The organism is Streptomyces sp. NPDC033270 (assembly GCF_055576575.1).
Map to the genome: position 1 here is coordinate 149,342 of NZ_JBVIRA010000019.1, position 46,755 is coordinate 196,096.

A 46,755-nucleotide genomic window follows, 5' to 3' on the forward strand; every position below is an offset into this window, starting at 1 on the left:
GGAAAAGTGGGACAAAGGGGGGGGGACCGGTGGGGGAAGGAGAGTTGGCCCGGATTCGGCGAACCGGGAGGAAAAAGGGGCGGGGCCCCGAGGGACTCCCTCGGGCCCCGGCCCTGATTGCCGACGCTACGCGCTAGGCGGGCGTCAGTTGTCGTCCTCGTCGATGAGGAAACCCCTCATCGGCGACGGCGTCTGCTGCATCGGCTGCGGGCTCTGCGGCCGCACCGGAGCCATCGGCTGGGTCATCGCCGGCGACATCTGCTGCTGACCGCCGTAGGACGGACCGCCGCTGGACTGCCCGGCCATGGAGTGGTTGCCGCCCATCGACTGGCCGCCGCCCATGGTGTGGTTGCCGCCCATGGTGCCCGCACCGGCCGACGCCATCGAGGGCGACGGCGGCAGCGAGGCGGCCGCCGGGGTCCGCGGCGGAGCCAGCGAGTCGTCCGCCTGGTTCTCCAGCTGACGCAGCTGGCTCTCCAGGTAGGACTTCAGACGCGTACGGTACTCGCGCTCGAAGCCGCGCAGGTCCTCGACCTTGCGCTCCAGCGTCGCGCGGGCCGACTCCAGCGAACCCATCGCCACGCGGTGCTTCTCCTGCGCGTCCCGCTCCAGCGCATCGGCCTTGGCGCGGGCGTCCCGCTCCAGGCCCTCGGCGCGGCTGCGCGCCTCGCCGACGATCTTGTTGGCCTCGGAACGGGCCTCCGCGATCGCCTGGTCGGCGGTCTGCTGCGCCAGCGACAGCACCCGCGCGGCGCTGTCACCGCCGGGGCCACCCTGCTGGGCCTGCGGCAGCTGCGGTCCACCGGGGCCGCCCATCGGGCCACCCATGGGACCGCCGGGGCCCATCGGGCCGGGTCCGTGCGGACCCTGCGGGCCGTGGCCACCGGGACCGGGCGGCAGCTGAGGTGCACCACCGGGCAGTTGGGGCGGGCCACCCATCCCCTGCTGCTGCGGCGGCACCGGCTGCGGACCGGATATGGCGGCGGGCACGGGAGCCCCGGGACGCTGCTGCTGCTCCTGCTGCTGGTCGGGTCCCTTGCGCAGCCCCTGCTGCTGGTTCTGCGCCGCAGCGCGGGTGGCCGCGGCCAGCTTGGCGCGCAGGTCCTCGTTCTCCCGGAGCAGCCTGGTCAGTTCTGCTTCAACCTCGTCGAGGAAGGCATCGACCTCGTCCTCGTCATAGCCTTCTCGGAGGCGGACGGTCGTGAACTGCTTGTTCCGCACGTCCTCGGGGGTCAACGGCATCTCTACTTCACCTCAACGTAGTCGTCGGCAATCGGCAAGACCGTATCGTTCACACCAACAACACCGACCTCACGACGGTGATCAGGATGTATACGATGATCATCAATACGAAGAAGGACAGGTCGAGCGCCACGCCCCCGAGACGCAGCGGCGGAATTACCCGCCGCAGAAGCTTGAGTGGCGGATCAGTGACAGTGTAGGCGGCCTCAAGAACGACCACCATCGCCTTGCCCGGTTGCCATGAACGGGCGAACTGGAAGACATAGTCCATCACCAGCCGGAAGATCAACACGATCAGGAAGCAGTACAGCGCGATATAGATCACCTGACCAGCGACACTCATCTCGCGCGTCCCTCTCCCCTTGCTTGCTCTGTGCTGACCTTACGGCCCTGGTGTGCCCGGTGTTGCGTCTCAGCTCTGGTTGAAGAACCCGCCCTCTGCGATGCGGGCCTTGTCCTCCGCCGTGACATCGACGTTAGCAGGCGACAACAGGAACACCTTCTGCGTCACCCGCTCGATGCTCCCGTGAAGACCAAACACCAAACCGGCCGCAAAGTCGACAAGTCGCTTCGCATCAGTGTCGTCCATCTCCGTGAGATTCATGATCACCGGAGTGCCCTCGCGGAAGTGTTCCCCGATGGTACGGGCTTCGTTGTAGGTCCGGGGGTGGAGTGTGGTGATGCGGTACGGCTCCCGCTCGGACACAACCTTGGGCATGATCACCGGTGCGTTCTTCTCCAGATTCGGGCGGTCGGGTGTGATGGATGCCACGGGTGCGATTCGCGCGGGTCGTCCGCTTTCCGCGGCGAGCGGGGCAGGTTCGCGTTGCGCCGGAGGCGTCACGGCACGGACGGGTTCGTCCCGTTCCGGCCGTGTTTCGGGCTGCACTTGGTGCTGTTGACGCCGCCCCCGATCAGGCTCCGGGTCAAGCTCGGGCTCGAACTCGTCGTCGGGGTCGAACCCCCGGCCGTCGTACCCATCGTCCTCCACGAGGCCGAGGTAGACCGCCATCTTGCGCATCGCGCCGGCCATTCTCTGCGTCCTCCGCTCTGTGGTGGATCGGCTCCGTCACCGGGTGCCTTGGATCCACGCGGGCCTCCCGCTTTCTGCGGGAATGACCATATTTTGTGCTGTGGTCCGACTTGCTTGGCGACGTTACCCGAGCCGTGGTCGGACTCCGAGTACCGCAGTGCCGACGCGCACATGTGTCGCTCCGGCCGCCACGGCGTCCTCGAGGTCCGCGCTCATGCCTGCTGACACCATGTTGGCAGCAGGATGGGTGGCGCGCAGGTCGGTTGAGATTTCCATGAGTCGTTCGAATGCGGCGAGTTGCCGGCCGGCATAGGGCCCGGCCAGCGGCGCAACGGTCATCACACCGTCCAGACGCAGCCCTTGGGCCCCGGCGATCGCCTCCGCGAGCGCCGCCACACCGTCCGGCGCCACCCCGCCGCGGGTACCCCGCTCCCCCGACTCCGCGTCAAGTGCCACCTGGACGAGGCACCCCAGCTCGCGCTCGGCGCGGACCGCTTCCTTGGAGAGCGCGGTGACCAGCCGTGCCCGGTCGACCGACTGAACAATTCCGGCATAACCAGCCACAGACCGCACCTTGTTGGTCTGCAGTTGCCCCACGAAGTGCCAAGTAAGGGGCAAATCACTGCATTCAGCGGCCTTGCCCGCGGCCTCCTGATCGCGGTTCTCCGCGACCTGGCGCACCCCCAGCTCCGCGAGCAGTCGGACGTCGCTCGCGGGGTAGGTCTTGGTGACCACGATCAGGGTCACCTCGTCGCGCGGCCGTCCGGCCTTGGCGCAGGCGGCGGAGATACGATTTTCCACCCGGGCCAGGTTGTCGGCCAGTTGCGTCTTGCGGTCGTCCGTCACAGCTCGGCCTCCCCCGGCCCCCGGCCGGGGAGCTCCCCCAGCCACACATAGCTCGCGAGCCGCCCGGTCGTACGGTCGCGCCGATAAGAGAAGTGGTCCGCGGACTCCCGCGTGCAGATGTGGGAATCCTCACGCACCGCCACGCCCGCCGCGGCGAGTTGGGCCCGCACGCCCGCGGTGACATCCACCGCGGGGGTTCCCCAACTGGTCGTCGCATGCGCCTGGGGCACCACCGCCGCGACCTCGGAGCGCATCTCCGCGGGCACCTCGTAGCACCGCCCGCAGATCGCGGGTCCGGTGCGGGCGAGGATCCGCTCCGGCGCCGCGCCCAGTTCCACCATCGCCCCGACGACCGCCGGGACCACCCCGGCCACCAGGCCGGGCCGGCCGGCGTGCGCGGCCCCCGCGATCCCGGCGACCGGGTCGGCCAGCAGCACCGGGGTGCAGTCGGCGGTCAGTACGGCGAGCGCGAGACCCCGGCGGGTGGTGACCACCGCGTCCACACACGGGACATCGGCGTCGCGCCAGGGCCCGTCGACGACGGCGACGTCCCGGCCGTGGACCTGGTTCATCCAGACCACCGCGGCCGGGTCGAGGCCGAGTTCCCGTGCCGCGCGCGCACGGTTGGCGCGGACGGCCCGCGGGTCGTCGCCGACCGCGCCGCCCAGGTTGAGCTGCTCATACGGAGCGGCGCTCACCCCGCCCCACCTGTCGGTGAAGGCGAAGTGCGCGCCGCTCTCGTGGTGCTGTTGCCCTATCACTTCGGTGCTTTACGTCACTTCAGAAAGTCGGGAACGTCCAGTTCCTCGGCCGAGTCGGAGTACGACGGACGAGCCGGGGGAACCTGCGGGCCACCCGCCGGGGGCGAGGCGACCTCGCCCAGCGAGGAGGAGGACTCGGCGGGCGCCGGCTCCTCGTCCCGTACCGGCACCGAACCCAGGCCGCCGAACGACGACGGCGTACGCGGCTCCGGCGGGGCGGCCGGACGGCTCGGGGCCGGGGTCGGCTCCTCGCGCTTCGGGGTCGACAGGGCGGCCTGCGCATCGCGGCGGGCCGGCGGCTGACCGCCGTCGAAGCCCGCGGCGATGACCGTCACCCGGACCTCGTCGCCCAGCGCGTCGTCGATGACCGCACCGAAGATGATGTTGGCTTCCGGGTGCGCCGCCTCGCTGACCAGCTGCGCGGCCTCGTTGATCTCGAAGAGACCGAGGTCGGAGCCGCCGGAGATGGACAGCAGCACCCCGCGGGCGCCGTCGATGGAGGCCTCCAGGAGCGGCGAGGAGATCGCCATCTCCGCGGCGGCCACCGCGCGGTCGTCGCCGCGCGCCGAGCCGATGCCCATGAGGGCCGAGCCGGCCTCCGACATCACGGACTTGACGTCCGCGAAGTCGAGGTTGATCAGACCCGGGGTGGTGATCAGGTCGGTGATGCCCTGGACACCCGACAGCAGCACCTGGTCCGCGGACTTGAACGCGTCGAGCACGCTCACCTGGCGGTCCGAGATGGACAGCAGTCGGTCATTGGGAATCACGATGAGGGTGTCGACCTCTTCGCGCAGCTGGGCGATGCCGTCCTCGGCCTGGTTGGCGCGACGGCGGCCCTCGAAGGTGAACGGCCGGGTGACCACACCGATCGTCAGGGCGCCCAGCGAGCGCGCGATGTTGGCGACGACGGGTGCGCCGCCGGTGCCGGTGCCACCACCCTCACCCGCGGTCACGAAGACCATGTCGGCCCCCTTGAGGACCTCCTCGATCTCCTCGCGGTGGTCCTCGGCCGCCTTGCGCCCCACATCCGGGTTGGCGCCGGCGCCGAGGCCGCGGGTCATTTCGCGGCCGACGTCGAGCTTGACGTCGGCGTCGCTCATCAGCAGCGCCTGCGCATCGGTGTTGATCGCGATGAACTCGACGCCCTTGAGCCCGACCTCGATCATCCGGTTGATGGCGTTCACGCCACCGCCGCCGATGCCGACGACCTTGATGACTGCGAGGTAGTTCTGCGGTGCTGCCACGTCGAAGGCCTCTCGCCTCGAGTTACGTGTCGTCGCCGCACGTGCGTGTGGACGCCGACTGATGCCGATTGGGGCGGTTCGTATCGCCGACCCGAACCCTAACGTTGAAGTTTAGGGTTACCTGTGCCTGTGTTCCTTGGTTCCATAGTCCCTTTGGAACGAGACACTAAGTCGACAAGGCGCGCCCGTTCAACGAACACGCCGAACCTCCCGTTTTTCTTTTCACCCTATGTGATCACCCATAGTCGTAGCCATCCAGGGTGCTGGCCTGCGGCTGAGTACGTCAACTCCCCGCTACCGCAGGGGCGCTGGGGACCGAGACGTCGAAGTGGCGCGCGTCACGTGCCGCTTTCAGCAGCGCGGTCAGCACCTTCGCCTTTTCGGCGCCCTGTTCGCGGCTGCCCCAGGCGACCGTCCGGTCACCGGAAAGGTGGAGGGTGATGGCGTCATAGGACCGTACGCGAACCTTGCGGAGGTTCTTGCGTACGGCCGGGGGCAGATCCTGAGCGACCTGGACCGCGGCACGCCGCAACCGGTCGATTCCGAACTGGCGCAGACTCGGGGAGTCGGAAGCGGCCATTTCCAGAAGCGGAACGCCCTCGGGGGCGGCGCCGACGGTGGCGAACCGGACGCCCTCGGCGTCCACTTCGGCAAACTTTCCGCCCGTCGGCATCAGCAGTTCCGGCGTCCTTTCCGTCACCTTCAGACCGATCGTGTGCGGCCAGGACCGTTCGACGTCAACCGTCTTGATGCGCGGCAGCCGCGCGCGCAGCCGGCGGGCGATTGCGTCCGTATCCACCGAAATCAGCGGTGTGTTCATCGGAGTGCGGGCCGCGGCGACGACCTCACGCGGGGTCAGGACCGCGGTGCCGGCGGCCCGCACGCGCTCCACCCGCAGCCAGCTCGATGCGTACAGCGCCCAGACACCGAACGCGCCGAGCAGCACCGCGAGAACCGTGATGATGATCAGACCGCGGCGGCCCGGCGCGCGAAACGGGACGCGCACCCAACGGAATCTGCGTCCGTGCGCCTCCGGGGCGGAGGGCGGGCCGGACGGTGACTTCTTCTCGCCGCGCCGGGCGGTTGTCGGTCCGGCCACGCTCCCTGCCTTCCCTAGTGCACTACTTGTTGTGCTGCGCGATCGCCTCGTAGACCATGCCGACCAGCAGCTCGTCGGCGTCCCGGCGGCCGAACTCGGAGGCCGCGCGGGACATCTCGTACAGCCGGTGCGGATCGGCCAGAACCGGGAGCACGCTGCTCTGCACCCAGTCCGGGGTCAGCTGGGCGTCGTCGACCAGCAGGCCCCCGCCGGCGTTGACCAGCGGCTGGGCGTTGAGCCGCTGCTCGCCGTTGCCGATGGGCAGCGGGACGAACGCGGCCGGGAGCCCGACGGCGGACAACTCGGCGACGGTCATCGCGCCCGCGCGGCAGAGCATCATGTCGGCCGCGGCGTACGCGAGATCCATCCGGTCCACGTACGGTACCGGGACATAGGGGGGCATCCCCGGCATGTTGTCCACATGCGGCAATTCGTTCTTCGGGCCGACCGCGTGCAGGACCTGGATGCCCGCGCGCTGCAGGGCCGGAACGGCGGCCTGGATGACTTCGTTCAGCCGGCGGGCGCCCTGGGATCCGCCGGACACCAGGAGCGTCGGGAGGTTGGGGTCGAGGCCGAAGGCGGCCCGCGCCTCGGGGCGGACCGCGGCGCGGTCCAGGGTGGCGATGGTGCGGCGGAGCGGAATGCCGACGTAGCGGGCACCGCGCAGCTTGCTGTCCGGGGTGCTGACGGCGACGAACTTGGCGTACCGCGAGCCGATCTTGTTGGCCAGGCCGGGGCGGGCGTTGGCCTCGTGGACGATGATCGGCACACCGAGCCGCTTGGCGGCCAGATAGCCGGGCAGCGCCACGTAGCCGCCGAAGCCGACCACGCAGTCCGCCTTCGTGCGCTCCAGGATCTGCTCGGCGGCCTTGATCGTGCCGCGCAGCCGCCCGGGGACGGTGATCAGCTCAGGGGTGGGCTTGCGCGGCAGCGGTACGGCCGGGATGAGGCCCAGCTCATAGCCGCGCTCCGGGACGAGCCGGGTCTCCAGCCCCTTCTCCGTGCCGAGTGCCGTGATCCCCACGGTGGGGTCCTGCCTCCGCAGTGCGTCCGCGAGGGCGAGCGCGGGCTCGATGTGGCCGGCGGTCCCCCCACCGGCGAGTACGACATGCACCGAAATTCACCGCTCTCCGGACGGCCGCTTCTTGACGCGCCGTCTCATCGTCTTCCATCTCACCCCAGCCGGTCTCCTGCCGAAGACCGGCTGCCGCATGGCCAGGGCCGCCCGTGCAGCGGGCTCGTCACGCGCGAAGGCGATCAGCAGCCCGATGGCGAACATCGTGGGCAGCAGGGCGGAGCCTCCGTAGGAGAACAGCGGGAGCGGGACACCGGCGATCGGCAGCAGGCCGAGCACCGCACCGACGTTGATCACGGCCTGGGCCGTGATCCAGGTGGTCACGCCTCCCGCGGCGTACCGTACGAAGGGGTCCTCCGTGCGTCCGGCCACGCGGATACCCGCATAGCCTAGAGCCGCGAAGAGGGCGAGCACCGACAGCGTCCCCGCCAGACCCAGTTCCTCCCCGGTGATGGCGAAGATGAAGTCGGTGTGCGGTTCAGGGAGTTCACCCCATTTTTCCATACTCGCGCCGAGCCCGGAACCGAAGAATCCGCCGGAGGCGAGAGCGTAGATCCCGTGCACGGCCTGCCAGCACTGATCACCGGGCCCCGGATCGGTCGCTCCGATGCAGGCCAGCCGGGACATCCGGTTGGCGCTCGTCATGATCAGCAACGCACCGATCACCGAGGCGGCGCCCAGCACCCCCACGAACAGCCGGGTCGGCGCCCCGGCCAGCCACAGCAGCCCGAAGAGGATCGCCGTGAGAATGATCGCTGTGCCCATGTCGCCGCCGAGCATGATCAGCCCGAGCACCAGGAAGGTCACCGGGATCAGCGGCACCAGCAGATGCTTCCACTGCGTCAGCAGCCTCCGGTCCTGTTTGCGGGCGAGCAGGTCGGCGCCCCACAGGACCAGCGCGAGCTTGCCGAACTCGCTCGGTTGCATCTGGAAAGGCCCGCCGAGGCTGATCCAGTTCTGGTTGCCGTTGACCGCGACCCCTATGTCCGGAATCTGCACCAGACACATCAAGAACACCGAGCCGGCCAGCAGCGGATAGGCCAGCATGCGGTGCACCCGTACCGAGAGCCGGGCGGCGAGCACCAGCAGCCCGCTGCCGAGGACGGCCGCGAGCAGCTGTTTGCGAAAGAAGAACGTCGGGGCCAGACCGGACTGCAGCGCCTTGATCTGGGACGCCGAGTAGACCATCACCAGCCCCAGGACGGTGATCAGCAGGCTGCCGCCCAGGATGAGGTAGTACGCGGTCAGCGGACGGTCCCAGGCCCGTCTCAACCGGGCGTGGAGCCCCCGCGGGCCGCCCGGCGGACGGCCGCCCCGCGGCGGGCGCACCGGCGTGGTCCGGCGGGGCCGGCGCGCCGCTGCCGCCTTCGCCGATCGGGCCGTCATCCTCGTCCCCTCCACGGGTGCGCTCGCCGCCGGTCCGGCGGCAGCGGGGAGAAAGGGTCTACCGGTCCCCCGCGGTCAGCTCGCGGACCGCTTCGGCGAAGGCCTCGCCCCGCTTGTTGTAGTTGACGAACATGTCCATCGAGGCACAGGCCGGAGCCAGCAGGACGGTGTCGCCGGGCGCGGCCAGACGGGTCGCTTCCCGGACCGCCTGAGGCATCGCCCCAGTGTCGGTCCGGTCGAGGTCGACCACCGGGACATCGGGGGCGTGTCGCGCCAGGGCTTCGCGAATCAGCGCCCGATCGGCGCCGATCAGCACCACCCCGCGCAGCCGGGCCGCGGACTTGTGGACCAGCTCGTCGAAGGTCGCGCCCTTGGCGAGCCCACCGGCGATCCACACGATGTGCTCGTACGCCGCCAACGACGCCTCGGCGGCGTGGGTGTTGGTGGCCTTGGAGTCGTCGATGTAGGCGACGCCGTCGACGTCCGCGATGTGCTCGATGCGGTGCGCGTCCGGGTGAAAGGCGCGCAGTCCGTCGCGTACCGCGGCGGGGGCGACGCCGAAGGCCCTGGCCAGCGCCGCCGCGGCGAGGGCGTTGGCGATGTTGTGGGGCGCCGCGGGCCGGACGTCGGCGACCTCGGCGAGCTCCTGGGCCTGCTGGTGCCGGTTCTCGACGAAGGCGCGGTCGACGAGGATGCCCTCGACGACACCGAGTTGGGAGGGGCCGGGGGTGCCGAGGGTGAAGCCGATCGCGCGGCAGCCCTCCTCGACGTCGGCCGCCCGGACCAGGTCCTCGGTCGCCGGGTCGGCGACGTTGTAGACGCAGGCGACGGTGTTGCCCTCGTAGATCCGGCCCTTGTCGGCGGCGTAGGCCTCCATGGAGCCGTGCCAGTCCAGATGGTCGGGGGCGAGGTTGAGGACGACCGCGGAGTGCGCCCGTACCGAGGGGGCCCAGTGCAGCTGGTAGCTGGAGAGCTCGACCGCGAGCACGTCGTACGACGTGTCCTTCTGCTGCCCCTCGCCGAGCACCACGTCGACGAGCGGGACCCCGATGTTGCCGACGGCGGCGGTCCGCAGACCGGCCGCCTCCAGGATCGAGGCCAGCATCTGGACGGTGGTGGTCTTGCCGTTGGTGCCGGTGACGGCCAGCCACGGGGCGGCGTCCGGGCCGCGCAGCCGCCAGGCGAGCTCGACATCGCCCCACACCTCGATGCCGGCCTTCTCGGCCGCGAGGAAGAGCGGGCTGGTCGGCTTCCAGCCCGGGGTGGTGACGACCAGTTCCGTGCCCTCGGGGAGGGTGTCGCCGTCGCCGAGGCGGACGGTGACCCCCAGCTGCTCCAGTTCGGCGGCCTGCGCGCGCTCGCGGTCGCCGTCGCTGCTGTTGACGACGGTGACGCGGGCGCCGAGGCCGGCCAGCGCGCGGGCGGCGGGAACGCCGCTCACGCCCAGGCCGGCGACGGTGATGTGCAGACCGGAGAACCCCGCGGGGTCGTCGGTCGGGCCGTGCGTGGTCACTTCGCCGCCTGCCAGCCGCCGTAGAAGATGCCGAGTCCCACGATGACGCACATGCCCTGGATGATCCAGAACCTGACCACCACAAGGACTTCCGACCACCCCTTGAGTTCGAAGTGGTGCTGGAGTGGCGCCATCCTGAAGACCCGCTTGCCGGTCAGCTTGAAGGAGCCGACCTGGATGACCACGGACATCGTGATCAGGACGAAGAGACCGCCGAGGAGGGCGAGCAGCAGCTCCGTGCGGGAGCAGATCGCCAGGCCGGCCAGCGCGCCGCCCAGGGCCAGCGAGCCGGTGTCGCCCATGAAGATCTTGGCGGGTGAGGTGTTCCACCACAGGAAGCCGAAGCAGGCGCCCATCAGCGCGGAGGCGACGACCGCGAGGTCGAGGGGGTCACGCACCTCGTAGCAGCCCGGTCCGGCGGTGATCTGGTTGGCGCAGGACTCCTGGTGCTGCCAGATGCCGATGAAGGTGTACGCGCCGAAGACCATCACCGAGGCGCCGGTGGCCAGGCCGTCGAGGCCGTCGGTGAGGTTCACGCCGTTGGACATCGCCAGGATCATGAACAGCGCCCAGATCACGAAGATCACCGGGCCGATCTGCCAGCCGAAGTCCTGGGTGAAGGACAGCCGGTCGGAGGCCGGAGTCTGCCCGCGCATGTCGGCGAACTGCAGTGAGAGCACCGCGAAGGCGATACCCACGATCAGCTGGCCGGCCATCTTCGCCTTGGCCCGCAGGCCCAGCGAACGCTGCTTGACGATCTTGATGTAGTCGTCCAGGAAGCCGACCAGGCCCATGCCCGCGAAGAGGAAGAGCACCAGCACACCCGAGAACGTCGGATCGCTGGAGGTGATCACCTTCGTCAGGGCGTAGGCGATGATCGTGGCCAGGATGAAGGAGATACCGCCCATGGTGGGCGTGCCCTTCTTGCTGCCGTGGGTGCGGGGGCCGTCATCGCGGATGAACTGCCCGTACCCCTTCTTCGCCAGCAGCTTGATCAGCAGCGGGGTGCCGATCAGGGTCAGGAAGAGCCCGATCGTTCCGGAGAAGAGGATCTGCTTCATCGAGTTCATCGGGTCGCGGCTCCACCCTCAGCGCCCGCGGCGCCCACCATGCCCTGGTCGTCCAGCAAAGCTGCGGCGACCCGCTCCAGCCCCACCGACCTGGACGCCTTCACCAGCACGACGTCTCCCGGTCGCAGCTCGCTGCGCAACAGGTCGACCGCCGCCCGCGCGTCGGACACGTGCACCGACTCCTCACCCCACGAACCCTCGTTCTTGGCGCCCATGTCGAGCCAGGCCGCTTCCCTGCCGCCGACTGCCACGAGCTTGCTGACGTTGAGCCGGACGACCAGCCGCCCGACCGCGTCGTGTTCGGCGAGCGACTCCTCACCGAGCTCGGCCATCTCACCGAGCACCGCCCACGTCCGACCGCCCTTCGCCTTGGCGGCTGCGCCCATCGCGACCAGCGCTCGCAGCGCCGCTCGCATGGACTCCGGGTTCGCGTTGTAGGCGTCGTTGACGACCGTCACGCCGTCCGCGCGCTCGGTGACCTCCATACGCCAGCGGGAGAGCGTGCCGGCTTCGGAGAGCGCGGTGGCGATCTCGTCTACGGGCATGCCCAACTCATGGGCGACGGCGGCCGCGGCGAGCGCGTTCGACACGTGGTGCTCACCGTACAGCCGCATGGTCACATCACTGCACCCGGAGGGTGTGTGAAGCGTGAAGGCGGGCTGTCCGAGCTCCGTGAGCCGGACATTCTCGGCACGTACGGCGGCGTCCTCGGCCTCACCGAACAGGACCGTACGGGCCTTCGTACGCGCGGCCATGGCGCGGACGTACGGATCGTCGGCGTTGAGCACCGCGATCCCGCCCGCCTGTGGCCCCTCGGTCCCTTCACCGGCCGCCGGCAGCGCCTCGACGAGTTCGCCCTTCGCCTCGGCGATCTTCTCGCGGCCGCCGAACTCGCCGATGTGCGCGCTGCCGACGTTGAGCACCACACCGATCCTCGGCGGCGTCAGCTCGGCGAGGTAGCGGATGTGGCCGACGCCGCGGGCGCCCATCTCCAGGACGAGGTGCCGGGTGGCGGCATCGGCGCGCAGCGCGGTCAGCGGCAGCCCGATCTCGTTGTTGAGGTTGCCCTCGGGCCAGACCGTCGGGCCGTGCCGCTGCAGCAGCTGGGCGATCAGGTCCTTGGTGCTGGTCTTGCCGGCCGAGCCGGTGAGGCCGATGACGGTGGTGCCCAGCCGGTCGACGACGGCGCGGGCGAGCGCGCCGAGCGCGGCGACCACGTCGTCGACGACGATCGCGGGGACGCCGACGGGGCGGGCGGCCAGGACGGCCACCGCGCCCGCCTCTACGGCGCCCTGCGCGAAGTCATGGCCGTCGACGCGCTCCCCGGCGAAGGCCACGAACAGACCGCCGGGGCGTACCGCGCGGGAGTCGGTGACGACGGGCCCGGTGACCTGGAGGCCGGGGTCCGGTATGTCGTGCTGCTGCCCGCCGACGATGCTCGCGATCTCGGCGAGCGACAAGGAGATCACAGGTCACCCCCGGTGCGGGGCGGGAGGTGACGGCGGAAGGGTTGTGCGCGCATGGCGGTGTGTCATCCCCGGTGGTTCGGCTGCGGTGACTGCTGCGACTTCAGTGCTGCCTCGATGGCCTCGCGCAGCACCTGACGGTCGTCGAAGGAGCGGACCACTCCGGCGATGTCCTGGCCCTGCTCATGGCCCTTGCCCGCGACGATCACGGTGTCGCCGGGCTCGGCGCGGGCGACGGCGGCGGCGATGGCGGCGGCCCGCTCTTCCTCGACCAGTACCGTGCCGCGTTCGTGGACCGGCACCTCGGCGGCGCCCGCGAGCATGGTGGCGAGGATCGCGAGCGGGTCCTCGTTGCGGGGGTTGTCGGAGGTCAGGATGGCCGTGTCGGCGAGGCGGGCCACCGCGGCGCCCATGGGGGCGCGCTTGTGCGGGTCGCGGTCGCCGCCGCAGCCGAGCACGGCGTGCAGCTTGCCGTCGGTGACCTTGCGCAGCGCGCGCAGGACCGATTCGACGGCGTCGGTCTTGTGCGCGTAGTCGACCACCGCCAGGTACGGCTGGCCGGCGTCGACGCGCTCCAGGCGGCCGGGGACGCCGGGCACCGCCGCGACGCCGTCGGCCGCGGTCTGCGGGTCGATGCCGGCGACGACCAGCGAGACGATCGCGGCGAGCGCGTTGGCGACGTTGAACGGGCCGGCGATCGGGGACGCGGCACGCACGGTCTGCCCGTCGGGGCCGTGCACCGTGAAGGTCGAGCCGAGCGCGCCGACCTCGACGTCGAAGGCCCGCCAGTCCGCGTCCGGGTGGCCCTCGGCGGAGAAGGTGGTGACCGGGACCTCGGACTCGCCCTCGGCCAGCCGCCGGCCGTACTCGTCGTCGAGGTTCACGACCCCGGCCCGGCTGCGGGCCTTGGTGAACAGCTGGGCCTTGGCCTGGAAGTAGTCCTCCATGCCGGAGTGGAACTCCATGTGCTCCGGGCTGAGGTTGTTGAAGATCGCGACGTCGAAGACACAGCCGTCGACCCGCCCCAGGACCAGCGCGTGGCTGGAGACCTCCATGGCCAGGGCCCGGACGCCGCGCTCGCGCATGACCGCGAACAGCGCCTGCAGGTCGGTGGCCTCGGGGGTGGTGCGCTCGGACTTGATGCGCTCGTCGCCGATACGGGTCTCCACCGTGCCGATCAGGCCCGTCAGGCCCCCGTCGGGGCGCCCGGCGGCCGCGGCCCGCAGGCCTCCCTCGATGAGGTAGGCGGTGGTGGTCTTGCCGGAGGTGCCGGTGATGCCGATCTGGAGCAGGTCCTCGCCCGGCGCGCCGTAGATCGAGACGGCCAGGGCGCCCATCCGTGCGCGCGGGTTGTCGACGACCAGGACCGGCAGGCCGGTCGCGGCGGCGCGCTCGGCGCCCGTCGGGTCGGTCAGGATCGCCGCGGCTCCGAGGTCGGCGGCCTGGGCGACGAAGTCGGCACCGTGCAGCCGGGCGCCGGGCAGCGCGGCGTAGACGTCGCCGGGGCGGACCGCCCGGGAGTCATGGGTGATCCCGGTGACGGCGACGGACTGCGCGGCGTCGGCACCGGCGTGGCCCGCGGCGGAGATCGGGGTGCCCAGCTGCTCGGCGAGGTCCGCCAGGGGGGTGGGGCGGACCTGTTCAGGGCGCGGCGCTCCCGGATATGTGCCGGGGCCGCCCTTCTCGGCGTGCGGGGCTTTCGGGGACTGATCAGCGTGTGACACGGCGGTGAGCGTACCGGGCCGATCGGGCCCGGGGCGAAGTGAGGGTTGTGTGGAGGTGCGGCTTCGGGGCTCGGGGGACCCGGCGGGGGTGATCGTCGTCACGGCGGGATTGCCTCGATTTCATTGGCCTGGCGTGAAGGTGACCGGCAGCCGCGGGGGCTTGGCGCCGGTCGGCGGGACCTGGAGGGTTTTCAGCGCGAACGCCATGACCTGCTGGTAGATCGGACCACAGACCTGGCCGCCGAAATAGCTGCCTTTGGTGGGGTTCTGCACGGCGCAGTAGACCGTGATCCGGGGCTTGTCGGCAGGCGCGAAGCCGGCGAAGGAGGCGGTGTAGCCGTGGTACCGGCCCGTCTTGGGGTCCACCCGGTTGGACGTGCCGGTCTTGCCGCCGACCCGGTAGCCGTCGATCTTCGCCTTCGCGCCGGTGCCCTCCTCGTCGTCCACCACCGACTCCAGCATGGTGGCCAGCGTGCGCGCCGTCTCCTTGCTGACCACACGGTTCTTGACGGGCCTGGGTGCCCGGACGTAGTGGCCGTCGGGTCCGGTGCTGCCGCGGACCAGTGTGGGGGCGATGCGCTCGCCGCCGTTGGCGATCGTGGAGTAGACGGAGGCGGCCTGCAGGGCGTTGAGCGACAGTCCCTGGCCGAAGGGGATCGTGTACTGCTGGGAGGTGTTCCAGTCCTGCGGCTTGGCCAGGATGCCGGCGGTCTCCCCGGGGAAGCCCAGCCCGGTCGGCTTGCCGATGCCGAATTTGCGCAGGTAGGAGTAGAGGACCCGGTTGGCCTCGGGCTGGTTCCTGCCGAGCTGGCCGGTCGCCAGGATCGTGCCGATGTTGCTGGACTTGGCGAGCACGCCGTTGAGCGTCAGATGCCAGGTCTTGTGGTCGACGTCGTCGGCGAAGAGCCGGTCGCCGCGGTGCAGCCGGTTGGGCACGGTGACCCGGGTGGAGGGGGTGGCGACGCCCTCCTCCAGTACGGCGGCCATCGACATCAGCTTGCTGGTGGACCCCGGTTCGAACGCGTCGGAGAGCGCGGCGTTGCCCAGCGCCTCCGGGTCGGCCCGGGAGATGTCGTTGGGGTCGAACGCGGGGGAATTGGCCAGCGCCAGGATCTCGCCGGTGCGGGTGTCCTGGACGACGACGTAGCCGCGGTCGGCGCCGGACTTGGCGACCTGTTTGGCGATGGCCTTCTGGGCCGCCCACTGGATGTCGCGGTCCAGGGTCAGCTCGACGTCGGTACCCGGGACGGCGGGGATCTCGTGGGTGTCGGCGGTGGGCACCCGGCGGCCTCCGGACTGGGCGTAGACGAACTTGCCGTCCTTGCCCGCCAGCTGCTGGTCCAGGCGTGCCTCCAGGCCGCCGCCGCCCTTGCCCGCGCTGTTGACGAAGCCGAGGACGCCGGAGGCGAGGTCCTTGTTGGGGTAGAGGCGCTTGGAGTGCTTGTCGGCGAAGATCCCGACGAGCACGTTGGGGCGGGGCGCGCGCTTGGGGGCGGCGGCCGCCTTGGCGTCGAGGTCCTTGCGGAGGTCCTTGATCCGCTTCCAGACCTGCGGGGTCCGCTGCCGGGCGAGCAGGACGTAGCGGACCTTGGGCTGGTCGAGCTTGCGGGTGAGGGTGGCCTCGTCCTCGCCCAGGAGCGGCGCCAGCAGCGCGGCGGCCCGCCGCGGGGCGTCGTCGATCTTGGTCTTGTCGGACGCCAGCAGGCTCGGGTCGGCGGTGATGTCGTACGCGTCCACGGTGGTGGCCAGGTTCACGCCGTTGCGGTCGGTGATCGCCCCGCGCTCGGCGGCCAGCTTGACCGGCACATAGCGGTTCTCGTTGGCCTTGGCGGCGTACGCCCCGGCGTCCACGGCCTGCACCTGGAAGAGCCGTACGACGAAGACCAGCATGACCAGCGTCAGGCCGAGGGCGACCAGCCGCAGCCGGGGGCGCGGGCTGGCCAGCCGCAGCTGCGGCGGCCCGGAGCGGGGACGCGCCGGCCGGGGGGCGGGGCGGCCGGCGCCGGCCCTGGGGCTGCTCTGCCGGGGCGCGCCGGGCTTGGGCCGCGGGCGCCCGGCGGTGGGCGGGCGGGCGGCGCGGTTCTTGGCCTGACCGCCGCGCTGGGCCGGGCGCGGTACCCGGCGGGGTTCCCTGGGCTCGGTCATGCCGCGTTCACCTGCCGGAGGTCGTCGGGGAGGGGGCGGGCGCCGCCCCCCATGCGGGCGCGGTGGGGACGGTGGGGGCACTGATGCCGAACGGGACGCGTGGGGTGGCGAAGGCCGGGGATGCGGGGGCGGCCTCGGGGGCGGGGGATGCTGCGGAGGCCGGGGTGCCGTGGGCGCCCGCCGCCGGCGGGGTGCTCTCCGGGGCCAGCGTGACGGAGCCGACCGGGACCGGCGGCTCGACCGAGGGCCCCGCGACCGGCGGCGCCGCAGGGACGAACAGGGCGGAGGGAGCTGAGGGGGCGGACGAGGTGGACGGGGCCTTCGGTGCGGCCGCCCTCAGGAGCGCGGCCGCCGAGGGCTTGGCGGAGCTGCTCAGCGCCGCCCCCTGGGACGTGGCCGGGTGCGGTGTGCCGAGCACCCTGCCGTCCGGGAGCAGGAACACCGGGGAGCCGCCGGGCACCATCCCCAGCTCTCGGGCGCGGCGCTCCAGCGCGTCCGGGGCGGAGGAGGTGTCCACCTCCTGCTGCAGCGCCTGCTGCTCGTCGGTCAGCTCGCCGGTCTCGCGCTCCAGCTTGTCGAGCTCGAACGACCCTTGGTTGAGTGCGGAGTTGAGCAGCAGCAGCGTGATCAGTCCGGAGCCGAGCAGGACGACGATCAGGAGCACGAAGGGCGTGCGTGCCGCGGTGCCGCGCGGGGCGGCGGAGGAGGGGAACAGCGCGGAGAGCCGTTTCTGTCTCCGCGGCCGCCCCTGGCCTCTCACGCGGTGTCCTCGACGTTCTCGCGGATCCGCTCCGCGCCGCGCAGCCGGGCGGGGGCGGCGCGGCGGTTCTCGGCGATCTCCTCCTCCGTGGGGAGCTCGGCGCCGCGGGTCAGCAGCTTCAGGCGGGGCTGGTAGCGCTCGGGGACGACCGGCAGCCCGGGCGGCGCGGTGCTGCTCGCACCGGCCGCGAAGACGTGCTTGACCAGCCGGTCCTCCAGCGAGTGGTACGACAGCACGGCGATCCGGCCGCCGACCGCGAGCGCCTTCACCGCGGCCGGGATGGCCCGCTCCACGCTCGCCAGCTCCCCGTTGACCTCGATGCGCAGCGCCTGGAACGTGCGCTTGGCGGGGTTGCCGCCGGTGCGCTTGGCGGCCTGCGGCAGCGCGTCGCGGATCAGCTCGACCAGCCGCGCGCTGTTGGTGAACGGCTCCTTCGCGCGCTCGCGGACGACGGCCGCGACGATCCGCTTGGCCTGCTTCTCCTCTCCGTAGGCGCGCAGGATCCGCACCAGCTCACCGGGGGCGTAGGTGTTGAGGACCTCGGCGGCGCTGATGCCGGTCGTCTGGTCCATCCGCATGTCCAGCGGGGCGTCCTGCGCGTACGCGAAGCCGCGGTCGGCCTCGTCGAGCTGCATGGAGGAGACACCGAGGTCGAACAGCACGCCCTGGACGCGCGGGATACCGAGCCGGTCGAGGACCTCGGGGAGCTCGTCGTAGACGGCGTGCACCAGCGTGGCGCGCTCGCCGTAGGGGGCCAGCCGCTCCCCGGCGAGCTTCAGGGCGGCCGGGTCGCGGTCGAGGGCGACGAGGCGGGCCGCCGGGAAGGCGGTGAGCAGTGCCTCGCTGTGCCCTCCGAGGCCGAGCGTGCAGTCGACGACGACCGCACCGGGCTCGGCGAGCGCGGGGGCGAGCATGTCCAGGCAACGCTGGAGCATGACGGGTACGTGGCGAGTATTGCTGCTCATGCGCCTTCCGATGGCCGGGCGGCAGGTGGGTCCCCCGGCCGCTGGCTGGGGGATGCCGCACGTACCGCTTGGTCCCCGCCCGCTCTGAAGGGGAAGTGGCCCTCCGGCGACGGGGAAGTGACGTCGGAAGACCATGGGAGCGGGAGGAGGCCGAGCCGTACGTACGATTCGCGCACGCGAGGAATTCGGTATCCAAGGAGAGCGTCACGCCTCCCACTTCGCGCCACTTTAGTCCACCGGCTGCCCCGGTCAATCAACCGGTTCCGCGCGTCCCGCGACGGCTTTCCGCGGGCCTCGCGACGACTTCTCACCCGGATGGCGGGCGTGCGGGCGGGCCTGTGCATTACCTCACAAGGGGTGATGTTGCCCCCTATGCCCGGCCTCTCATGCAGCCGGAACGGCCTGTGGCCATTACCGTGAATCCATGCCCATACCTGCGTCGAAGCCGCTGCCCCAGTCCGCCGACGACACCGCCCGTAGCGGTGGCACGGTCACCGACCGTCTCGTCGAGGCCAACCAGCGCTATGCCGCCGCCTTCACCGACCCCGGAATGGACGCCCGGCCGGTCCTCAAGGTCGCCGTGGTGGCCTGTATGGACGCCCGCCTCGACCTGCACGCCGCCCTCGGCCTCGAGCTCGGCGACTGCCACACCATCCGCAACGCGGGCGGTGTGGTGACCGACGACATCATCCGCTCCCTGACGATCAGCCAGCGGGCCCTCGGCACCCGCTCCGTCGTCCTCATCCACCACACCGGCTGCGGTCTGCTCAGCCTGACCGAGGACTTCCGCCACGAACTGGCGGACGAGGTCGGACAGCGCCCCACCTGGGCCGTCGAGGCGTTCAAGGACCTCGACGAAGACGTCCGGCAGTCCATGGAGCGGGTGCGCACCTCCCCCTTCCTGCCGCACACCGACGACGTCCGCGGCTTTGTGTTCGATGTGACAACGGGTCTGCTGCGGGAAATCGAGCCGCGCGCCTGACCTGCGCGACCTTCCCGGCGGACCCGCGGATCGAGCCGGAAGGACCGGTTCGCCGGGAAGGTACCGATATCGCGTGGTGAGTTATCCACAGGCCATGACGCGGAGCCGCGCGGGCAGCAAGAATGCGTAGGTGACGTCGCGCCGGCGGTGGCCGGGCGGGACGCGCGTGTTCGGGGAGGGGCCGGGTCCGCAAGAGGGGGCGTCGGCCCGCGGTACAGGGCCGAGGAGGGCCGAGTGACGACGTATGACGAACGAGCGAGCCTTGAGGGTCCGCCCGTGCGGGGGAAGCCGAGCGCCGGGGGAGATCTGACCGCCACCGCGGAGCGCGTTCACCGGTCGGTGGAGAGCGTCATCGAAGGCAAGCCGGAGGTCGTACGGCTCGCACTGACCGTGCTCCTCGCCGAGGGCCATCTGCTCATCGAGGACGTTCCCGGCGTCGGCAAGACCATGCTCGCCAAGGCCCTGGCCCGCTCCATCGACTGCTCGGTGCGGCGCATCCAGTTCACGCCCGACCTGCTGCCCTCCGACATCACGGGCGTCAGCATCTTCGACCAGCAGCACCGCGACTTCGAGTTCAAGCCCGGCGCGATCTTCTCCCAGATCGTCATCGGCGACGAGATCAACCGCGCCTCTCCCAAGACGCAGTCCGCGCTCCTGGAGTCCATGGAGGAGCGCCAGGTCACGATGGACGGGCAGACCTACGAACTGCCCAGCCCGTTCATGGTCGTCGCCACCCAGAACCCGGTGGAGATGGAAGGCACCTACCCGCTCCCCGAGGCGCAGCGGGACCGCTTCATGGCGCGGGTGTCGATCGGCTATCCCAGCCCGTCGGCCGAGCTGCGGATGCTCGACGTGCACGGCGGCGCCTCCCCGCTCGACGACCTCCAGCCGGTGGCGCACGCCCACGAGATCCTGAAGCTGATCGACACGGTGCACGAGGTCCATGTCGCCGAGACGGTCCGCCGGTACGCCGTGGACCTGGTGGTGGCCACCCGCAGCCACCCCGAGCTCCGGCTCGGTGCCTCGCCGCGAGCCACGCTGCATCTGCTGCGCGCCGCCAAGGCCTCCGCCGCGCTCCAGGGGCGGGACTACGCCCTGCCGGACGATGTGCAGTCCCTGGCGGTGCCGGTGCTCGCCCATCGTCTGCTGCCCACCGCCCAGGCCCAGTTGAACCGCCGCTCGGCCGAACAGCTCGTGCTGGAGATCCTGCAGCGCGTCCCGGTGCCCGACCCCTCCGCGCAGCCGTGGCGGAGCCACGGCCGGCAGCCGCCCGGCGTACGGGGGTTGTGATGGCCGAGGGGGGGATCGAGGGGACGCCCGAGCGGGGCGGGCTGCGGGCGGCCCTCGGGGGGCTGACGACACGGGGCAGGTCGTTCCTGGCCGCCGGGGTGGCCGCCGCGGTGTGCTCCTACCTCCTGGGGCAGGCGGATCTGCTGCGGGTCGGGCTGCTGCTCGCGGCCCTGCCACTGGTCTGCGTCCTGGTGCTGCACCGCACCCGCTACCGCGTCGCCGGCAGCCGTACGCTCTCCCCCGCGCGGGTGCCCGCGGCCGCCGAATCCCGGGTCCGGCTGCGGATGGAGAACATCTCCCGGCTGCCCACGGGCGTCCTGATGCTCCAGGACCGGGTGCCCTACGTCCTCGGTCCCCGGCCGCGCTTCATCCTGGACCGCGTCGAGGCCGGCGGCCGCCGCGAGGTCTCCTACCGCGTCCGCTCCGACCTGCGCGGCCGCTATCCCCTGGGACCGCTGCAGCTGCGCCTGTCCGACCCGTTCGGCATGTGCGAGCTGACCCGCTCCTTCAGCGCCTCCGACACGCTGACGGTGGTACCCCGGACCGAGCCGCTGCCCGCGGTCCGGCTGGCCGGCGAGACGGCCGGGTACGGCGACGGACTGCACCGCTCGCTGGCGCTGGCCGGCGACGACGACATCATTCCGCGCGACTATCGGCACGGCGACGACCGGCGCCGGATCCACTGGCGGTCCACGGCGCGCCGCGGCGAGCTGATGGTGCGCCGAGAGGAGCAGCCGCAGAAGGCGCGCTGCACGGTCCTGCTCGACACCCGCGAGCTCGCCCATCCGGGAGGCGGCCCCGACTCTGCCTTCGAGTGGGCGGTGACGGCGGCCGCGTCGACCGCGGTGCATCTGCTGGAGCGCGGCTTCGCGGTCCGGCTGCTGACGGACACCGGCACGTCCGTGCCCGGCCCCGACGGCCACGGCGGCTTCGCGGGCGGCACGGCGTCCGCCGACGCCACGGGCCTGCTGCTGGACACCCTCGCCGTCGTGGAGCACTCCGAGCAGGAGGGGCTCTCGGCGGCGTACGACGTGCTGCGCGGCGGCAGCGAAGGACTGCTGGTCGCCTTCTTCGGCGATCTGGACGACGAACAGGCCGCGGTCGCCGGGCAGATGCGCCGGCGCAGCGGCGCCGCGATCGCCTTCGTCCTGGACGGTGACGCCTGGACCCGGGGCCCCGGCGGCATCAGGTTCTCCACCGGCCAGGTCCCGATGGCCGAGCGGCTGCGGCTGCTGCGGCGGGCGGGCTGGACGGCGCTGCCGGTGACGCCCGGCGACGCCCTCCCCGACCTGTGGCGGGCGGCGGCGGACCGTGCGGGGACGCTGCCCGAACGGGCGGCTGACATGGGCGGAGAGACGGGCCACGGCTCGGCGACGGTGGCGGGGGGATGGACATGAGGGGGAGCTGGGCGTTGGCGCACGACCGCGGGGCGTACAAAGGCCGCCCCGCGCGATGCGGGGTACGGGCATGAGCGGCCGGGCGCGGCTGGCGCTGACCGCGGCGGTGGCCACCCTGTGTGCCGCCTGCGCACTGCTGCCGCTGGTCGAACCGGTCGGCTGGATGTTCCAGGCGGCGCTGCTGCTGGCGTTCATGACCGGCACGGGGGCGGCGGCCCGCCGGGTCCCCCTCGCCAGACCGCTGACCATCGGCGCCCAGGCCCTGGTGGCCGTCCTGCTGCTGACCTTCCTCTTCGCCCCGAGCGAGGCGATCCTCGGGCTGCTGCCGGGCCCGGACGCCCTCGCGGAGTTCGGCCGGCTGCTGCGCAACGGCGTCCAGGACGTCGGCCGGTACGCCATCCCCGCCCCCGTCACCCCCGGCATCCGGCTGCTGCTGATCGCCGGTGTCCTGGTGATCGGCCTGATCGTCGACGCGCTGGCGGTCACGTACCGCAGCGCCGCACCCGCCGGGCTGCCGCTGCTCGCGCTGTACTCGGTGGCGGCCGGACTGACCCAGGGCGGCGCGGGCTGGCTGTGGTTCCTGCTCGCGGCGGCCGGCTATCTGCTGCTCCTGCTGGCCGAGGGCCGCGACCGGCTCTCCCAATGGGGCCGGGTGTTCGGCGGCCCGGCTGCCGGAGCGGACCGGCCGGGCGGCCAGGGCTTCGCCGCGGGGGTGGGCCGAGCCGCCCTGGCCCCGGTCCGTACGGGCCACCGGATCGGCGCCCTGGTCCTGGGCATCGCGCTGGTGGTACCCGCCGCGCTGCCCTCCCTCGGCGGCGGGCTGCTCGGCCGCACCGGCAGCGGCGCCGGCCCCGGCGGCGGGGGCGGCACGATCTCCGCGGTGAACCCCCTGGTGTCGCTGCAGGACAGCCTCAACCAACCCGAGGACAAAGAGGTCCTCAACTACCGCACCACCGCGGCCGACACCCGCGATCTGTATCTGCGGATCGTCGCCCTCGACCAGTTCGACGGCACGACCTGGAAGCCGTCCGAGCGGACGGTCACCGACGTCCCCGAGCGGCTCCCGCAACCAACCGGCCTCAGCCCCACGGTCGACCTGAACCGCATCAACACCTCCATCTCCACCGCGCAGTGGTACGCCCAGAACTGGCTGCCGCTCCCCTTCCCCGCCTCCAAGGTGGACATCTCCGGCCGCTGGCGCTACGAACCCCAGGGCCGCACGCTCGTCGGGGACCGCGGGCAGAACACCCGCGGCCTGCAGTACCAGGTCGAGAGCCTTCAGGTGCGGCCCACGTCCCGTCAGCTGGCCGGCGCCCCGGCGCCGCCCGCGGACCTGCTGCGCGAGTACACCAAGGTCCCGGACTCCCTCCCCGAGGTCGTACGGACCACCGCCCGTCAGGTCACCAAGGGCGCACCGACCGCGTACGCCAGGGCGGTCAAGCTCCAGGACTGGTTCGCGCTCTACGGCGGGTTCAGTTACCACACCGACGTCCGCGCCGGCAGCGGCTCCCAGGCCATAGCGCGCTTCCTGCGGGACAAGGAAGGCTTCTGCGTCCACTTCTCGTTCTCGATGGCGGCGATGGCCCGCACGCTGGGCATCCCCTCCCGGGTCGCGGTCGGATTCACCCCGGGCACCAAACAGCCCGACGGCACGACATCGGTCAGCCTCAAGGACGCGCACGCCTGGCCCGAGCTGTACTTCCAGGGCATCGGCTGGACCCGCTTCGAGCCGACCCCGAGCCGGGGCACCATCCCGGACTACGCCTACCCCGACACCTCGGACACGGCCGACCCCGGCAACCCGGCGCCCGCCCCCTCCAAGCCCGAGACCTCCCCCGACGCCCCGTCGGCGGAGCCCTCGTGCGGCCCCGGCGAGCAGCCGTCCGGTGCGGGCTCGGGATGCGCGGCACTGCCCGCGGAGTCCGGCGCCCGCCCGTCCGACGACGGCCCCTCCCCCTGGGCGGTGGCCGGTATCGCGCTGGCCGCGCTGCTCGTCCTGGTGCTGCCCGCGATCCCGCTGCTGTGGCGGCTGCGGCTCCGCTCCGGGCGGCTGGCGGGCGGCGCCCCGGGCCGGGACGGGACGGCGAGCGTTCTCGCCGCCTGGCAGGAGCTGCTCGACACCGCCTGGGACTTCGGCATCCTGCCGGACGAGTCGCTGACGCCGCGCAAGGCGGCCGCGCGGATCATTCGCGTCGGGGAACTGCCACCGGAGCCGGCCGCGGCCGCGCATCGCGTCGCGGCCGCCGTCGAGCAGGTCCTGTACGCCCCACGGCCCCAACCGGCATCCGGCCTCGCCTCGGACGTACAGCACGTGCGGGCCGGGTTGCAGGCCGCCGCGACACGTGGCATACGGCTGCGCGCCCGGCTCGCCCCGCGCTCCGCGGCCCGCCTCCGGTGGGCCTGCGCCGCCCGCTGGGCGTCCCTGATACTCCGGTGCCGCACCAGCCGCCCGGCCGCCTCGGCGCGGCGCGCGCTGGCCGCCCTACGGCCCGGGCGCCGGCGGCGGGCGTGACGCAGAAGCGGCGAGCTTGATCGGACAGGAAGCAGCGAGCGCGATCAGAAGGCTGCGCTCACACAGAGGAGGCCACTCGGGCAGACGAGGCCGCTCAGCCAGGTGAGGCGGGGTTCAGGCGGCGTGAGCGGCACAAAAAGCGCTGTGGCCGCCCGGTCCCGCCGGGCGGCCACAGCATCAGGAAGAACTGAAGAACCACAGCACCACAAAGAAAAACAGCACTACGAAGAAGGCGAGATCCAGACCGGTTGGGCTGCCGGACCTCGGGGGTGTCAGTCGTCAGTGACCTTGCTGCTCGTCCCGGCGCCGCTGCCAGCGGTCCTCGATGCGGTTCATCATCGAGCGTCGCTGCCTGGTCTGACGGCGTGCCGCTGCACCTGCGCCGCCTCCGGCACCCGCACCGGCCTGCTGCTCACCGGGCTTGGGAGCCTTGCGCCATCCGGTGACCGCCAGCACCGCACAGCCGAGCATGACGAGGAAGCCCACCACGCTGATCCAGATCTGCTGCGCGACCATGCCGGCCATGAGCAGGGCGATACCCACCAGGAAGCCCGCGACCGCTTGGTAGACCCGTCGCCGGGTGTACGTACGCAGCCCGCTTCCCTCAAGCGCTGTCGCGAACTTGGGATCTTCGGCGTACAGCGCTCGCTCCATTTGCTCGAGCATGCGCTGCTCGTGCTCCGAGAGCGGCACGGAGTCCTCCTACTCGTCGGTCGCGGGGGGCGACCGGGGTGCGACCCTTTCAGGATAGGCAGGGATTCGCCCCCGTGAAACCCGCCCCTCGACGCCAATTCACTGTCCGAGCCGCCGCAGCGGCCGGTGGTGATGCTGCCTGCATTCCCCACCCGCCTGTCCGTCATGCCGGAACGTCGTACCCCGATCATACGGGGCGAAGGGGCTGATCGGGTGGCCTGTGGCCGACTGCACGCGGTAGCCGGCCGTACCGTGCGGGTCAGTCGCGCTCCGCGAGGACGTGCAGCTGCGTGGCCACGGAGTGGAACGCGGGCTGCTCGGCGGCGGCCGCCTCCAGCTTCAGCAACGCGTCCATGGCGCCCGGCTCGGTGTCGACCAGCACCCCGGGGACCAGGTCGGCGAAGACCCGCACACCGTGCACCGCGCCGACCTCCAGGCCCGTGGCGGCGATCAGTTCGGTGAGCTGGTCGGCGGTGAACCGGCGGGGCATCGGGTCGCCCTCGCCCCAGCGGCCGGCGGGGTCGGTGAGGGCCTGGTGGGCTTCGGTGAAGTGGCCGGCGAGGGCGCGGGCGAGGACGGCGCCGCCCAGACCGGCCGCGAGCAGGCTGAGGGTGCCGGCCGGGCGCAGCGCGTCGACGACGTTGCGGATGCCTTCGGCCGGGTCGTCGACGTACTCCAGGACGCCGTGGCAGAGCACGGCATCGTAGCCGCCGCGCTCGACGACGTCGAACAGGCCGTGGGCGTCGCCCTGTACGGCGCGTACCCGGTCTGCCACGCCCGCCTCCGCGGCGCGGCGCTCCAGGGCGAAGAGGGCGTTGGGGCTGGGGTCGACGACGGTGACGCGGTGGCCGAGGCGGGCGACCGGCACGGCGAAGTTGCCGGAACCGCCGCCGGTGTCGAGGACGTCCAGGGCGTCGCGCCCGGCGGCCTTGACCCGGCGCTCCAGGGCGTCCTTGAGGACGTCCCAGACCACGGCGGTACGAAGGGATGCGCGCGGGCGCAGCGGGTCAGACACGGCGGGTGGCTCCTCGGCGGGGGCATGAACATCTAGGCGTCCACCACCCTATTCCGTCCCACGCCATCCGCCGATTGCAGAGCCGAACGGATTGCGCGCGGCGTGATCGTCATGCGGGGCCTGAGCGTTATGCGGGACGTGATCGTTATGCGGGGCGTGATCGCTGGTCGGGCGGTCGCGCAGGAGCGGACGCGCAGGAATGGTCGCGCAGGGGGATCGCGAGGCGGCGTCGCCTAGTGGGCACCGCCACGGGCGCCGTCGCATGCAGAGGGTGGGCAGGATGGCGGCCCACTTTCCCTCTTCCCCTCCCCCCGGGCCCCTCCCCCGCCCCCACCCCTCCCCGCCTCCCCCGGAGATCTCAGCCCCCGGCCCTGCTCTTCCTCCCTTCCCCTCCTCTCGCCTCCCCTTCCCTTACCCCGCCCGCTGGGGTGGCAGGGACGGCTGGAGGAGCAGCATGCGCTCCACCAGGCGCAGGAACATCGCGGCATCGCGCAGGAGGTCGTCGGCGTCGCGGCGGCTGGCCGCGCCGGCTATGCCGGCCTCGGCCTTGGCCCGGCGGGCGGCTCCGGCGGCGAACAGGGCACTCCACTCCGCGAGTTCGGGGGCGACCTCGGGCAGCACCTCCCAGGCGCTGCGGATACGCTGCCTGCGCCGTACCGTGGTCTCCGGACGGCCGCGGACGGCGAGGACCGCGGCCGCGGTGCGCAGCGCGGCCAGATGGGCCGTGGCGAACCGCTCGTTGGGGGTTTCCAGGGTCTGGGCTTCGTCGAGGCCGTGCCGGGCCTGGGCGAGCAGGTCGAGGGCGGCGGGTGGTGCGGCGGTCCGCCGCAGGACGGGGTGGACATCGCTCGGGGGACCGTACGCAGCGGAGCTGCCCCCGTTGGGACGAGCTGCCATGACGAACCTCCTGTCGTCGCATGCCGGTTGGGACCGAATGCTGATTCGGACCGTATGACCCCATCGTGAGGTACACCACTGACAATCGCCCCTGACCTGCCCTTTCGTTGGAAACGGGAAGGTTTTCGCGCGGCGCGCGCTCCCACCCGAAGCCCCACCCGAAGTCCCGTCCGAAGCCCCGCCCGGAATCCCGACCCGTGCCCCGACCCGAGCCCCGACCGAACTGCGCCCGAAGCCCGGCACGACTCCCGGCCGAATCCCGACCGACCTCCCTGTCCGACGACCGACCTCCCCGTCCGACTCGCCACGAAAAGTCCGTCCGGGCACGTCGACGCACCCTGGTGGAATCTCGGTGCAATCCGGGTGCAATCCCGGCGGATTCCCAACACCCCCTTGCGGAACGGGGGGTGGAATGCTGCATAGTGATTTGGACTGACTGGTCAGTTCAAGGGAGGGATCGTGGACAGCACCCCGCACGGGGCGGCGGTCACGGCCGCGGGATTCGGGGTCAAAGGCCCCCGCGGTTGGGCGTTCAGGGACATCGACATCACTGCCGGGCCCGGCTCACTGATCGCCGTGCAGGGCCCTTCGGGCTCGGGCCGTACGTGTCTGCTGCTCGCGCTCACCGGGCGGATGAAGGCGGCCGCGGGCACCGCCGAGGTCGGCGGGCTGCCGTTGCCGAAGAAGATGGCCACGGTCCGGTCCGTGTCCGCGCTCGCCCATGTGCCGGGTGTCGCCGAGCTTGATCCCTCTCTCACTGTAGGCGAGCATCTGCGCGAACGCGCCCTGTTGCAGGGCAGGTTCGGCGGTTCGCTGCGTGCGCTGCTGCGGCCCCGGCGGGAGCGCAGGGCCGAGGCCCGCGCGCTGGTGGACGGTGCGCTCAAGGCGGCCGGCCTCGATCTGGAGACGCTGCCCAAGGGGATCCGTACCTCCGTGCGCGACCTGGAGCGGCTGGAGGCGCTGCGGCTGTCCGTGGCGCTGGCGCTGATCGGCGGCCCGCGGCTGCTCGCCGTCGACGACACCGATCTGAAGCTGTCCGACGACGAGCGTGCGGCGGCCTGGACGATGCTGCGCGGCCTGGCGGCGGCCGGGACGACGGTGCTCGCGGTGTGCAGCGAGCCCCCCGAGGGCGGCGAGGGCCTGGTGCTGGTGGGTACGGGCGGCCGCCCGGAGCAGGCCGCCACTGGGGACGGGCCCGACGAGAGCCCCGCACAGGACAAGCAGGACGACGAGGAGGGGGCGGCCGATGCGCTCGCCGAAGCTGGCCGCGCTTGAGCTGAAGCGGTTCGGGAGGGGGAAGCTGCCGCGCGCCGCGCTGGCGGCGCTCCTGCTGCTGCCGCTGCTGTACGGCGCGCTGTACCTGTGGTCCTTCTGGGACCCGTACGGACGGCTGGACAAGATACCGGTCGCGCTGGTCAACGCGGACAAGGGCGCGGACGTCGGCGGGAAGCGGATCTCGGCGGGCGACGGCATCGTCGACGGGCTGACCGACAGCCACACCTTCGACTGGCGCCCGGTGGACGCCGAGGAGGCCGCCAGGGGCGTCGAGGACGGCACGTACTACCTGTCGCTGTCGATCCCGGAGGACTTCAGCCGGCGGATCGCCTCCAGTTCCGGTGACCACCCGGAGACCGGCGCCCTCAAGGTGCGGACGAACGACGCGAACAACTACATCGTCGGACAGATCTCCCGGACGGTGTTCTCCGAGGTGCGTGCGGCGGCCTCGAAGAAGGCGTCGCGCACCTTCTTCGACAAGATCTTCGTCTCGTTCTCGACCCTGCACGACAAGACCCAGGAGGCCGCGGACGGCGCCGGCCGCCTCCGGGACGGCATCGGGAAGGCGAAGGACGGCGCGGGCAAACTGGCCGACGGGCTGGGCACCGCGAAGGACGGCAGCGGCCGACTCGTCACCGGCCTGGGCGACCTCGACACGGGCGCCGGGCGGCTCTCCCAGGGCAGCTCCGACCTGGCGCGAGGAGCCGGTACGGCGGCCGACGGGTCGCGCCAACTGGCCGACGGCTCTCGGCAGGTGGCAGACGGCACCCAGCGGCTGGCCGACACCGTCAACCGCATCGACCGCAAGGTGGGGCCCTTCGTCCGGGCGCACGGCAAGGAGATCGGCGAGGCGGCGCAGCTCGTCGCGGACGGTTCGCAGGCGGTCCGTGACCACCTGGGCGCGCTCCCGGCGGCGGCCTCCACAGGGGCGAAGCTCTCCCGGGGGATCTCCGACCACCTGGCGAGGTACTACCACTCGCGCTGTGAGAGCGGCCTCACCCTGGAGACCTCCTGCGACGAGCTGAAGCAGCTCAGGGACGACGCGGCCGCCGCGGCGGACAAGGCCGAGGAGATCAGCGGGTACGTGCACGACCAGAAGAACCTGGACCGGCTGGACCGGGACCTGGCCACCCTGCACGACCTGGCGAGCGAGGTGGCCGCGCACGGGCCGACGCTCGGCGCCGACATGGACGCCGCGGTCAAGAAGATCAACGACCTCAACGACGGCGCGCACAAGGTGGCCACGGGCGCCCACAAGCTGGCCGCCGGGAACGCCCAACTGGCCGCCGGTGCGGGCAAGCTCGACGACGGGGCCCACCGACTGCACGACGGCACGGGCCGGGCCGCCTCCGGTATGGGCGACCTGGACGCGGGCGTGGGCAGGCTGAAGAGCGGCGCGCACACCCTGGACGGCGGGCTGTTCAAGCTCTCCGACGGCTCGCGGAAGCTGGCCGGCGGGCTGCACGACGGGGTGAAGCAGATCCCCGACTACGGCAAGAAGGACCGCGACGCCCGCACCCTGGTCATGTCCGACCCGGTGCAGCTCGCCTCGGACTCCGCCCACAAGGCGCCGAACTACGGCACCGGATTCGCCCCGTACTTCATCCCGCTGTCGCTGTGGGTGGGCGCCATGGTGGCGTACATGTTGATCCAGCCGCTCAACCGGCGGGCGCTGGCGATGGGGGCGTCCTCCTGGCGGGTGGCGGTCTCCGGCTGGCTGCCGGTGGTGGGCGTGGGGGTGCTGCAGACCGCGGCTCTGATGTCCGTACTGCACTTCGCGCTGGGCCTGGAGATGGCCCGGGCGGGCGGCACGATCGGCTTCCTGGTGCTGGTCACGGCCTGTTTCTCGGCGATCGTGCAGTGGCTCAACGCGCAGTTCGGGCCGGCCGGCCGGATCCTGGTGCTGGCGCTGCTGATGCTCCAGCTGACCTCGGCGGGCGGCACGTACCCGGTGCAGACCAGCCCCGGCTTCTTCGGCGCCATCCACCCGTATCTGCCGATGAGTTACATCGTGGAGGGGCTGCGCCGGCTGATCACGGGCGGTGATCTCGCGCCCGTATGGCAGGGCAGTGCGGTGCTGCTGGCGTTCACCGCCGGGGCGCTGGTGCTGACGTCCCTGACGGCGCGCGGCCGCCAGGTGGTACGGATGAAGGACCTGCACCCGGAGCTGAGCCTGTGAGCACGCACCCTATGGGGAACGGCACAATCGCCTCCATGGACAGCTCCACTACACGCCGCGACGCCACTCGGCGCAAACTCTTCGAGGCCGCGGTCACGCTCATCGCCGAACAGGGCTTCTCCTCCACCACGGTGGACGAGATCGCCGAGCGGGCGGGCGTCGCGAAGGGCACCGTCTACTACAACTTCGCGAGCAAGAACGTTCTCTTCGAGGAGCTGCTGCGGCACGGCATCGAGCTGCTGGCGACCTCCCTGCAGGCGGCCTCCGAGGAGGTGGCGGACCGGGGCGGCAGCCGGATCGACGCGCTGGACGCGATGATCCGGGCCGGGCTGGACTTCATCTCCCGTTACCCGGCGCTCACCCAGCTCTACGTCGCCGAGCTGTGGCGCACCAACCGGGCCTGGCAGTCGACGCTGATGGTCGTGCGTGAGCGGGCCATCTCGGTGGTGGAGGACGTGCTGCGGGAGGCGGTGGCCAACGAGGAGCTGAGCGAGGAGATCGACATCCCGCTGACGGCCTCGGCGTTGTTCGGGATGGTCCTGGTGGCCGCCCTGGACTGGCAGTCCTACCAGCCGGACCGGTCGATCGACGAGGTGCACGCCGCGCTGTCGCGGCTGCTCCAGGGGCGGGTCAGCGGCCCTCCCTCGTAGCGGGCGGCGACAGGCCGTACCCCTGGGCGGGCGGCGGTCCCCTGGGCGCCGGGAGAGAAGTGCGCGCCGTCGTGGTCAGGAACGGCGCGCACCCTTTCTCCCCCGTGGGCCCGCACAAAAGAGTGCGCTGCCCTGGCACGAATCGTTCCCCCGCCGATCCGACCAGGACAGCGCTTCCCCCGTGCTCCCCCGTGGAGCCCCCGTGCCCCCCGTACTTCCCCCGTGTCCCCCCGTCACGTCCGGGAGCCGCGCCGCTCCGCCGCCCCGTGTCGGCGGTGCGGCGCCGCTTCCCTTCCGTGGCGCATACTCTTCCGTCTTGGCGGGTTCCGGCCCATCCGCGTACCTACTCATCTGGGCGTCTGAGTACGGATACTCAAAGCTGAGCACCGGCCCCCAGTGGGGGCCTACGATCTCCGGCGTGTCCGTACTTCCCTTGGTTTTCACCAGTGGCTGGGCGAGCGGGATCAACGCCTACGCCGTCGTCCTGCTCTTCGGCCTGCTCGGCACCGCCGGCGTCACCGACGAGGTGCCCGCGGCGCTGCAGCGCCCCGATGTCCTGATCGTGGCCGGCGTGCTCTTCGTCTGCGAGGCCGTCGCCGACAAGGTCCCGTACGTGGACTCGGTCTGGGACGCCGTGCACACGGTGATCCGGCCGATCTCCGGCGGCGTGGTGGCGGCCCTGCTGGCCGGGCACGACGGTTCGCTGCCCGAGCTGGCGGCGGGTGCGGTGGGCGGCACCACGGCGCTGCTGAGTCATCTGGTCAAGGCGGGCGCGCGGATCGCGGTCAACACCTCGCCGGAGCCGGCCAGCAACATCGTGCTGAGCCTGCTGGAGGATCTCGGCGTCGCCGGCCTCATCGCGTTCGCGGTCTTCTATCCGGTGGCCGCGGCGGTCATCGCGGCGGTGCTGCTGGCCGCGGGCATCGCGCTGGTGGTCCTGCTCTGGTCGCGGATCCGCCGGTTCCTGCGGCGCCGGCGTGCGCGACGTGAGGAGAAGCGGCTGGCCGCGGCGGCGGGCGAGGCGGTGCCGCCGGCGGGCTGAGCGCCGCCCGCTGCGGGCCGGACCGCCTCGGGCACCTGCGGCGCGGGCGTTGTCGGTGGCGCCGGATAAAGTCGCAGGCATGGCACGGATTGCGGTGATCGGCGCCGGGATGGGCGCGATGGCAGCCGCCGCCCGGCTGGCCGTCGCGGGCCACCAGGTGGCGGTGTTCGAGCGCGGCGCGACGCACGGCGGCGCGGTACGGCGACTGGAGCGGGACGGCTTCTCCTTCGATACGGGGCCGGGCCTGCTGCATCTGCCGGCCGTCTACCGCGATCTGTTCCTCAAGACCGGCCGTGAGCCGCTGGAGAGCTGCGTCGAGCTGTCCCAGGTCGACCCCGCGAGCCGCCATGTCTTCGCCGACGGCACGGCCGTGTCGCTGCCCAACGCCTCGCGGGCCGGCGTCCTGGCGGCCCTGGACGAGGCGCTGGGCGCGGGCGCCGGTGAGCGCTGGAGCGCGCTGGTGGGCCGCGCCCGCGAGTCCTGGGACGCCACCCGGCGGCCGCTCCTGGAGGAGCCGCTGTGGCAGGAGTGGCGGGTGCTGGGCCGCGATCCGTATCCGGCGGTGCGCAGGCGCGGGTTGTTCGGGCGCGGCAAGGGCCCCACGACCGCCACGCTCGCCGAGGTCGCCCGCCGTGAGCTGGCCGATCCCCGGCTGATCTCACTGCTGGAGAGCCATGCGCTGGCGTACGGTTTCGACCCGCGCAGCGCCCCGGCGAGCGCCGCCGTGTTGCCGTACATGGAGCAGACCTTCGGCAGCTGGTACGCGCGCGGCGGTATGCGGGCGCTGGCCGACGCGCTGTACGAGCGCTGCCTGGCGCGCAAGGTGGAGTTCTCCTTCGGCGCGGAGGTGACCCGGATCGTCGAGAAGGACGGCAGAGCGACGGGTGTCGAGCTGGCCGACGGGCAGACCGCACCGGCCGGGTTCGTGGTCGCCGGTATCGATCCGGCCCGGCTGCCGGCGCTCCTCGACGGGCGCGAGCCGTACGGACCGGACGACGTACGGCCGCAGGCCGGGCCCGGTGATCGCGCGACGGGGCGGCTCACGGTCTGTCTGGCGCTGCGCGGAGCACGCGAGGCGGGTGCCGTCCATCGGACCGTGGTGCATGCCGCGGACCGCGCGGCGGAGCTGGCGGGTGTGTTCGGCGACGGCGACGGGCCGCGGCCGCCCTGCGCGCGGCCGACGGTGACCGTGCTGCGCCCGGACGATGCCGCCACCCGGCCCGACGACGGCCATGAGGCCGTGACGCTGACCGCGACCGTCGCGCCGCCCGGCCCGGACGGCCGGCTCGAGGGGGCGGCCGCCGAGGCGGCCGCGGACCGGCTGACGGAGGTCGCCGAGGCGGCGGTGCCGGGGCTGCGGGGGCGGGTGCTGTGGCGCGAGGTGCTGCCGCCGGCGGAGGACGCGCTGGTTCCGGGCCCGGCACTGGCCGGCCGGGACGGGCGCTTTCTGCGGCCCGGCAACCGCACCCGGATACCGGGGCTCTACGCGGTCGGGGGCTGGTCGCACCCGGGCGGCGGGCTGGCGCACTCCGGGATGTCCGGTGCGCTCGTCGCGGGCCTGATCGTGAACGGCGACGACTGGCACGGCTCCACCTGAGCGTGGTGACGGCGCCGAGGCGAGCGGTGCGGGCCCGACGGCGGCCGGGTGCGGGTCCGACGGCGGGCCGTGGCCGGCAGGAGCCGTCGCCGCGCCCCCGCGCGGCCCGCGCGGATCAGTAGCGGTACTGCTGCCCGTCGTACCCCTGCTCCTGGTACGGCGGGTAGGGCGGCTGCTCGGGCGGGAGTTCGCCGTCGCGCTGCTGCGGGACCCAGACCCCGCCGGGCGGTGTCCCGCCGTAGCCCTGGTCCGCGTTCTGGCCGGGCTGCCCGCCCTGCCCGTCGTACTGCTGGGCGCCGTAGGACGGCTGGGCGTAGGGGTCCTGCTGCCCGTAGGGGTCGTAGGCGCCGGAGTACTGCTGGGCGCCGGTGTAGGGGTCGGCGTAGGGCGTCTGGCTCTGGCCGGCGCCGTCTCCGTAGGCCGCGTAGGGGTCGGCGTAGCCGTCCTGGCCGGCCGCGGTCTGACCGTAACCGCCGCCGTACGCATAGCCGTTGCCGTCGCTGCTCCCGCTGTCGGCGCCGGTGCCGGTGCCGTAGGCGTCGTAGCCGCTGTAGCCGGGCTGCGGGGTGCGGGCGTCGGGGCTGTAGATGCCGTACTGGCCGGTCTCGTCGGGCATCGGCTGCGGGGCGTACACGGTGGCGGCGTCGACCCGCGCGTAGTCGCCCTGTCCGTCGTACTGCTGGGCGCCATAGGACGGGCCGTCGTAGGACGGCGCGGGGAAGGCCTGGGTGGCGAAGACGCTCTGGTCCTGCGGGTCCTGGTACGGGTCCTGGCCGCGGTAGCCGCCGTCGGCCTGATAGCCGTCGGCCTGGTAGTCGTACGAGCCCTGCCCGGCGTAGGTGTCCTGGCTCTGGAAGCCGCCCGTGCTCTGGAAGCCGCCGGTGCTCTCGAAGGTGTCCGGGCCCCCGTCGGCGCCCCGGCCGGGGCCGTCGGTCGGCTCCGCGGCCTCCAAGTCGGAGACCTGCAGGGTCGGTTCGGCGGCGGGCGCACCCGCCGCACGGCCCCGTCGGCGACGGCTGGCGCCGGGCTTGCCGCCCAGCGCCCAGCCGGTGGTGAAGCCGCGCCTGAAGGAGAGCGTCACATTGACCTGGCCGACGGCGAACGCGGCCAGGCCCACCCCGATCACGATCACCGAGGGGATGATGACGCCGACGACCACGCCGAGGAAGCCGGTGAAGGCGAGCAGCCGCCAGCGCAGCCGGGCCTTGTACTGGAGCAGTACCTCACCCAGCAGCCACAGGGCGACCAGGCCGAACGCGATATAGAGGACCGTCCAGCCCATATACGCCCTACTTCCGCCGTTCGCCGGCCACCGTGATCAGGACTGCTGGTGCAGCCCCAGATTCTCGTAGATTTCCAGGGTCGCCGTGGAGTGGTTCAGGGTAATGAAGTGCAACCCGGGAACGCCCTCGGCCATCAAGCGCGCACACAGATCCGTCGCGTACTCGATCCCGATGGAGCGTACCGCCGACGGGTCGTCCTTGACGGCGAGGATGCGCTCGGCCAGCTCGGGCGGGAATGCGGCATTGCTGAGCTGGGCGAACCGCTCGATCTGGCGGACGTTCGTGACCGGCATGATCTCCGGAATGATGGGCGTCGAGCAACCCGCCGCGGCAACCCGGTCCCGCAGCCGGAGGTAGTCCTCGGGGTAGAAGAACATCTGGGTGATGGCGAAGTCCGCGCCGGCCCGGCACTTGTCGACGAAGTGGGCGACATCGGTGTCCCAGTCCGCCGAGCGCGGGTGCATCTCGGGGAAGGCGGCGACGCCGACACAGAAGTCGCCGGACTCCTTGATCAGCCGGACCAGGTCGGCGGCGTAGTCGAGGCCGTCGGGGTGCCTGACCCACTCCCCCATCGGGTCGCCGGGCGGGTCGCCGCGCAGCGCGAGCATATTGCGGATCCCGGCGTCGGCGTACTGGCCGATGATGTTGCGGAGGTCCGCCGTCGAGTGGTTGACCGCGGTCAGATGGGCGACCGGGGTGAGGGTGGTGTCGGTGGCGATGCGCTCGGTGGCGCGCACCGTTCCGTCACGGGAGGTGCCGCCGGCGCCGTATGTCACGGAGACGAACGTCGGGGCGACGGCCTCGATCCGACGAATGGCGTTCCACAGGGTCCGCTCACCCTTCTCGGTCTTCGGGGCGGCGAACTCGAACGAGTATGACTGCTTGCCGGAAGCCAGCAGTTCGCGCACGGTGCGTGCGCGATCAGTCCTGGTGGAAGCTGTACCTAGGGCCATACCGGCAGGTTAACCACGGGTCGGGCACACACCAACCGTCATCGACGTTTTGCCTGGTTGGTCGGCTTGGTGTCCACTGATTGGACATTTTCCGGCCGCCTGGGCGTCCGATTCTCGCCCCCGTGACCCCCTGCCCCGGCTCTTCCGGAGCACGAGCGGGGGCGTCTGCCGGGGCCCCGGCCCACGACCCGTCGGACGGGCCCTAGGGGGTGTCCGCAAGGTCCCAGCCGCGGACACGCTTGGCCAGCGCGGCGGCCGCCGCGCCCGGATCGTCGGCCTCCGTGAGGGCGCGGACCACCACGACCCGGCGGGCGCCCGCCTGGAGCACCTCGTCCAGATTGCCGGCGTCGATCCCGCCGATCGCGAACCAGGGGCGCTGCGGAGCGCGCGCCGCGGTGTAGCGGACCAGGTCGAGGCCGGGGGCGTGGCGGCCCGGCTTCGTGGGTGTGGGCCAGCACGGGCCCGTGCAGAAGTAGTCGACCCCGGGCTCGGCGTTCGCGGCGTCCACCTCGGACTCGGCATGGGTGGAGCGGCCTATGAGGACGTCCGCGCCGAGGAGGGCGCGGGCGGCCGGGACCGGCAGATCGCCCTGCCCGAGGTGCAGCACATCGCTGCCGATCGCATGGGCGACGTCCGCGCGGTCGTTGACCGCGAGCAGCTTTCCGTGCCGGCGGCAGGCGTCCGCGAAGACCTCCAGGTGGCGAAGCTCCTCGCCGGCCTCCATGCCCTTGTCGCGCAGCTGGACGATGTCGACGCCGGAGGCGAGCACCGCCTCCAGGAACCGGGGAAGGTCGCCCTGGGCCCTGCGGGCGTCCGTGCAGAGGTAGAGCCGGGCGTCGGACAGGGCCTGTCGTGCGGTGGTCATCGGGCGGCTTCCCCCCAGGTCGGGGGTGTACGGGCCGGACCTTCCGGCCCGTACACCCCGTAGATGTGGTTACGGATGCTGGTGCGGTTGCTGACGAGCGCCGGGCGCGTCAGACGGCGAGCGCCTGGGCCCGGCGCTTCACCTCCGTGCCGCGATTCTCGCGCAGCGCCTGCGCCGGAGTTCCGGGGAGGGTCTCATCCGCGGTGAACAGCCACTCCAGCATCTCCTCGTCGGTGAAGCCGTCGTCCTTGAGGAGCGTGAGCGTGCCGACGAGGCCCTTGACCACCTTGTCGTCCTGGATGAAATCGGCGGGTACCTGCAGCACCCTGTTCTCGCCGCGGCGCACCGCGATCAGCTGGCCCTCCTTGACCAGCTGTCGGACACGGGTCACCTCGACGCCGAGCTTTTCGGCGATGTCGGGGAGGGTGAGCCAGGCGGGGACGAGTCCATCGATGTTTGCGTCAATCTCGGTCACAGGACAAGCCTGCCACCTCGCACTGACAGTCGGTAGCCGGGCATCGCCATCAGGGGCCTCCGGCACACCGGAGGGTGACGACACGCCTGTCGACACGGCCGTCGGCCCACCTGCCGTCGGGCCCGTCGGCGCGCCGCCGCGCCCGCCGCACCCGTCCGGCGGACCGGAGCCCGGCTCCGCCCTTCTGCAGCCCGGCTCCGCCCTACTGCGCCGCGGCCTTCAGCGGCACGGCGGCGTTCGCGGCCCGGTCCCGGTCGAGGGTCACGCCCCGCTCGATGAGCTTGCGCCCCTGGGCGAGGTCCCGCGGCCGTCCCACGGCCAGCAGCGCCACGAGCCGTCCGCCCCGCAGCCAGATCACCGACCAGGCGGCCTGGGTCGGGTCACCGCGCCAGACCAGCTCGTCGGCTTCCCCGTGATGGCCCGCGTACTGCACGAACCGGCCGAACTGCTCGGACCAGAAGTACGGGACGGGGTCGTAGACCATCCCCTCCGCCTCCCCGCGGGCGATGTTCTCGGCGACCGTACGGGGGCCCTGGAGGGCGTTGTCCCAGTGGTGGATCAGCAGCCGGCTGCCGTAGCGGGCCGACGGGAAGGAGGCGCAGTCGCCGACCGCGTACACATCGGGCACGGAGGTGCGCAGCCGGTCGTCGGCGAGCACGGAGCCGTCCTCGGAGGACACCTCGACGCCGGAGCCGGCCAGCCAGGCGGTGGCGGGCCGGGCCCCGATCCCGACGACCACGGCGTCGGCGGGCAGCGTGGCGCCGTCCTCGAAGGTGACCATGCCGGGGGCGACGGCCGCGACCCGGGCGCCGGTACGCAGCTCGGCGCCGGCGTCCGCGTACCAGCCGGCCATATGGGCGGCGACCTCGGCGGGCAGCGCACCGGCCAGCGGGCGGTCGGCGGCCTCGACGACGGTGACCGCGCAGCCCGCCTCGCGGGCCGCGGTGGCGAACTCGGCGCCGATCCAGCCCGCCCCGACGACCACGATCTCGTGCTGGGCGGCGAGCACCGGGCGCAGCCGCTCGGCGTCGTCGAGGGTGCGCAGCAGGTGGACGCCGGGCAGGCCCTGGCTGCCGGGCAGCGTGATCGGGTCGGCACCGGTCGCGATCACCGCGTAGTCGTAGGCGATCGGGCCCCGGGCCGTCTCGACCTGGTGGGCGTCCGGCACCAGGGCCGTGACCCGGCGGTCGAGGTGGAGCTCGATGTCGAGCGCGGCGAAGTCCACGTCGAAGGCGGAGCCGTCCGCCTTGCCCAGCAGCACCGCCTTGGACAGCGGGGGGCGGTCGTAGGGCTGGTGGGGCTCGTCACCGAGCAGCGTGATCGCGCCGCGCCACCCCTGTTCGCGCAGGGCGACCGCGGTCTGCACGCCCGCGATTCCGGCGCCGACGATCACGACGCGCGGCGGGTGGCCGGGAGACTGGGAGGATGTGCTCTGCTCGCTCACCCGATCACTCTAGGACGGTGTGCGACGCCGCTCGCAGCACCGCGCGACGAGATCTCTGACACAGCGTCATGACCGCGCCCCCGGGGGCTGCGCCCCGCCCCGCGGGCTCCGGGGACGGCAGGCCCGCGCACGCGCCACCGGTGCCGCTCCCCCGACGGCGGCGGCCCCCGCGTACACCGACCGTTCCCTTACCCGGGCTCGCGCCCCGTACTAGGGTGGCGGCTACACGCACTCGCGGGAGCCCGGACGCACCGGGCTGAGAGGGAGGCTGGCCGGCCTCCGACCGTACGAACCTGATCCGGGTCATGCCGGCGAAGGGAGGGGCTGGACGCCCATGCATCCATCTGCCACACCATCGAAACCAGTCACCGGGCACCCTGATGTGCTCGTCATCGGGGGCGGCATCATCGGCCTGGTCACCGCCTGGCGGGCGGCCGGCCGCGGGCTGACCGTCACGGTGGCCGACCCGGCGCCCGGTGGCGGCGCGGCCCACGTCGCGGCCGGAATGCTGGCCGCGGTCACCGAGCTCCACTACGGCGAGCAGACCCTGCTGGCCCTCAATCTCGACTCGGCGCGGCGCTACCCGCGGTTCACCGAGGAGCTGGAGGAGGCGGCCGGGACGTCGATCGGCTACCGGCGGTGCGGCACCCTGGCCGTCGCGCTGGACGCCGACGACCGCGCCCACCTGCGCGAACTGCACGCCCTGCAGATCCGCTCGGGCCTGGACTCACAGTGGCTCACGGGCCGCGAGTGCCGCCGCCTGGAGCCGATGCTGGCACCCGGCGTACGCGGCGGCCTGCGGGTCGACGGCGACCACCAGGTCGATCCGCGGCGGCTGGCGAGCGCCCTGCTGGTGGCCTGCGAACGGGCCGGGGTGGTCCTCCACCGGAGCCGGGTCGAGCGGCTGACCTTCGACGGCGGCCGCGCCTCGGGCGCCGAACTCGCCGACGGCACACGACTGTCGGCCGGTCAGACCGTGCTCGCGGCGGGCAGCCACATCGGCCGCCTGGCCGGGGTCCCCGAGGAGGTGCTGCCGCCGGTCCGGCCGGTCAAGGGGCAGGTGCTCCGGCTGCGGCTGCCGGACGTGCCCGCCGGGTCCCCGGCCTTCCTGTCGCGCACCGTACGGGCCGTCGTCCGCGGCAACCCCCTCTACCTGGTGCCGCGGGAGAACGGCGAGCTGGTCGTCGGCGCCACCATGGAGGAGCTGGGCTGGGACACCACCGTCACCGCGGGCGGGGTCTACGAGCTGCTGCGGGACGCCCACGAGCTGGTCCCCGGCATCACCGAGCTGCCGCTGGTGGAGAGCAGCGCCGGGCTGCGCCCCACCTCCCCCGACAACGCGCCGCTCCTCGGGCCGACCGCTCTGCCCGGCCTCCACCTGGCCACCGGCCACTTCCGCAACGGGGTCCTGCTGACGCCGGTCACCGGTGACGTGATGGCCGAGGTGCTGGCCACCGGGAACCTCCCCGACGAGGCCCTTCCCTTCACCCCCGCGCGCTTCTGCCGTGGGGGGACACCCCTCGCCGGCCCGGGGGCCGCGCACGCCCGCTTCCTGGAGGAGCAGCCCGTATGAGCAGCGCCAGTGTGTCCGTGTCGGTCAACGGCGAGGCCCGCGAGATCCCCGGCGGGCTCACCCTCGACCGGCTCGTCGCGACCCTGTCCGCGGCGCCCACCGGGGTGGCCGCGGCGCTCAACGAAGTCGTGGTGCCGCGCACCCAGTGGCCCACCACCCCGCTCGCCGAAGGCGACCGCGTCGAGGTGCTCACCGCGGTCCAGGGAGGCTGATCCGCAGACATGACCGATACCGCAGTGTCCCCAGGGGCGGCCCCCGCCCCGTCCGCCACCGGCCCCGACCCCCTCACCCTCGCCGGCACCACCTTCCGCTCCCGCCTGATCATGGGGACCGGCGGGGCGCCCAGCCTCGACGTCCTGGAGCGCGCGCTGCTCGCCTCCGGTACGGAGCTGACGACGGTCGCCATGCGGCGGCTGGACCCGACCGTGCAGGGCTCGGTGCTGTCCGTACTGGAACGGCACAAGATCCGGGTGCTGCCCAATACGGCGGGCTGCTTCACCGCGGGCGAGGCGGTGCTCACCGCCCGGCTCGCCCGGGAGGCGCTCGGCACCGACTGGGTCAAGCTGGAGGTCGTCGCCGACGAGCGCACCCTGCTGCCCGATCCGATCGAGTTGCTGGACGCCGCCGAGACCCTGGTGGACGACGGTTTCACCGTGCTGCCCTATACGAACGACGATCCGGTGCTGGCCCGCAAACTGGAGGACGTGGGCTGCGCCGCGATCATGCCGCTGGGCTCGCCGATCGGCTCCGGCCTGGGCATCCGCAACCCGCACAACTTCCAGCTGATCACCGAACGGGCCGGCGTCCCGGTGATCCTGGACGCCGGCGCGGGCACCGCCTCGGACGCCGCCCTCGCCATGGAGCTGGGCTGCGCGGCGGTGATGCTGGCCTCCGCGGTGACCCGCGCCCAGGAGCCGGAACTGATGGCCGAGGCGATGCGCCACGCAGTGGCCTCGGGCCGGCTGGCCCATAGGGCGGGCCGGATCCCGCGTCGGCACTTCGCGCTGGCGTCCTCCCCTACGGGGGGTGTGGCGGAACTGGATCCGGAACGGCCGGCCTTCTAGCCCGTCCGCTGCGCTTGGCTGGCTTCCCACGTTTTCGGCTTTCCCGCCGTGGGGGTTGTTCGCCGTGTCGCCTGCGGCGGGCGGTTGTTTGTCGGGTGCGGTGACAGCCCTACGGACTCCGTCCTACGGTCTGTCCCCTCCCGTGGGTGGGTGGGAAAACAGGCCGGTGGGGGCGGGCCCCCTCGCTCGACTTCCTGCACACGGGGGCTTACGGGTGCCCCACCGGGTCTCCTCTCCCCCCACTCACGGGAGGGGGCGGACCGCAGGACGGAGTCCGGAGGGGCGCACCCGCTGCCGTAAACGCCCCGCGCAGCGGCACCGCCCGCCGCAGGCGCCACGGCGAGAAAGCCAGACAAGTCGGCCGCAGCAAAGCGCAGCGGAGGCACCGCAGGCGAAAAAGCGAAACCCCCACGGCGGGAAAGCCGACAACGTGGGAGGCGGGCCAAGCGCAGCGGACCCGTAGACTCGTCTGCCGTGGATACGACGCTCCAAGACCCGCTCGTGGGCCAGCTGCTCGACGGCCGCTACCGCGTCCAGGCACGCATCGCCGCCGGCGGTATGGCCACGGTCTACCGGGCGGTGGACACCCGCCTCGACCGGGTGCTCGCGCTGAAGGTGATGCATCCGAGCCTCGCGGCCGACGGGGCGTTCGTGGAGCGCTTCATCCGTGAGGCGAAGTCGGTGGCCCGGCTGTCGCACCCGAACGTGGTGGGCGTCTTCGACCAGGGCACCGACGGTACGTACGTCTATCTGGCCATGGAGTACGTCGCCGGCTGCACCCTGCGCGATGTGCTGCGCGAGCGCGGCGCCCTGCAGCCGCGGGCCGCGCTGGACATCCTGGAGCCGATCCTGGCCGCCCTGGGGGCCGCGCACCGCGCCGGGCTGGTGCACCGCGACATGAAGCCGGAGAACGTCCTGATCGGCGACGACGGCCGGGTCAAGGTCGCCGACTTCGGTCTGGTGCGGGCGGTGGACACCAACACCACCGCCTCGACGGGGTCGCTCCTGGGGACCGTGTCGTATCTGGCGCCCGAGCAGCTGGAGCACGGCACCGCGGACGCCCGGGTCGACGTCTACGCCTGTGGCGTGGTGCTCTACGAGATGCTGACCGGCGGCAAACCGCATACCGGCGGCTCGGTCGCGCAGGTGCTCTACCAGCATCTGCACGAGGACGTACTGCCGCCGTCCCAGCTGGTCCCCGGGCTCGCGCCGGGGCTGGACGCGCTGGTCGCGCTGGCCACCGCCCGCGATCCGCAGCAGCGCGCGCAGGACGCGGTGGCGCTGCTGTCGCGGACGCGGGAGGCCCGGGCGGGGCTGACCGACGAGCAGCTGGACGTCGTGCCGCCGCAGGCCAAGGAGGTGCCCGAGGGCGGCACCGGGGCGGACGACGGCGCGGAGCGTACGGACGTGCTGCCGCGGCCCGGCGGTGTGCAGCTGCCGCTGCCCGGGACGGACGAGGCCCAGCTGAACCGCACCAGCCGCCTGGAGGTGCCGCCGGCGGAGCAGACGACCCGGCTGCGGCCGGTGCCGGCCGCCCCCGCCGCGCCCCGCGGCGGGCTGCTGCGGCGACGGCGGCTCGCCACCGTCATCGCGGCCGTGCTGCTGCTCCTCGGCGTCGGCACCGGCGTCTGGTACATCAACTCGGGCCAGTTCACCACCGTCCCCGCGGTGCTGGACATGCCGCAGGACAAGGCCGTCAAGACGCTGCGGGACGCGGGGCTGGGGGTCAAGGTCGTCCGTGGCTTCAGCTCCAATGTGGAGCGCGGCCACGTCATGAAGACGGACCCGGCGAACGGCAAGCGGATCCGCGGCACGGGCACGGTCACCCTCACCGTCTCCCGCGGCCCGAACATCGTCACGATCCCGGATCTGTCGGGGACCCCGGTCGCGGACGCCAAGCGCAAGCTGCGCGACCTCGGTCTGATCCCGAGCACCCAGACCCGTGACTTCGACAAGGAGGTCGCCCCGGGATCGGTGATCCGCACGGACCCGGCCGCGGGCACCAAGCGGCGGCCCGACACGGCGGTGGCGCTGATCGTCAGCCGGGGCGCCCGGATCGATGTGCCCGGTGTGCTCGGCAGTGACCGCGCGGAGGCCGAGGCCACGCTGCGCGCGGCGGGCCTGCAGGTGCGCATCGCCGAGGAGCGGGTGTTCTCCCCGCAGGACAAGGGCACCGTCGCCCGGCAGACGCCGGGTGTGGGCGAACCGCTCGGCAAGGGCGAGACGGTCACCCTCACGCTCTCCAAGGGCCCCGAGATGGTCACCGTCCCGGATGTCACCGGCATGAGCGAGGCGGACGCCAAGAAGGAGCTGACCGCGCACGGCTTCCGGGTCGAGGTGAAGAAGCCGTTCCTGTTCCCGCAGGACGAGGTCGACACCCAGTCCGTCGAGCCCGGTGAGAAGGCTCCGAAGGGCGGCACGATCACCATCAAGCTGAAGGGTGCGCTGTAGGGCGGCCGCGGGCACCTGGCACCCTGGGAGGGTGAGCAGATCCCCCTCCCCCGAAGGCGCCGAGCAGCGCGCCCGTGCCCGTAATCCGGTCGGCGGCCATGTGCCGGTGGCCGGCGGCCTGGCGAAGACCGGCATTCCGTACGCCCGTGAGATGGGTGACGAGGTCGTGCAGGTCTTCGTGGCCAATCCGCGCGGCTGGGCGACGCTGCCCGGCAGTCCCGAACAGGACGAGGCGTTCCGTGCGGCCTGCGCGCTGCAGGGAATGCCGGTGTATGTGCATGCGCCGTATCTGATCAACTTCGGTTCGCACACCGAGGCGACGGTCGAGCGGTCCGTGGCGTCGCTGCGCCATTCGCTGCGGCGCGGCCGGGAGATCGGCGCGCTGGGGGTGGTCGTGCACACCGGCTCGGCGACCGGCGGGCGGCCCCGCGAGGCGGCGATGGCGCAGGTCAGGGAGCAGATGCGGCCGCTGCTCGACGAGCTGACGCACCCCGACGACCCGTGGCTGCTGCTGGAGCCGACGGCCGGGCAGGGCGCCTCGCTGTGCTCCAGGGCCGAGGACCTGGGGCCGTACTTCGACGCGCTGGACCGGCACCCGAAGCTGGGCGTCTGCCTCGACACCTGCCATGCCTTCGCGGCCGGGCACGACATGGCGGCGCCGGGCGGGACGAAGGCGCTGCTGGACGAGCTGGTGGAGGTCACCGGCGAGGGCCGGCTGAAGCTGATCCACGCCAATGACTCCAAGGACGTGGTGGGCGCGCACAAGGACCGGCACGAGAACATCGGCGCGGGTCACATCGGCGCGGAGCCGTTCGCGGAGCTGTTCACCCATCCCTCGACCGCCGGGGTGCCGCTGGTCGTGGAGACCCCGGGCGGCAAGGAGGGGCATGCGGCCGATGTCGCCCGCCTCAAGGGGCTGCGGCCGTACTAGGAACGTGCGGCCGTACTAGGAACGTACGCGGAGGTGCCCGGGGCGCCGGGCGTCAGAGCTCGGGCCCGTCCCCGGGCTCTTCCTGGTACGAGTAGCGCTGCTCGCGCCACGGGTCGCCCAGGTTGTGGTAGCCGCGCTCCTCCCAGAAGCCGCGGCGGTCGGCCCGCATGTATTCGATGCCGCGGACCCACTTGGGGCCTTTCCAGGCATAGAGATGCGGAACGATCAGGCGGACCGGGAAGCCGTGCTCGGCGGTGAGCAGTTCACCGGAGCGGTGTGTGGCGAAGATACACTTCTCCGCGGCGAAATCCTCCAGCCGCAGATTCGAGCTGAAGCCGTACTCGGCCCACACCATCACATGGGTGACATCCGGCGCGGGCGGTGCAAGGTCCAGAAGGGTCTTCGTGAGCACGCCGCCCCATTCGGCTCCCAGCATGCTGAATTTCGTCACGCAGTGCATATCGGCCACGACCGTGGCGTAGGGCAGCGCCGTGAATTCCTCGTGCGACCAGCAGTGCTTCGCGCCGTCCGCGGTGGCGCCGAAAGCCCGGAACTCCCAGCGTTCGGGGCGGAACTTCGGGACCGGTCCGTAGTGCGTCACCGGCCAGCCCCGCTGCAGCCGCTGCCCGGGAGGCAGCTGAACAGGCTCCTCTTCGCGGCTTTCCGGCTGACCCATGCCCTCCATGTTGTCAGACCGGAAGGGGTGCCGATGACCAGGGAGGGAGGGATTCGGGCAACTCGTACTAAGCGTGAACTTACTGGACGCCCCCTCCGTGCGGTGCGAGGATGCGCGGCACCTGCCCAGTTCTCGCGTGGAAGGAGCCCGCAGCCATGCAGGGCGACCCCGAGGTCATCGAATTCCTCAACGAGCAGCTGACCGCCGAGCTGACCGCGATCAACCAGTACTTCCTGCATGCCAAGATGCAGGAGAACTTCGGCTGGACAAAGCTCGCGAAATACACGCGTTCCGAGTCCTTCGACGAGATGAAGCACGCGGAGGTGCTGACCGACCGGATTCTGTTCCTCGACGGTCTGCCGAATTACCAGCGGCTGTTCCATGTCCGGGTCGGCCAGTCGGTCACCGAGATGTTCCAGGCCGACCGGCAGATCGAGGTCGAGGCGATCGACCGGCTCAAGCGCGGTATCGAGCTGATGCGCAACAAGGGCGACATCACCTCGGCGAACATCTTCGAGGAGATCCTCGCGGACGAGGAGCACCACATCGACTATCTCGACACGCAGCTGGAGCTCGTCGAGAAGCTCGGGGAGGCGCTCTACATCGCCCAGGTGATCGAGCAGCCGAGCTGAGCGGGCGGCGCGATGGCGGGAGCCCGGACGGCCCTGGGGACTACGCGGCCTCCGAGAGCGCCACGGGCACCACTGCGCCCACCCCCGCGCCCCGCTGCGGCCCGGGCGTGCGGTCCTCCGGGGCCAGCGGGTCGGACGCGCCGCTGTCGATGAGTTCCCGGCGCGGGCAGTCGCCCCTGCCGAGCAGGGCCTGGATGCGCCGTACGCAGCTGCCGCAGTCGGTGCCGGCCTTGCAGGCGGAGGCGATCTGGCGGGGCGTGCAGGCGCCGGTGTCCGCGTGCTCGCGAACCTGCTGCTCGGTGATCCCGAAGCAGGAGCAGACGTACACGCGGGCTCACCTCCCTGGGGGTTCTCGGGGACGACTCATCGACCAGATCAGCTGATCTTGAGTGAGGTTACCCTTACCTTACCTGCCCCCCTGGGGCTTCACAACGGCCCCCCGGGCCCGAACAACGCAGTGGGGGGGGGGGGGGGGGGGGGGGGGACACCCCACCCCCCCCCCCCCCCCCCCCCCCCCCTCCCCGCCCCCCCCCCCCCCCCCCCCCCC

The 46,755-nt window shown here is 72.3% G+C and carries 41 protein-coding genes and 1 riboswitch; of the genes, 15 read left to right on the forward strand and 26 right to left on the reverse strand.

The annotated features are described in order from the left end of the window. Nucleotides 1–144: 144 nt before the first annotated feature. The 16 genes from ACZ5XZ_RS25265 to rsmH all read right to left on the reverse strand — a co-directional run bounded on the left by ACZ5XZ_RS25265 (nt 145) and on the right by rsmH (nt 18,332). Nucleotides 145–1,242 (reverse strand): DivIVA domain-containing protein, encoded by a 1,098-nt coding sequence (locus tag ACZ5XZ_RS25265; protein ID WP_393494148.1) that lies wholly within the window; start codon nt 1,240–1,242, stop codon nt 145–147. Between the two features lie 49 nt (nt 1,243–1,291). Next, nucleotides 1,292–1,585, reverse strand: a complete 294-nt coding sequence (locus ACZ5XZ_RS25270; protein WP_360941721.1) for a YggT family protein — start codon at nt 1,583–1,585, stop codon at nt 1,292–1,294. A gap of 69 nt (nt 1,586–1,654) precedes the next feature. After that, nucleotides 1,655–2,275, reverse strand: coding sequence for a cell division protein SepF (locus tag ACZ5XZ_RS25275; protein ID WP_467660775.1), 621 nt, complete (start codon nt 2,273–2,275; stop codon nt 1,655–1,657). 123 nt (nt 2,276–2,398) lie between these two features. Next, the gene (locus tag ACZ5XZ_RS25280; RefSeq protein ID WP_384440852.1) at nt 2,399–3,121 is read right to left on the reverse strand and encodes a YggS family pyridoxal phosphate-dependent enzyme; all 723 of its coding nucleotides are present in this window, start codon (nt 3,119–3,121) and stop codon (nt 2,399–2,401) included. After that, on the reverse strand, nt 3,118–3,882 hold the full coding sequence (gene pgeF, locus ACZ5XZ_RS25285; protein ID WP_468981761.1) for a peptidoglycan editing factor PgeF: 765 nt from the start codon (nt 3,880–3,882) through the stop codon (nt 3,118–3,120). Before pgeF ends, ACZ5XZ_RS25280 begins: the two co-directional genes overlap by 4 nt. Nucleotides 3,883–3,896: 14 nt before the next feature. Beyond that, nucleotides 3,897–5,129 (reverse strand): cell division protein FtsZ, encoded by a 1,233-nt coding sequence (gene ftsZ, locus ACZ5XZ_RS25290; RefSeq protein WP_468981762.1) that lies wholly within the window; start codon nt 5,127–5,129, stop codon nt 3,897–3,899. Nucleotides 5,130–5,412: 283 nt separating this feature from the next. Next, nucleotides 5,413–6,228 carry a cell division protein FtsQ/DivIB gene (locus tag ACZ5XZ_RS25295; protein WP_468981765.1) on the reverse strand — a complete coding sequence of 272 codons (816 nt, stop codon included), beginning with the start codon at nt 6,226–6,228 and terminating at the stop codon, nt 5,413–5,415. 22 nt (nt 6,229–6,250) lie between these two features. After that, the gene (murG, locus tag ACZ5XZ_RS25300) at nt 6,251–7,342 is read right to left on the reverse strand and encodes an undecaprenyldiphospho-muramoylpentapeptide beta-N-acetylglucosaminyltransferase (protein ID WP_384490783.1); all 1,092 of its coding nucleotides are present in this window, start codon (nt 7,340–7,342) and stop codon (nt 6,251–6,253) included. A 6-nt stretch (nt 7,343–7,348) separates the two neighbouring features. After that, entirely contained in the window at nt 7,349–8,689 is a 1,341-nt protein-coding gene (gene ftsW / locus ACZ5XZ_RS25305; protein WP_468981768.1) for a putative lipid II flippase FtsW, read from the reverse strand. A gap of 58 nt (nt 8,690–8,747) precedes the next feature. After that, the gene (gene murD, locus ACZ5XZ_RS25310) at nt 8,748–10,202 is read right to left on the reverse strand and encodes a UDP-N-acetylmuramoyl-L-alanine--D-glutamate ligase (RefSeq protein WP_468981770.1); all 1,455 of its coding nucleotides are present in this window, start codon (nt 10,200–10,202) and stop codon (nt 8,748–8,750) included. Next, nucleotides 10,199–11,263: a phospho-N-acetylmuramoyl-pentapeptide-transferase gene (mraY, locus tag ACZ5XZ_RS25315; protein WP_399147715.1), complete on the reverse strand. Its 1,065-nt coding sequence runs from the start codon at nt 11,261–11,263 to the stop codon at nt 10,199–10,201. Before mraY ends, murD begins: the two co-directional genes overlap by 4 nt. A gap of 5 nt (nt 11,264–11,268) precedes the next feature. Continuing rightward, on the reverse strand, nt 11,269–12,741 hold the full coding sequence (locus ACZ5XZ_RS25320; protein ID WP_468981772.1) for a UDP-N-acetylmuramoyl-tripeptide--D-alanyl-D-alanine ligase: 1,473 nt from the start codon (nt 12,739–12,741) through the stop codon (nt 11,269–11,271). A gap of 62 nt (nt 12,742–12,803) precedes the next feature. Continuing rightward, complete coding sequence (locus tag ACZ5XZ_RS25325; protein WP_468981775.1) at nt 12,804–14,564, reverse strand: UDP-N-acetylmuramoyl-L-alanyl-D-glutamate--2,6-diaminopimelate ligase; 1,761 nt, start codon at nt 14,562–14,564, stop codon at nt 12,804–12,806. A gap of 18 nt (nt 14,565–14,582) precedes the next feature. Next, a complete protein-coding gene (locus ACZ5XZ_RS25330) occupies nt 14,583–16,607 on the reverse strand; it encodes a peptidoglycan D,D-transpeptidase FtsI family protein (protein ID WP_468981778.1) in 2,025 nt (674 codons plus the stop codon). Nucleotides 16,608–16,614: 7 nt separating this feature from the next. After that, nucleotides 16,615–17,367: a cell division protein FtsL gene (ftsL, locus tag ACZ5XZ_RS25335; protein ID WP_468981781.1), complete on the reverse strand. Its 753-nt coding sequence runs from the start codon at nt 17,365–17,367 to the stop codon at nt 16,615–16,617. Continuing rightward, nucleotides 17,364–18,332, reverse strand: coding sequence for a 16S rRNA (cytosine(1402)-N(4))-methyltransferase RsmH (rsmH, locus tag ACZ5XZ_RS25340; RefSeq protein ID WP_468981783.1), 969 nt, complete (start codon nt 18,330–18,332; stop codon nt 17,364–17,366). The genes ftsL and rsmH overlap by 4 nt, the downstream gene beginning before the upstream one ends. 424 nt (nt 18,333–18,756) lie before the next feature. On the opposite strand from rsmH, the gene ACZ5XZ_RS25345 reads away from it, so the two are divergent. The 4 genes from ACZ5XZ_RS25345 to ACZ5XZ_RS25360 all read left to right on the forward strand — a co-directional run bounded on the left by ACZ5XZ_RS25345 (nt 18,757) and on the right by ACZ5XZ_RS25360 (nt 24,513). Then, nucleotides 18,757–19,314 carry a beta-class carbonic anhydrase gene (locus tag ACZ5XZ_RS25345; protein WP_468981786.1) on the forward strand — a complete coding sequence of 186 codons (558 nt, stop codon included), beginning with the start codon at nt 18,757–18,759 and terminating at the stop codon, nt 19,312–19,314. A 234-nt stretch (nt 19,315–19,548) separates the two neighbouring features. Continuing rightward, entirely contained in the window at nt 19,549–20,604 is a 1,056-nt protein-coding gene (locus ACZ5XZ_RS25350) for an AAA family ATPase (protein ID WP_468981789.1), read from the forward strand. After that, on the forward strand, nt 20,604–22,001 hold the full coding sequence (locus ACZ5XZ_RS25355) for a DUF58 domain-containing protein (protein WP_468981792.1): 1,398 nt from the start codon (nt 20,604–20,606) through the stop codon (nt 21,999–22,001). Before ACZ5XZ_RS25350 ends, ACZ5XZ_RS25355 begins: the two co-directional genes overlap by 1 nt. A gap of 70 nt (nt 22,002–22,071) precedes the next feature. Then, on the forward strand, nt 22,072–24,513 hold the full coding sequence (locus tag ACZ5XZ_RS25360) for a transglutaminase TgpA family protein (RefSeq protein WP_468981794.1): 2,442 nt from the start codon (nt 22,072–22,074) through the stop codon (nt 24,511–24,513). 279 nt (nt 24,514–24,792) lie between these two features. On the opposite strand, the gene ACZ5XZ_RS25365 is transcribed toward ACZ5XZ_RS25360, so the two are convergent. From ACZ5XZ_RS25365 to ACZ5XZ_RS25375, 3 genes are all read right to left on the reverse strand, one after another. Further along, a complete protein-coding gene (locus ACZ5XZ_RS25365; RefSeq protein WP_468981797.1) occupies nt 24,793–25,206 on the reverse strand; it encodes a DUF3040 domain-containing protein in 414 nt (137 codons plus the stop codon). Nucleotides 25,207–25,465: 259 nt separating this feature from the next. Beyond that, entirely contained in the window at nt 25,466–26,221 is a 756-nt protein-coding gene (locus ACZ5XZ_RS25370) for a methyltransferase (RefSeq protein WP_468981799.1), read from the reverse strand. 411 nt (nt 26,222–26,632) lie between these two features. After that, nucleotides 26,633–27,118 carry an SAV_6107 family HEPN domain-containing protein gene (locus tag ACZ5XZ_RS25375; RefSeq protein WP_468981800.1) on the reverse strand — a complete coding sequence of 162 codons (486 nt, stop codon included), beginning with the start codon at nt 27,116–27,118 and terminating at the stop codon, nt 26,633–26,635. 459 nt (nt 27,119–27,577) lie between these two features. Here ACZ5XZ_RS25375 and ACZ5XZ_RS25380 point away from each other — a divergent pair, with 459 nt between their 5' ends. From ACZ5XZ_RS25380 to ACZ5XZ_RS25400, 5 genes are all read left to right on the forward strand, one after another. Continuing rightward, a complete protein-coding gene (locus tag ACZ5XZ_RS25380; RefSeq protein WP_468981802.1) occupies nt 27,578–28,393 on the forward strand; it encodes an ATP-binding cassette domain-containing protein in 816 nt (271 codons plus the stop codon). Further along, nucleotides 28,365–30,572, forward strand: a complete 2,208-nt coding sequence (locus ACZ5XZ_RS25385) for a YhgE/Pip family protein (RefSeq protein ID WP_468981804.1) — start codon at nt 28,365–28,367, stop codon at nt 30,570–30,572. Before ACZ5XZ_RS25380 ends, ACZ5XZ_RS25385 begins: the two co-directional genes overlap by 29 nt. Before the next feature lie 35 nt (nt 30,573–30,607). Then, nucleotides 30,608–31,222, forward strand: coding sequence for a TetR/AcrR family transcriptional regulator (locus ACZ5XZ_RS25390; protein WP_468981807.1), 615 nt, complete (start codon nt 30,608–30,610; stop codon nt 31,220–31,222). A 418-nt stretch (nt 31,223–31,640) separates the two neighbouring features. Beyond that, on the forward strand, nt 31,641–32,264 hold the full coding sequence (locus ACZ5XZ_RS25395) for a DUF4126 domain-containing protein (protein WP_468981809.1): 624 nt from the start codon (nt 31,641–31,643) through the stop codon (nt 32,262–32,264). A 79-nt stretch (nt 32,265–32,343) separates the two neighbouring features. Further along, the gene (locus tag ACZ5XZ_RS25400) at nt 32,344–33,861 is read left to right on the forward strand and encodes a phytoene desaturase family protein (protein WP_468981810.1); all 1,518 of its coding nucleotides are present in this window, start codon (nt 32,344–32,346) and stop codon (nt 33,859–33,861) included. Between the two features lie 115 nt (nt 33,862–33,976). Here the strand turns inward: ACZ5XZ_RS25400 and ACZ5XZ_RS25405 are convergent, their stop codons facing one another. The 5 genes from ACZ5XZ_RS25405 to ACZ5XZ_RS25425 form a co-directional block, all read right to left on the reverse strand. Continuing rightward, on the reverse strand, nt 33,977–35,143 hold the full coding sequence (locus ACZ5XZ_RS25405; protein WP_468981811.1) for a hypothetical protein: 1,167 nt from the start codon (nt 35,141–35,143) through the stop codon (nt 33,977–33,979). Between the two features lie 36 nt (nt 35,144–35,179). Beyond that, a complete protein-coding gene (gene metF, locus ACZ5XZ_RS25410) occupies nt 35,180–36,097 on the reverse strand; it encodes a methylenetetrahydrofolate reductase [NAD(P)H] (protein WP_468981814.1) in 918 nt (305 codons plus the stop codon). Between the two features lie 202 nt (nt 36,098–36,299). Further along, complete coding sequence (gene thiE, locus ACZ5XZ_RS25415) at nt 36,300–36,962, reverse strand: thiamine phosphate synthase (RefSeq protein ID WP_468981815.1); 663 nt, start codon at nt 36,960–36,962, stop codon at nt 36,300–36,302. Between the two features lie 109 nt (nt 36,963–37,071). After that, on the reverse strand, nt 37,072–37,437 hold the full coding sequence (locus ACZ5XZ_RS25420) for an Rv2175c family DNA-binding protein (protein ID WP_399147542.1): 366 nt from the start codon (nt 37,435–37,437) through the stop codon (nt 37,072–37,074). Nucleotides 37,438–37,639: 202 nt separating this feature from the next. Then, entirely contained in the window at nt 37,640–38,881 is a 1,242-nt protein-coding gene (locus ACZ5XZ_RS25425; RefSeq protein ID WP_468981817.1) for an NAD(P)/FAD-dependent oxidoreductase, read from the reverse strand. Nucleotides 38,882–39,105: 224 nt separating this feature from the next. Further along, a riboswitch (TPP riboswitch) is annotated at nt 39,106–39,218 on the forward strand. Between ACZ5XZ_RS25425 and thiO the strand changes: the two genes are divergently transcribed. From thiO to ACZ5XZ_RS25450, 5 genes are all read left to right on the forward strand, one after another. Next, a complete protein-coding gene (thiO, locus tag ACZ5XZ_RS25430; protein WP_468981819.1) occupies nt 39,216–40,454 on the forward strand; it encodes a glycine oxidase ThiO in 1,239 nt (412 codons plus the stop codon). (Overlaps the previous riboswitch by 3 nt.) Then, the gene (gene thiS / locus ACZ5XZ_RS25435; protein ID WP_384440763.1) at nt 40,451–40,666 is read left to right on the forward strand and encodes a sulfur carrier protein ThiS; all 216 of its coding nucleotides are present in this window, start codon (nt 40,451–40,453) and stop codon (nt 40,664–40,666) included. Before thiO ends, thiS begins: the two co-directional genes overlap by 4 nt. A gap of 9 nt (nt 40,667–40,675) precedes the next feature. Beyond that, on the forward strand, nt 40,676–41,518 hold the full coding sequence (locus tag ACZ5XZ_RS25440; protein ID WP_468981821.1) for a thiazole synthase: 843 nt from the start codon (nt 40,676–40,678) through the stop codon (nt 41,516–41,518). Nucleotides 41,519–41,992: 474 nt separating this feature from the next. After that, nucleotides 41,993–43,969: a Stk1 family PASTA domain-containing Ser/Thr kinase gene (gene pknB / locus ACZ5XZ_RS25445; RefSeq protein ID WP_468981823.1), complete on the forward strand. Its 1,977-nt coding sequence runs from the start codon at nt 41,993–41,995 to the stop codon at nt 43,967–43,969. Between the two features lie 31 nt (nt 43,970–44,000). Beyond that, complete coding sequence (locus ACZ5XZ_RS25450; protein ID WP_468981826.1) at nt 44,001–44,900, forward strand: deoxyribonuclease IV; 900 nt, start codon at nt 44,001–44,003, stop codon at nt 44,898–44,900. A gap of 52 nt (nt 44,901–44,952) precedes the next feature. Here ACZ5XZ_RS25450 and ACZ5XZ_RS25455 read toward each other — a convergent pair whose 3' ends face one another. Beyond that, a complete protein-coding gene (locus ACZ5XZ_RS25455; protein ID WP_468981829.1) occupies nt 44,953–45,585 on the reverse strand; it encodes a sulfite oxidase-like oxidoreductase in 633 nt (210 codons plus the stop codon). 146 nt (nt 45,586–45,731) lie between these two features. Between ACZ5XZ_RS25455 and bfr the strand changes: the two genes are divergently transcribed. After that, nucleotides 45,732–46,208 carry a bacterioferritin gene (bfr, locus tag ACZ5XZ_RS25460; RefSeq protein WP_384440751.1) on the forward strand — a complete coding sequence of 159 codons (477 nt, stop codon included), beginning with the start codon at nt 45,732–45,734 and terminating at the stop codon, nt 46,206–46,208. Nucleotides 46,209–46,248: 40 nt separating this feature from the next. Here bfr and ACZ5XZ_RS25465 read toward each other — a convergent pair whose 3' ends face one another. Then, nucleotides 46,249–46,536, reverse strand: coding sequence for a (2Fe-2S)-binding protein (locus ACZ5XZ_RS25465; RefSeq protein WP_393494250.1), 288 nt, complete (start codon nt 46,534–46,536; stop codon nt 46,249–46,251). Nucleotides 46,537–46,755 lie beyond the last annotated feature (219 nt).

What these genes read in the sequence shown, in the direction of transcription:
- ACZ5XZ_RS25355 (WP_468981792.1), top strand. Translation starts at nt 20,604, where the DNA reads ATGGCCGAGGGGGGGATCGAGGGGACGCCCGAGCGGGGCGGGCTGCGG.
- ACZ5XZ_RS25390 (WP_468981807.1), top strand. Translation starts at nt 30,608, where the DNA reads ATGGACAGCTCCACTACACGCCGCGACGCCACTCGGCGCAAACTCTTC.
- ACZ5XZ_RS25400 (WP_468981810.1), top strand. Translation starts at nt 32,344, where the DNA reads ATGGCACGGATTGCGGTGATCGGCGCCGGGATGGGCGCGATGGCAGCC.
- ACZ5XZ_RS25385 (WP_468981804.1), top strand. Translation starts at nt 28,365, where the DNA reads ATGCGCTCGCCGAAGCTGGCCGCGCTTGAGCTGAAGCGGTTCGGGAGG.
- ACZ5XZ_RS25375 (WP_468981800.1), bottom strand. Translation starts at nt 27,118, where the DNA reads ATGGCAGCTCGTCCCAACGGGGGCAGCTCCGCTGCGTACGGTCCCCCG.
- ACZ5XZ_RS25455 (WP_468981829.1), bottom strand. Translation starts at nt 45,585, where the DNA reads ATGGAGGGCATGGGTCAGCCGGAAAGCCGCGAAGAGGAGCCTGTTCAG.
- ACZ5XZ_RS25330 (WP_468981778.1), bottom strand. Translation starts at nt 16,607, where the DNA reads ATGACCGAGCCCAGGGAACCCCGCCGGGTACCGCGCCCGGCCCAGCGC.
- thiO (WP_468981819.1), top strand. Translation starts at nt 39,216, where the DNA reads ATGCATCCATCTGCCACACCATCGAAACCAGTCACCGGGCACCCTGAT.
- bfr (WP_384440751.1), top strand. Translation starts at nt 45,732, where the DNA reads ATGCAGGGCGACCCCGAGGTCATCGAATTCCTCAACGAGCAGCTGACC.
- thiS (WP_384440763.1), top strand. Translation starts at nt 40,451, where the DNA reads ATGAGCAGCGCCAGTGTGTCCGTGTCGGTCAACGGCGAGGCCCGCGAG.
- thiE (WP_468981815.1), bottom strand. Translation starts at nt 36,962, where the DNA reads ATGACCACCGCACGACAGGCCCTGTCCGACGCCCGGCTCTACCTCTGC.
- mraY (WP_399147715.1), bottom strand. Translation starts at nt 11,263, where the DNA reads ATGAAGCAGATCCTCTTCTCCGGAACGATCGGGCTCTTCCTGACCCTG.
- rsmH (WP_468981783.1), bottom strand. Translation starts at nt 18,332, where the DNA reads ATGAGCAGCAATACTCGCCACGTACCCGTCATGCTCCAGCGTTGCCTG.
- ACZ5XZ_RS25405 (WP_468981811.1), bottom strand. Translation starts at nt 35,143, where the DNA reads ATGGGCTGGACGGTCCTCTATATCGCGTTCGGCCTGGTCGCCCTGTGG.
- ftsW (WP_468981768.1), bottom strand. Translation starts at nt 8,689, where the DNA reads ATGACGGCCCGATCGGCGAAGGCGGCAGCGGCGCGCCGGCCCCGCCGG.
- ACZ5XZ_RS25360 (WP_468981794.1), top strand. Translation starts at nt 22,072, where the DNA reads ATGAGCGGCCGGGCGCGGCTGGCGCTGACCGCGGCGGTGGCCACCCTG.
- metF (WP_468981814.1), bottom strand. Translation starts at nt 36,097, where the DNA reads ATGGCCCTAGGTACAGCTTCCACCAGGACTGATCGCGCACGCACCGTG.
- ACZ5XZ_RS25440 (WP_468981821.1), top strand. Translation starts at nt 40,676, where the DNA reads ATGACCGATACCGCAGTGTCCCCAGGGGCGGCCCCCGCCCCGTCCGCC.
- ACZ5XZ_RS25275 (WP_467660775.1), bottom strand. Translation starts at nt 2,275, where the DNA reads ATGGCCGGCGCGATGCGCAAGATGGCGGTCTACCTCGGCCTCGTGGAG.
- ACZ5XZ_RS25265 (WP_393494148.1), bottom strand. Translation starts at nt 1,242, where the DNA reads ATGCCGTTGACCCCCGAGGACGTGCGGAACAAGCAGTTCACGACCGTC.
- ACZ5XZ_RS25345 (WP_468981786.1), top strand. Translation starts at nt 18,757, where the DNA reads ATGCCCATACCTGCGTCGAAGCCGCTGCCCCAGTCCGCCGACGACACC.
- ACZ5XZ_RS25270 (WP_360941721.1), bottom strand. Translation starts at nt 1,585, where the DNA reads ATGAGTGTCGCTGGTCAGGTGATCTATATCGCGCTGTACTGCTTCCTG.